This window comes from Streptomyces sp. NPDC058683 (assembly GCF_042716195.1).
GTDB lineage: Bacteria > Actinomycetota > Actinomycetes > Streptomycetales > Streptomycetaceae > Streptomyces.
The window spans coordinates 1-54,794 of sequence record NZ_JBHXSK010000064.1; the positions used below are offsets into that span (position 1 = coordinate 1).

Sequence of the window (54,794 nt, forward strand, 5' to 3'; positions counted from 1 at the left end):
GCGCACGGTGCGGGGCCCCTTCGCCGTCCGCGGCTACTCGGACTTGATCGCCGCCAGCATGTTCAGCCGTGCCGCGCGCCGGGCCGGCCACAGGGCCGCCAGGACGCCGACCAGGCCGGCCAGCACCAGGAAGAGCGCCATCCTGGACCACGGCAGGACCAGTTCGTACGTCGCCATCCTCGCGCCGACCAGCTGACCCGCCGCCCAGCCGAAGAACACGCCCAGACCGAGCCCCAGCACCCCGCCGAAGAGCGAGATGACCAGGGACTCCAGCCGGACCATCCGCTTGACCGCCTTGCGGTCCAGGCCGATCGCGCGCAGCATGCCGATCTCCTGCTGCCGTTCGAAGACCGACATGGCCAGGGTGTTGATGACACCGAGGACCGCGACGATCACCGCCATCGCGAGCAGGCCGTAGACCATGTTCAGGATCAGCGTGAACGCCTGGGCGATGGAGTCGGACAGGTCCTGCTTGTCCTGGACCTTGATCGCCGGGTTGGAGCCGAGGACCTTCTCCAGCTTGTCCTTGGCCGCGCCGGACGCGCCGTCCGCCGTCTTGACCATGACCTGCATGTCGGCGGGGTCGGTCTGGTGCGGGGTGAGGACGGCGTTGTCGAGCATGATCCCGCGGATCAGCTCGTTGCCCTCGTAGACCCCCGCGACCGTCAGCTTCTGCGCCTTGCCGTCCTCGTAGTGCACGGTGAAGGCCGAACCGGCCTTCCAGCCGTGCGACTTGGCCGTGTCGTCGTCCACGACCACGTCCGAGCCGCCGACCTTGAAGGAGCCGTTGTCGACCGTGAGGTCGGTCAGCTTGCCGATCGCCGAGCCGTTGACGCCGGTCAGGTACTCGGTGTCGCCGTCGATCCGGGAGGCCGCGTTGCGCAGCGGGCTGCTGGCGGTCACCCCGTCGGCCGTCGCGAGCTTCTTCGCCACGTCGGGGGAGAGCGCGTTGCCGTTGGCCATCGAGACGACGTAGTCCGCGCGGACCGCCGAGCTCGCCATCTTGTCGATGGACTTCTGCAGGCTGCCCGCCATCACCGTCATGCCGGTGATCAGGGTCAGGCCGATCATCAGCGCCGAGGCGGTCGCGGCGGTACGGCGCGGGTTGCGCACCGAGTTCTGCCGGGCGAGCTTGCCGGAGACGCCGAACCCGCGCAGCAGCGGGGCGGCGGCCGCGATCAGCGGACGGGACAGCAGCGGGGTCAGGACGAACACGCCGATGATGAGCAGGACCGCGCCGAGCCCCATCGGGGCCTGGCCGTCGCTGCCGCTCATCGTCGTCGCCGCCAGGATCACCGTCACGCCCGCCGCCGAGAACAGCGCGCCGATCGTGTTGCGCAGCACCAGCGACTTGGTGGTCGGCGCCGAGTGCAGCGCGCTCATCGCGGCGACCGGCGGGATCTTCGCGGCCCGGCGGCCGGGCAGCCAGGCGGCCAGCATGGTGATGACGACGCCGACCGCGAGGGCGGCCGCCACCGTGCCGCCGCTGACGACCAGCGGGCCGTCCGGGACGGTCGCGCCGAACGAGCCCATCAGCGCGCGCAGTCCGGCGCCGATGCCGATGCCGGCGACCAGACCGGCCACCCCGGCCACCGCGCCGACCACGAACGCCTCGATCAGCACCGAGCGGGTGACCTGGCGGCGGGAGGCGCCCACCGCGCGCAGCAGCGCCAGCTCCTTGGTGCGCTGGGCGACCAGCATGGTGAAGGTGTTGGCGATGATGAACGTGCCGACGAACAGGGCGATACCGGCGAAGACCAGCAGGCCCTGGCGCAGGCCGCTCATGCCGGCGGCGATGGCCTTCGCCTGGTCGTCGGCGAGCTTCTTGCCGGTGGTGGTCTCCACGAGCTTCTTCGGCAGTGCCTGGTCCAGCTGGGCCTTGAGGGCGGCCTGGGCGGTGCCGGACTTCGCCGTCACGTCGATCTCGTCGTACGTGCCCTTCTTGCCGAACAGCTGCTGCGCGGTCGCCGTGTCGAACAGGGCGAGGCTGCCGCCGGCCGTGACATTGCCGTCGTCGGTGGTGAAGATGCCGGCGAGGGTGGGGGTCAGGACCGGGCCGTTCACCGAGATGCGCACGGTGTCGCCGACCTTGTAGCCGGCCCGCTCGGCGGTCTTGGAGTCGATCAGCACCTCGTTCGCACCGCTCGGCGCGTGGCCGCCGGCCAGCGGGTAGCGGGCGTCCTCGGTGCCCCAGTAGTTGCCGCCCGCGGACTGCCAGCCGCCGCCGATCAGCTTGCCGTCCTTGTCGGCGATGGCGGTGAAGCCGGAGACGACCCCGGTGGCGGAGGCGGCCCCGGGGACCTTCGCGGCCTTGTCGAGCAGCGCCTGGGTGAGGTCGGGGGTCTTGCCGACCTGATCGCCCTTGGAGTCCTGGTACTTGGCCTGTACGGCCACGTCGACGCCGTCGAAGCCCTTGGCGGAGCTGTTCTGGTAGGCGTCCGAGATGGTGTTGGTGAAGACCAGGGTGCCGGAGACGAAGGCCACGCCGAGCATCACGGCGAGCACGGTCATCAGCAGCCGGGCCTTGTGCGCGAGGACGTTGCGCAGGGCGGTGCGGAACATCAGCTGGTCCGGCCCTTCGCGTCGAACTCGGGGGTCTGGGGCCGCGCGGCGGAGCCGCTGGTGTCAGCGCCCCCAGGAAGTTGCCGCATGAAGTCCAGGACCGTGTCGGCCGTCGGGCGGTACATCTCGTCGACGACCCGGCCGTCGGCGAGGAAGACCACCCGGTCGGCGTAGGAGGCCGCGACCGGGTCGTGGGTGACCATGACGACCGTCTGGCCCAGCTCCCGCACCGAGTTGCGCAGGAAGCCGAGCACCTCGGCGCCGGAGCGGGAGTCCAGGTTTCCGGTCGGCTCGTCACCGAAGATGATCTCCGGCCGGGAGGCGAGGGCGCGGGCGACGGCGACGCGCTGCTGCTGGCCGCCGGAGAGCTGCGAGGGACGGTGGCTCAGCCGGTCCTTCAGACCGACCATCTGGATGACGCTGTCGAGCCACTGCTTGTCCGGCTTGCGGCCCGCGATGTCCATCGGGAGGGTGATGTTCTCCAGCGCGGTCAGCGTCGGGAGCAGGTTGAACGCCTGGAAGATGAACCCGATCTTGTCCCGGCGCAACTTGGTGAGCTGCTTGTCCTTCAGGGTGCCGAGTTCGGTGTCGCCGATCCGCACGGAACCGGAGGAGAAGGTGTCGAGGCCGGCCACGCAGTGCATCAGCGTGGACTTGCCGGAGCCGGACGGCCCCATGATCGCGGTGAACTCGGCCTGCCGGAACTCGACGGTGACCCGGTCCAGGGCGACGACCTGCGTCTCACCCTGCCCGTAGATCTTCGAGAGCTCCGTGGCGCGAGCGGCCACCGAGGTGGTCCGCCGGTCGGCTGGGGGCACCCCCGGCCGAAGGCTGGGGGAGGGTGTGGTGGACACGGAAGGGCGCTCCTGTCGGGACGACGTCGTTCATGGGGACCGCTCCATCGTCTCGGCCGTACGGGCCCGTGTAGTCAGCCGCAGTTCCGGTTCCGGGGGGCGACCAAGGGGGGACCGGGAGCCCGTCGCGTCATACCTGGGGATGACGGCGGACCCTCAGTCCGGGCGGACCGGATCCGGAACGGGCGCTCCAGCCGTCGAGAACAGGTGGAGCCCCCTTGTTCGGACGGTGAAATTCCGTCATTCCGCGTACGCACGCACCCACCGCGCGTAACGCTATTGGCAAGTGCGGATGGCTCGTTCCGGGGGCTGATGCACCCTCAGACGTCAATAAAATAAGACAACATCGGGTCGCCCGTCCGCTGTTCGGGGGACGCCTCCCGATAGGCTCGGAATCTCGTAGCGGAGCCCATGGCCTGCCCGGATGGTGGAATGCAGACACGGCGAGCTTAAACCTCGCTGCCCCTCGCGGGCGTACCGGTTCAAGTCCGGTTCCGGGCACTTCCCGCGCCCTCTCGGGGGCGGCGGCGGCTCGTCCCTCGGAGCGTCGGCTCACCCCTCGTAGACGGTCAGGACCGCGCCGTCCACCTCGATACGGCGGCCCGCGCGCATGCCGTTGCCGCGCAGCGCGCGCAGGCACTCCTCGAAGAGGGTGAGTTCGCCGGCGTCCAGGATGGCGGCGGCCAGGTCCAGGAGTTCGGTGACCGAGGTGTCGGTGAGCACCTCGGGCAGTTCCCCGGACAGCAGGACGACGGATTCGCCGTCGGGTCCCCGGACCACGGCCGTCGCCGGTCCGCCGTGCACGAACAACACATGTCCCCCTGAGAGCCCGTGGTCGTGCGGCTCTCGCGTCCCGGGCAGGACGAGAGACTAGCCCTGGATCTTGACGGTTTCGTGCGGAGTTGGATTCTTTTTCCGACTTGACGGAAGAACGTCCTAGAGCGTTCGGAGAGCGGTCCGCCGACGGTCTCCCGACGGCCCCCCGATGGATCGGAGGCGGTCCGAAGGCGGTCCGTCGGCGGTCCGGGGCCGTCACTGCTCCTTGGCGGGTCTGGAGGAACGGTCCAGCAGGGACTCGACCAGAGCGGTGACGTGGCGGCGGTCGTCCGCCGACAGTTTCTGGACGCTCGCGATGAGCAGCGCGACCTCGGGGTCGGCGGCGCCGCCGTTCGCGCCGGCGTCCGGCGAGGTGTCGTACACGTGGATCCCGCACGCCTCGGCGGCGGCCCGGCGCACGCTCTCCAGGGGGAGTTCCAGCCCCTTGGCCAGACCCTCCAGGGTCGTCGCCTGGGGCATGCGGACCACCCGCTCGGCGGTGGCCAGGTGGTGGACGGTGGAGCGGGGGATACCACCGCGCCGCGCCACGTCACCGTAGGACCAGCCCTTGCGGTCGAGGTGCTCACGGATCAACTGCTGCAGTGCGTTGGCCACTGACCGTCACTTCCTGCTCGCCGCCTGCGGAGTCCGCCATGTCGCGCCGATTCTACGGTCGCCGCCGCGATCGGCCGAGAGGGTGATTTCTCGAACGGGTTGCGCAGGGGGTCTCCGAGGGCCTAGTGTCCAATCTCGTTGGACAGCTTGTCCGACCAGATTGGACAGAGTCCGGGGGGAACCTGACTCGGTCCGATCGGAAATGTCTATCCCTGAGGGGGAAGCGATCATGATGGACGCCCATGAGCTCGAGGCCGAGTCCGCGGAGCTGCTGCCGGGTCGTGAGGCCCTGGGCCGGCTGAAGTTCGGCTTCGGCAAGACGGTCAACGTCACCAAGCACGTCGCGAACATCAGCGCCCACAACGAGTCCGCCGCGCTGAACGACCACTCGTCGTGGTCGGTGGCCGACTCCGGCGCCGCCCAGACCATCAGCGTCACCCAGTAACGCCGCCCCGGCGCACGGCGCCGGTGCCGATCTCGACCTCATCGCGCACGAAACGAAAGGACATCCGTCATGAGCATGGACATGAACGAGCTGGAGAACGAGTCCGCCGAGCTGCTGCCGGGCCGTGAGGCCCTCGGCCGGCTGAAGTTCAGCTTCGGCAAGACCGTCAACGTCACCAAGCACATCGCGAACATCGACGCGTCCAACCAGTCCGCCGCCCTGAACGACCACTCGGCGTGGTCGTCCGCCACCTCGCAGGCCGCGCAGACGATCAGCGTCACCCAGTAGTACCCGGGAGCGCCGCCGCCGTCGCCCCGGCGGTGGCGCTCGCGGTCATGGGGGGGAACTGCATGCGGGATCCGGGGGGAGACCACACATGACGGTGCTCGGAGACGGGACCGCCGCACTGTACGACACGGGCCCGGTGCCCGGACCCGGCGGCTGGCCGGTCACCTACGAGCAGGTCGCGACGGGCAACCTGCCGGTGGTCGACCCGCCGTCGCCGGTCCCGAGGCTGAGCGCGGGACTGCGGCTGCACGGTGAGTACCAGGGGTCGGGATTCACCGAGCCCAAGTACATCGCCCGTCGGGGGGACGGGCAGGTCGTGCAGCTGTCCAGGCTGCTGTACCTGGTGGCGTCGTCGGTCGACGGCGTCCGCGATGCCGAGGCCATCGCCCACCGGGTCAGCGCCCGCTTCGGCCGCGAGGTCAGCGGGGAGAACATCCGCTACCTCGTCGAGAAGAAGCTCGAACCGCTCGGCGTGACGGTCCCGGAGGGCCAGGAGGACGACGAGGTCGACGCCCCGCGCTCCGACCTGCTGCTCGCCCTCAAGGGCCACCGGGTGATCTTCAACGAGCGGCGTACGGCGAAGATCGCCCGTTCGCTGGCCTGGCTGCACCGACCGGTGGTGGTGGCACTGGTGCTGGCCCTGGCCGTCGGCATGGACGTCTGGCTGTTCGGGTTCTTCGGGGCGATAGAACCCGTCCTGGAGGTGCTCGACCAGCCGGTCCTGATCCTGGTCGTCTTCGTGCTCACCGTGGCCTCCCTCGTCTTCCACGAGTTCGGCCACGCCTCCGCGTGCAGATACGGCGGAGCCCGCCCCGGCTGCATCGGGTGCGGGCTCTTCCTCATCTGGCCCTCGATGTACACCGACGTCACCGACGTCTACCGGATCGGCCGGGCCGGACGGCTCCGCACCGACCTCGGCGGCGTCTACTTCAACGTCGTCTTCATGCTGGCCATGGCCGGTGCCTACTTCGCCACCGGGTCACCGTTCTTCCTGGCCACGGTCTACCTCGGGCACTTCGAGATCCTGGAACAGCTGATGCCGGCCGTACGGCTGGACGGCTATTACATCCTCGGCGACCTGGCCGGGGTCCCGGACCTGTACGGCAAGATCAAGCCGATCCTGCTGGCCCTGGTGCCGGGGCGGCGGGGGGACAAGGCCCGCGAGGAGGTCGCCGGGCTGAAGAAGTCGGCGCGCGCCATCGTCGCCACCTGGGTGCTGACGATGGTTCCGCTGATCATCGGCGAACTCGGGTACGCGCTGTGGAACCTGCCGCGGATCCTCACCACCATGACCCGCTCCCTGACCGAGCAACTCGTCGGCACCGGCTCGGCGTTCGTGGACGGGAAGATCGTCGAGGGGCTGGTCGGGACCATCGGCAGCGTGATGCTGCTGTGCCCGATGGCCGGTGTCATTTATCTGTCCGTGAAGATCGGCGGGCGGCTCTTCCGGGCCGCGAAACGCACCACGGCGGGCCGGCCGAGGCTGCGGCTCGCGTTCTGCGCCCTGGCCCTCGCCGGGCTCACCGGTCTCAGCTACGCCTGGGTCTCCGGGGTGACGCCGAAGCCGCTGCCCAAGCAGCCGCCGATCGCGCCGATCCTGCAGCCGGGGGTGCCGACCGAGGCACCGCCGGCCCGGCAGGCCACCACCCCGGACCGCCCGACGGACTCCGGCAGCCCGTCGGACCCGGCGGCCGGTGCGCCGTCCGCCTCGGCCGGGGCGAGCGCCGGTCCCTCGCCGGCCCAGTCCTCGCGCCGGGCGTCCGCCTCGGCGTCGCCGTCCGCCTCGGTGCCCGGCGGTCCCGGCGGCGGTGCCTCCAGGTCGCCGGTGCCGTCCAGCGGGGGAACGGTCGCCGATCCGGTGCCCTCGCCGTCCGGCGGGACCGGCACGACGGAGCCCGAGCCGTCGCCCTCGCCGTCGGAGAGCGCCCCGGAGTCCCCGACGCCCAGCCCGTCCCCGCCGCCGGCCAGCGACACGCCGACCCCGGCCCCGGCCACGTCCTGACGAGCGGCACCGCGCGGCCGCAGGCCGCACCACCCACCGCAGAAGCACAGGAGCACTGGAGCATCCATGAGCAGTCACCGAAAACCACGCACCGCCTCAGGTCCGCTCTCCCGGCGCGCCGTCCGGATCGGCCTGTTCGCCGCCGGGGTCGCCGGGGCGGCCACCGCCCTGCCCGCACAGGCGGCCACCGCCGTGCCGCATGCCGCGGTCGCCTCCGACCACGTCTTCAGCCACGCCGACCGCGGGCACCACACCCAGGTCCGGGACTCGTTCACGGTCCGTCAGTTCGGCAAGGTCAACGCCGCCGCGGTACGCAACCAGGCCAACGCCGTCTCGGCCGGCTGCTCGGCCGACGACCACTGCCGTTCGGTCGCGCTGTCCTTCCAGATCGTCACCGTCGCCGGGGAGCACACGCGGCTGAACGCGGTGAACCTCAGCGACGCCGCCAACAAGGAGTGCACGGGCTGTCAGACCCTGGCCGGTGCCTACCAGTTCGTGGTCGCCACGCCCAACCCGCTGCTTCTCGACGCCACCGCGCGGGGCAAGCTCGACGACATCCACCGCCGGCTCGACGAGCTGACCCGCTCCACCCTGCCCGCCGCCGACCTGCGCACGCGGGCCGACGGGCTCGCCGCCGAGGTCACCACCGTCCTGCACGACGCGGTCGCGAGCGCCCCGAAGGGCGACCCGCGCACCGACGTCACCCTGCACCGCCACCTGGACGGCTGGCCGGGCCGCTGACCTCCGTCCCGCCGCTCCGCGCACCGGCCGCCCGGCCCACCACCACCGCCTCCGGCGGGCCGGGCGGCCGGTCGCGTGCACCGGCGGACCTCGGGCGTGTCCATTGACAGGGGGTACCTCCGGACGGAGACTCAGGAGAAGTGAGTGAAGGAAATTTCACCAGGCGAACACGGGCGAACGCGGGCGAACACCCGGATGAGGTGAACGCCGTGGTCTCCGCAGCGGGCGACGACGCCCCGTCCACGGAAGGAACGACCGATGCGCACCACCGTCGGCATCATCGGAGCCGGACCCGCCGGGCTCCTGCTCGCCCGGCTGCTGCACAACGCCGGCATCGACTCGGTCGTCCTGGAGAGCCGCGACCGCTCCTACGTGGAACACCGCCAGCGCGCCGGGATCCTGGAGCAGGGCACGGTGGACGTGCTGCGCGCGGCCGGCGCCGGGGAGCGCATGGACCGCGAGGGCCTGCGCCACGACGGCATCGAGCTGCGGTTCGCGACCCAGCGCCACCGCGTGGACTTCCCCGGGCTCACCGGCGGGCGGTCCGTGACGGTCTACGCCCAGACCGAGGTCTGCAAGGACCTCATCGCCCTCCAGCTCAAGGAAGGCGGGCCGCTGCTCTTCGAGGCGGAGGCGCTGGCGGTGGAGGGCGCCGAGGGCGAACGGCCGCGGGTGCGGTTCCGGCACGAGGGGCGCGAGGACGTACTGGAGTGCGCGTACGTCGTCGGCTGCGACGGCTTCTGGGGGGTGGCGCGCAGCGTGTTCCCCGAGTCCCTCTCCCGGGTCTTCGAGCGCACCTACCCCTACGCCTGGCTGGGCATCCTCGCCGATGTCGCCCCCTCCCACGACGAGCTGGTCTACGCCCGCCACGAGCGCGGCTTCGCCCTCCTGTCGATGCGCTCCCCGTCCGTCTCCCGCCTCTACCTCCAGGTCCCGGCCGACACCGACGCCGAGGACTGGACCGACGAGGCGATCTGGGACGAGCTGGAACGGCGCTTCGAGACCGACGACGACTGGCGCCTCGCCCGCGGCCCGATCACCCAGAAGTCGGTCACGCCCATGCGGTCGTACGTCCATGAGCCCATGCGGCACGGCCGGGTCTTCCTCGCCGGGGACGCCGCCCACATCGTGCCGCCGACCGGCGCCAAGGGGCTGAACCTCGCCGTCGGCGACGTCGTCACCCTCGCCCGCGCCCTCGTCCACGAGCAGGAGACGGGCTCCCCCGAGCTCCTGGAGACCTACTCGGCGACCTGCCTGCGCCGGATCTGGCAGGCCGAGCGGTTCTCGTACGACATGACCACCCTGCTCCACCGAGGCCCCGAGGACACCGCCTTCGACGCCCGGCTCCAGCTGGCCCGGCTCACCCGGATCGCCTCCTGCCGGGCGGCCGAGACCGACCTGGCGGAGGCGTACACGGGCTTCCCGCTGGACGCCTGAGGCATCTCCGGCCGGTTCCGGTCGTGTAGCGACTCGGTCATGGAACGAAGCCCTCCATGGCCGGGAATCAGGGGTCCGCGTAGCGTGTTGGGCAGCACGGCGAGGGAAAGATCCTCCCCAGGTACGAGGGTCGAACTTTTGCCAATCCATTACTCTTGAGGCCAAGGCCCCGCACAGTGGCCATGGAGGAGTGAAATGAGGAGCAGTAACCCGGTCTTCTCGCGACGGGGGTTCAGCCGCGACAACGGCTACGCGGGCTTCAACACCGCGCCGCAGGCCGGGTACGCACAGGGCAACCCCTACGCGCAGAATCCCTACGCGAACAACCCCTACGCCCAGCAGGACGTCCAGCAGGGCGCCCCGCCACAGGCCCCGGCCACCACCGGCCGTATGACCATGGACGACGTGGTCCTGCGCTCGGCGATGACGCTGGGCACGGTCGCGGTCGGCGCGGCCCTCGCCTGGGCCCTGCTGCCGGTCTCCAGCACCAGCTACGGCCTGGCCTTCGGCTCCGCGATCGTGGCGCTGGTCCTGGCGCTGATCCAGAGCTTCAAGCGCACCCCGGTGCCCGCGCTGATCCTGGGATACGCCGCCTTCGAGGGCGTCTTCCTCGGCGTGATCAGCGAGATGTACAACAGCCAGTGGAGCGGCGCCCCGTTCCAGGCGGTGCTCGGCACCATGGCGGTCACGGGCGCGACCCTGCTGGTCTACAAGGCAGGCTGGATCCGCGTCACCGCCCGCTACGCCCGCATCGGCATGGCCATCGCCATCGCCTTCGTGCTGGTCATGGCGGTCAACCTGCTGCTGGTCGCGTTCGGCGTCGCCGACAACGGCGGGCTGCGCAGCTTCGGTCCGCTCGGTGCGATCGTCGGCATCATCGCGATCCTGCTCGGCGCGTTCTTCCTGACCCTCGACTTCAAGCAGATCGAGGACGGCATCGCGTACGGCGCCCCGAAGAACGAGGCCTGGCTGGCCGCGTTCGGCCTCACCCTGACGCTGGTGTGGATCTACGTCGAGATGCTGCGCCTGGTGGCGATCTTCAGCAGTAACGACTAGCGGTAGCGACCTTCGGCCTTTGGGCCGCAGAAGAGCCGAGAAGGGCCCCGGGGCACACCCGGGGCCCTTCGTCGTCTGTGCGCGCCTAGAGAAGTTTGCGCGCGGCCCTCCTCAGGTCGTACTCGTGGATCAACGCCTTCGCGTGGCCGTACGCGAGGTTGTGCTCGTGGCGGAGCCAGCTGACCTTCTCCTCGAAGCGGAAGAGGGACGGGCCTTCGGCGACGGTACGCAACCAGTCGGACACTTCACGACCGGTGCAGTGGGGGATGCGGGCGAGCATGTTGCGATGGGTCTCCTCGGAGAAGACTTGGGACATCGGCGCCTCCGGTGCGCAAAGGGGGGTTGTAGCCGGTCCTTCACGTCACCGTGCCTGAGTGTTGGCGTGTTGGCAACAGTCGGGACAGGACAGCCGACATCAGGCGTTACGCTCACGGCGTGGTTGATACGACGCCTCTTACCCGTGCCGTGGAGCACTTCGCCGACAAGTTGAGGGCGGCGCCGCAGAGTCGGTTGCAGAGGGGGGCGGCCGCGGAGGCGCTGTCGCTGGCCAGGCAGTTGGCCAATTGGGCGCAGGATGTCGAGGAGCCGGGCGGCGAGGCCCGGGAGATGCCGGACGCGGGGATGTTCGCGGTCGCCGACCAAATCACGGTGGCCGGGAACGACTTGGCGGTGGTCCTGGAGAGCGACGCGGAGGTGGGGGACGCGGTGCGCCTGGTGGAGGAGGCCCAGAAGAGGGCGGGAGTGTGAGGGCCGGGGGGTGCGTGAGAAGGGGCGCACTGCAGCGCCCCCTCTTTGTTGCTTTCAGGGGCGCGGGGAACTGCGCGAACAACCCCCACGCACCCGCACCCGACCACGCACCCTCAATGGCTCAGAGCGACGCTATGACCCGGTCCGCCAGGATGTACACGTTCTCCTCGCCGCACGCGAACGTCAGCGTGTAGGCGCCGGAGATCCCCGACCCGCCCAGCAGGTACGGCGTCTCGCCCGCGCTCAGCGCCGCGGCCAGCCGTTCCGCCGTCTCCCGGTGCCCCGGCGTCATGCACAGCGTCGTGCCGTCGGCGAAGACGTAGACGTCCAGCGTGCCCAGCGGCCCGGGGCGCACGTCGGCGAGCTCGACCCGGGACTCGGCCAGCTGCTCCAGCGTCGCGACCGTGCGCTCATGGTCGTTCACCACCGGCGACTGCACCGGTACGAAGTCCGGATGGGACGGGTGACGACGGCGGGCCGCGGCCAGCTCCGGGGACTCGGCGGGGGCGCCCCCGGCGAAGTCGTCGGCCTCCGTCGCCTGCTCGGCGACCGGCTCCAGGCCCACGAAGTCGCCCTGCCGGGGCAGGAACGGCTCACCGTCCGCCAGACCCAGCAGCGACGGCGTGTCGGAGGCGTCACGCGCCTCCTGCGCGGCCCAGAAGGCCCGCGCCTCGGCCAGTTCCCGCTCCCGCTCCTCGGCCAGCGCCTCGGCCACGGCGGCCCGTATCTGCTCGGCGTCCGCATGGTTGCGGGCGGCCGGCAGCAGGGCGCGCATCGCGGCGGCCTGGTTCTGGGCGAGCTGGGTGTGCAGCTCGGCGACCTGACGGCGCAGCTTCAGAACGGTGCGCAGGACAGCGACGCCCACGGCGCCCGTGGCGGCCGTGGTGAGCAGCAAGGCGATCGGCATGGCGCTCACTGACGTACTCCCGGTTCAAAGTCGACCCCCGACTTCCTACATCAGCTTGAAGGGTGGACTATCAAGCTGTCAGTGCGTAACGTCACGAAACGGACAGGACTTTGACCCTCGGGTTTGGCTGGACAACCCCGCTGACCTGCGGTGATATCCCCGCAGAGGGAGATAGGTCACATCCTGGGGGAGATTGGATCACAAATCGGCCCGGTGTTCGGAGTTTTCTCGAACACCGGGCCGTGGCGTCACGGTGGGTTCCGTGACGGTCACTCAGGGATCACTCGGGGGCCGTGCGGTGACTCAGCTCAGGCGCTCGATGACCATCGCCATGCCCTGGCCGCCGCCGACGCACATCGTCTCCAGACCGAACTGCTTGTCGTGGAACTGGAGGGAGTTGATGAGCGTGCCGGTGATGCGAGCGCCGGTCATGCCGAAGGGGTGGCCGACGGCGATCGCGCCGCCGTTCACGTTCAGCTTCTCCAGCGGGATGTTCAGGTCGCGATAGGACGGGATCACCTGGGCGGCGAACGCCTCGTTGATCTCGAACAGGTCGATGTCGTCGACGGTCAGGCCGGCGCGGCGCAGGGCCTGCTGCGAGGCCTCTACCGGGCCGAGGCCCATGATCTCGGGGGAGAGGCCGGTGACGCCGGTCGACACGATCCGGGCGAGCGGGGTGAGGCCGAGCTCGCGGGCCTTGGTGTCGGACATGATGATCACGGCGGCGGCGCCGTCGTTCAGCGGGCAGCAGTTGCCGGCCGTGACCAGGCCGTCGGGGCGGAAGACCGGCTTCAGGCCGGAGACGCCCTCCAGGGTGACGCCGGCGCGCGGGCCGTCGTCCTTGCTGACGACCGTGCCGTCGGGGAGGGTCACCGGGGTGATCTCGCGCTCCCAGAAGCCGTTCTTGATGGCCTCCTCGGCGAGGTTCTGGGAGCGGACGCCGAACTCGTCCATGTCCTGGCGGGTGACGCCCTTGACGCGGGCCAGGTTCTCGGCGGTCTGGCCCATCGCGATGTACGGGTCGGGGACCAGGCCGTCCTCGCGCGGGTCGTGCCAGGTGGAGCCCTCGGACACGGCCGTGGCGGCGGTACGGGCCTGGGCCTCGGCGAAGACCGGGTTGGTGGTGTCCGGGAGACCGTCCGAGCTGCCCTTGGCGAACCGGGAGACCATCTCGACACCGGCCGAGATGAACACGTCGCCCTCGCCGGCCTTGATGGCGTGCAGCGCCATGCGGCTGGTCTGGAGGGACGAGGAACAGTAACGGGTGATCGTGCAGCCGGGGAGGTGGTCCATGCCCATCTGCACGGCGACGATCCGGCCGAGGTTGTAGCCCTGCTCGCCGCCGGGGAGACCGCAGCCGAGCATCAGGTCGTCGATGTCCCGGGGGTCCAGCTCGGGGACCTTGGCGAGGGCGGCCTGGATGATCGTCGCGGTGAGGTCGTCGGGGCGCAGGTCCTTCAGGGAGCCCTTGACGGCACGGCCGATCGGGGAACGGGCGGTCGAGACGATGACTGCTTCGGGCATCTCACGGCTCCAGTGACGCGGGGGATTGACAGGGCTGCTTGGGAAGTTACCCGCACGTATGTCATCGGTCACCGGTACCGCGGTGTGACACTGACCGCACTTTCTAAGCGCTTGCTTTTTCGCTGTCGAGGGGTGCGTGGGTCCGTGCGGGTGCGTGGGGGCTGGTCGCGCAGTTCCCCGCGCCCCCATACGGGGCCCGTCTTGGCTGCGGGCAGTCGTGCCGCATGGGCGGCACGGGTGGGCGCAGCGGCACCCTGCAAGCGCCGGTAAGCGACCCCCCCCGCCCCAGCGCACCGCTTCCTCTCTGTCCTAGTCGGTCGTGCCGGCCCTTGACCTCGCTTCTTCGGATGCCGAGTCGGGTGGGAGGGGCGGCGGTTCGTCGACCTGGTGGCGCCGGCGGCGTTTCAGCAGGGCCCACGGTCCCCGCGGGCCCGTCGGCATCGCCGCCGTGACCTCCGTGCCGGCCTCGGCCGCCGCCTCCGCCGCCGCACGGGCGACCGGGAGGAAGCCCTCGCGGCGGGTGACGTCGGGGCGCTCCTCCTCCGCCGGCCACAGGCCGAGGGCGGCGCAGACCGTGGGGAGCACCGCCATCGCCGCGGTGGCGTAGCCCTCGGCCGAGGGGTGGTAGTTGTCGGGGCCGAAGAGCTCACGGGGGTTCGCCGCGAACTCGGGGCCCAGCAGGTCGCCCAGCGACACCGTGCGGCCGCCCTGCTCCACCGTGCCGATCGTCTGGGCCGCCGCCAGCTGGCGCGAGGCCCGCCGGGCCAGCCAGCGCAACGGCTGTCGTACCGGCTCGATCGTGCCCAGGTCGGGACAGGTGCCGACCACGACCTCCGCGCCCGCCGTGCGCAGCCGGCGGACCGCTGCCGAGAGGTGGCGCACCGAGCGGGTCGGCGGCATGCGGCGGGTGACGTCGTTCGCGCCGATCATGATCACGCAGACGTCGGGGGGCGGCGAGGCCGAGCCCAGGACCAGCGCCACCTGGCGGTCCAGGTCGTCGGACTGGGCGCCGGGCTGGGCCACGTTGGTGAACTCGACGGGGCGTTCGGCGACCGCCGCGAGGCCCGACGCCAGCAGCGCGCCCGGCGTCTGCGCGGCCCGGTGCACGCCCTGCCCCGCCGCCGTGGAGTCGCCGAGCATCGTCAGGCGCAGCGGAGGCTCACCGGTGCCGTACGCGTCGCCGTAGCGGCCGTCCGCCATCGGCACCCGGCCGCCGCTGTTGCCGTTGTTCACCCGGGTCCTGGCCATCCGGACCTCGGCCAGCACCACGCCCACCGCGGCCGCGCCGACCAGCCCGATCCCGCCTCCGCCGTACGCCGCCCCGGCCGCGATCCGCCGGGCCACCCGCGCCCTCGACATGTTCGTCATGCGTCGCCGCCACCTCCTCGTTGCCGCTCATCCACTCCTTGCCCCGTACCGGCCGTGCGTCAATCTCAACGGGGAGTGAACCTCCGGAGCGGGCCTTAGGCTGGCCGCACCACCAGGACCACTTCTTTTGAAAGCAACCGGAGACAACGGTGCGATTCCACGACTCGATGATCAGCCTCGTCGGCAACACCCCGCTGCTGAGGCTCAACAGCGTCACCCAGGGCATCCAGGCCACCGTGCTCGCCAAGGTCGAGTACTTCAACCCGGGCGGTTCCGTGAAGGACCGCATCGCCCTGCGGATGATCGAGGCCGCCGAGAAGAGCGGGGAGCTGCAGCCCGGCGGCACCATCGTGGAGCCGACCAGCGGAAACACCGGGGTGGGGCTGGCGATCGTGGCCCAGCAGAAGGGGTACAAGTGCATCTTCGTGTGCCCCGACAAGGTCAGCACCGACAAGATCAACGTGCTGCGGGCGTACGGCGCCGAGGTGGTCGTCTGCCCCACCGCCGTCGATCCCGAGCACCCGGACTCGTACTACAACGTCTCCGACCGGCTCGTCCGGGAGACCCCCGGCGCCTGGAAGCCGGACCAGTACTCCAACCCGAACAACCCCCTGTCGCACTATCACTCGACCGGCCCCGAGCTGTGGGAGCAGACGGAGGGGAAGATCACCCATTTCGTGGCGGGCGTGGGCACCGGCGGCACCATCTCCGGTACCGGCCGCTACCTGAAGGACGCCAGCGACGGCCGGGTCCAGGTCGTCGGCGCGGACCCGGAGGGCTCCGTGTACTCCGGCGGGTCCGGGCGGCCGTACCTCGTCGAGGGCGTCGGTGAGGACTTCTGGCCCACCGCCTACGACCGGACCGTCGCCGACGAGATCGTCGCCGTGTCCGACAAGGACTCCTTCCAGATGACGCGGCGGCTGGCCAAGGAGGAGGGCCTCCTGGTCGGCGGCTCCTGCGGGATGGCGGTCGTGGCCGCGCTGCGGGTGGCCGAGCGGCTCGGCCCGGACGACGTCGTCGTCGTCCTGCTGCCGGACAGCGGCCGCGGCTACCTCAGCAAGATCTTCAACGACGAGTGGATGGCCGACTACGGCTTCCTGGAGGACGAGGGTCCCAGCGCCCGCGTCGCCGACGTGCTCAGCGACAAGGCCGGCGGCTCCATCCCCTCCCTCGTCCACATGCACCCGGAGGAGACCGTCGGGGAGGCCATCGAGGTGCTGCGCGAGTACGGCGTCTCGCAGATGCCGGTCGTCAAGCCGGGCGCCGGGCACCCGGACGTGATGGCCGCCGAGGTCGTCGGCTCGGTCGTCGAACGGGAGCTGCTCGACGCGCTGTTCAGCAAGCGGGCCTCCCTGGTGGACCCGCTGGAGAAGCACATGAGCGCGCCGCTGCCGCAGGTCGGCTCCGGCGAGCCGGTCGGCGACCTGATGTCGGTGCTGGGCGCGGCGGACGCGGCGATCGTCCTCGTCGAGGGCAAGCCCAAGGGCGTCGTCAGCCGCCAGGACCTGCTGGCGTTTCTCGCCAAGGGCGGCAAGCACTAGCGAACGTCCGGTGAACTGGCCGTGACGCCGGGGAACTTGCGGTTTCCCGTCCAAGCGGTGGACTTCGCGGAAGTGGTACGAGCGTGTCACGTCCACGCAGCACACACTTAACACGCGTCCGGCACATTGGTGGGTGTCGGCAGGGCGGGAGCGGCTCCCCGCCCCGGCCGGCACCGAACGTCCAAGGACCTCCGGAGCGGCTCCCGGACCTCCATGGACGCTTGGACGTGAGACCCGGCCCTGACCCGGTCCATGTCCCTCGCGGGGACCGCCGTCGTCCCGCCCCCCGGTAACGGGGGTGCGGCGGTCCCCGCGCATTACTTTTCCCGGGTCCCTGCCGGATCTCTGCCGGCTCAGCCGGTCGTCGCCCAACTCCCCAGCAGCGCCAGCCGTTCCGCCGTCTCCGAGCCCGGTTCCGGGGTGTACGCGACGAGGGTCTGGTCCGGGTCCGACGAGACCGCCATGGTCTCGTAGGGGAGGGTGAGCAGCCCGGCCACCGGATGCCGGATGTGCTTCACGCCGTACGCGCACGCCTTGACCTCGTGGTCCGCCCACAGCCGGCGGAAGTCCGCGCTCTTCAGGGAGAGTTCGCCGATCAGCGCGACCATGCGGGGGTCGTCGGGGTGGCGGCCCGCGGCGATCCGCAGGTTCGCCACGGTCTGGGCCGCGACGGCCGTCCAGTCGGGGTAGAAGCCCTCGGCCGCCGGGTCGAGGAAGACCTGGCGCGGCATGTTGCGCTCGGCCGGGGCCAGCGTGCTGAAGCCGTTCACCGCGTCGCCGAGCGCGTTCCAGGCGAGCACGTCCATCCGGCGGCCCAGCACGAACGCGGCCGTCCGGTCCATGCCGTCCAGCAGCAGCTGCACACCGGGGCGCACGCGCGGGCCGGCCGGGCGCCCGGCGCCCTTGCGGCGGGGGCGGGCCACCGCCCGCAGATAGGCGTGCTCGGTCTCGTCCAGGCGCAGTACACGCGCGATCGCGTCCAGGACCGCGTCCGAGACTCCCCCGGACTTCGTCCGGGCGGGGCCCCCGGGCCCCCTGCCCTGTTCCAGCCGGATGTAGTAGTCGACGCTCACGCCCGCCAGCTGCGCCACTTCCTCCCGGCGCAGGCCCGGCACCCGGCGCCGCCCGTGCGAGGGCAGCCCCACCTCCTCGGGCCGGATCCGGGCGCGGCGCGAGCGCAGAAAGTCTCCGAGATCCCCGTCCATGGGTTCGATCGTAGGCGAGCGGCCGCTTCCCAGCCTGGTTCTGCCAGACCCAGGAAAAACGCATCCCTGGGTAGGGCGCCCCGGACCGGCGAGGGTGGAGACACGCCACCGGGGCCTGCCCGGCGGCACTGACCAGGGAGTACCTCATGTCGTACGACAACCTGTCCGGCCGTACCGCGGTCGTCACCGGAGCCGCCAGCGGGATCGGGGCGGCCGTCGCCCTGCGGCTCGCCGGGTCGGGGGCCCGGGTGGCGCTGCTCGCCCGGCGCGCGGACCGGCTGGAGACCGTCGTGGCGAAGATCCGGGCGAACGGCGGTCGGGCCCTCGCCGTCACCGCCGACGTCACCGACGACGCGTCCGTACAGGCCGCGGCGGACGCGGTGCACACGGCTTACGGCACCGTCGACCTCGTCGTCAACAACGCCGGTGTGATGCTGCCCCACCCGATCGACGACGGCCGGCTCGACGAGTGGCAGCGCATGATCGACACCAATGTGACGGGTGTGCTGCGGGTGCTGCGGGCCTTCACCGCGGACCTGGTGGAAGCCGCGGCGCAGGGCCGTACCGCCGATCTCGTCAACGTGTCGTCCGTCGGCGCGCACGGGGTCTTCCCCACCTACGCGGTGTACGGCGCCACCAAGGCCGCCGTCACCCACCTCTCGCAGTTGCTGCGCACCGAGTTCGGGCCGCGTGACGTGCGGGTCACCAATGTCGAGCCGGGGCTGACGGAGACCGAACTGGCCGACCACATCGGGTCGGCCGAACTGCGGGAGCAACTGGGCGGCATGTTCGAGGGGATGGGCTCGCTGGCCGCCGAGGACATCGCCGACCTGGTGGGCTATGTGACGAGCCGGCCCCGGCACGTCAACCTGCGGCAGGTCGTCGTCCTGCCGACCCGGCAGGTGTGACCCGCGGGGGCGCGGGGTCAGTTCTCGCGGTCGGGGCGGCGGAACGCGCCCGGGTTGAGGCGGACCGCCTGGGCCATGTTCACGCCGACGATGCCGAGCCAGGTGGCGATCAGGCCGGTCGTGCCGCCGAACGTGCCGCCGAGCGCGGACAGCGGGACCGCCAGCACCAGCGAGACGATCGCGAAACCGAACCGCTCTCCCCAGGAGTCGGTGCCCTTGCCGCGCCGCGCGCCCCGCGCCACCTGGAGCTGCTGCTCGGCCAGGGTCCTGCGCAGCCGGCGCTCCACCGCGCCGTCGATGCGCTGGTCGATCTTCTCCAGGAAGGAGTCGGCCAGCTCCGACTCGTACTCGGGCCCCAGTTCCCTGCGGGCGTGCAGGGTGGCGGCGAGTTCCTTCTTCAGGTCGGTGTCATGCGCGTCCGTCATGGAGCCCACGGTAGGGAGCCGGGGCGCTCGGCGCACTGGGGAAAGCCCCCGCAATTCTCCGGGGGCCCGCCCTCAGGGCAGCAGCGACACCAGCCCGCTGTCCAGATCGAACCGTGCCGCGACCACCGACGCCCCCGCGAACGCGGGATCCGCGCGGATCGCGTCCCGCACCCACGCCGTGTGCGCCCGCATGGTGTGCTCGGCCCAGTCGCCGGGCAGCGCCCTGGTGCGGCGGGCGGCCGGGGTGATCTCCTCGACGAGGAGTTCCAGGTGGCCGGGGACGGATGTGCCGTTACGCAGCCGGCCGAGGGTGGCGGCGACGGCCCCGCAGCGCTCGTGGCCGAGCACCACGACCAGCGGGACGCGCAGTTCCTCCACGCCGTACTGGATCGAGCCGAGCACGGCCTCGTCCAGCACCTGTCCGGCCGTCCTTATGCACAGCAGGTCGCCGAGGCCCTGGTCGAAGACCAGCTCCGGGACGACCCGGGAGTCGATACAGCCGAGGACGACGGCGAACGGGTGCTGTCCGCCGGCCAGCACCCGGCGGTGGCCGACGATGTCGTGCGGGCGGCGCGGGCGGCCGGCCGCGTACCGCCGGTTGCCGGCGAGGAGTTCGTCCAGTGCGGCGCTGGCGGTGGCGGGAACGGGGGAGTGCGGTCGGCCGGTGCCGGCCGTCGCCGGAGTGGGGGCGACGGCCAGCGCGCCGACGGCGGTCGCGGTGGCGGTGGCGGTCAGAAAGGCCCTGCGGTTCGAGGCCATGACGCTTCCTCAGAGTTCACAGAGTTCAGGTGCGGTGCTGTTGGCACCTCCTCACCGTAAGCACACGCCTGGTCACTCCTCGTGCCTGTTTGCGGACATTTGGTACTTCCGTCATCAGGTCATCGATCTTGCAATACGCCTTCGTGATCAGGCCAGCCCGTGCTCCTCGGCGTACGCCGCCGCCACGTCCTCCGGGTCCTTCTTGTCGTTGTCGACCTGGCTGTTGAGCTGGGTGAGCTGCTCGGTGGTGAGGACGTTGCCGAGCCGGGCGAGGGCCTTGCGGACGGTGTCGTCGGCCTTGCGGTCGGCGATCAGCGGGACGATGTGCTGGCTGGGGATCAGGTTCTTGGGGTCGGTCAGCACCACCCAGTCGTTGGCCGCGATGTCGGTGTCGGTGGTGAACAGGTTCGCCACGTCCACGTCGCCCTTCTTCAACGCGCCCTTGACCAGCGGCCCGTCGGAGTCCAGCGACTTGAACTCCTTGAACTCGACGCCGTACACCTCCTGCAGCCCGACCGTGCCGATCCGCCGCTTCTTCACCTCGGGCGCGGCACCGATGACCAGTTTGCCGTTCTCCTTGGCCAGGTCGGCGAGGGAGGTCAGGCCGTACTTCTGCGCGGTCGCCCGGGTGACGACGAAGCAGTCGGAGTCGGCCGCCTGCCCGTACGCCAGCACCTGGAGGCCGCTGGGCAGCGCCAGGGTGAGCGCGTTCTGAATGGTGCCCGGCTCGTCGGAGGCGTCCTTCGGGGCGAGGTAGTTGAGGAGGGCGCCCTGGTACTCGGGCAGCAGGTCGATGTCGCCCGCCTTGAGCGCGGGGATCACGATCTCCCGGGTGCCGAGGTTCGGGCGGACCTTCACCTTCACGCCGGCCTTCTGGAGTACGGCCGCGTAGAGATAGCCGAGCACCTGGTTCTCGGTGTAGTTGGCGGTGCCGATGGTGATCCCGCCCTTGCTGGAGCCGCCGCCGGCGGTCGAACCGCTCTGCTCGTTCAGCGAGGTGATGCCGCTGGAGCAGGCGGAGAGGGCGGGGACGGAGGCCGCTGCGAACAGGCCGCCGAGGAGAGTGCGTCGGTTCATCGAGGGTCCCTAGGCAGTGCGGTGGCGGAAGAGGAAGCGCTGGAGGCTGCTCAGCAGCAGGTCCAGGACGATGGCGACGACCGCCACCAGGACCGCGCCGCCGAGTACCTGGACGAGGTCGCGCTGGGCGAGTCCGTCGAAGACGTAGCGGCCGAGGCCGCCGAACGAGACGTACGCGGCGACGGTGGCCGTGGCCACGACCTGGATGAGCGCGAGGCGCAGGCCCGTCATGATCAGGGGCAGCGCCAGCGGCAGTTCGACCTGGAAGAGGACCTGGTGGCCGCGCATGCCCTGGCCGCGGGCGGCGTCGCGGACGTCCGGGTCGACGGCCGTCATCCCGGCATAGGTGTTGGTGACGATCGCCGGCACGGCGAGGGCGACCAGTGCCACGTACACCGGCAGCATCGACAGACCGCCGGCCAGGAAGACCAGGACGACCAGGCCGACGGTGGGCAGCGCGCGGCCGAAGGAGGCCAGGTTGATGGCGACGAACGCGCCCTTGCCGGTGTGGCCGATCAGCAGGCCGATCGGGAGGCCGATCGCGGCGGCGATCAGGGTCGCGAGCAGCGAGTACTGGAGGTGCTCGGCGAGCCGGTGGGCGATGCCGTCCGGGCCGGCCCACTGGGAACCGGTGGTCAGCCAGGTGCCGAGGTTCTTGAACAGCTCGTACATCTCAGGCTCGCCTCCTGCGCCACGGGGTGAGGACGTACTGGAGGGCCACCAGCAGGGCGTCGGCGACCACCGCGAGCAGGATCGTGAGCACCACGCCCGCGATCACCGGGGTCGGGAAGTCGCGCTGGAAGCCGTCGGTGAAGAGCTGGCCGAGGCCGCCGTCGCCGATGTAGGTGGCGACGCTCACCAGCGAGATGGACATGACCGTGGCGATCCGGACGCCCGCCATGATCACGGGGAGGGCCAGCGGGAACTCGACCGTGAGGAGGGTGCGCAGCGGGCGGGTGCCCATCGCCTTGGCCGCCTCCTTGGTCTTCGCCGGGACCGAGTCCAGCCCCTCGACCGTGTTCCGCAGCAGCACGACCAGCGTGTAGACGGTGAGGCCGATGACCGTGGTGGTGCGGGTCAGGCCGCTGATCGGCAGCAGCAGGACGAAGATCGCGATCGACGGGATCGTGAAGAGCACGTTCGAGAGGCCGAGCAGGAAGCCGCGCAGGGGGCGGACCCGGTGGGCGAGGACCGCGAGCGGGAGCGAGATCAGCAGGCCGAGGAGGACCGCGGTCATCGCCGCCTGGAGGTGGGAGAACGTGAGGCTGGTGAGGTCGTCGGTGTGGTCGCCTATCCACGACCAGTCGATGGTCATGCCGCCACCACCCGGGCCTCGGTGTGCGCCTGGCCGGCGCGTGCGTGGATGTCGTCGCGGGACGAGACACCGGTGAGGACGCCGTCCGCGTCGACCCGGGCGATGAGCCCGGTGGGGGAGGCGATGGACTCGTCGAGCGCCGCCAGCAGGGAGTCGCCGTCCCTGAGCGGCCGCAGGGGGAGTTCGGCGTCCTGGGACCGCCAGTGCAGGGGCTTGCCCGCCGGGTCGAGCGCCAGGGTCCAGTCGCCCTGGGGCGCCGGGCCCTGCGGGACGTCGGCGAGGGTCTTGAGGGACAGCAGCTTCAGTCCCCTCTCCGCGCCCAGGAAGTCGGCCACGAAGTCGTCGGCCGGCCGGGCCAGCAGCTCGGCGGGCGGGGCGCACTGGACGAGATGGCCGCCGGTGCGGAAGATCGCGATACGGTCGCCGAGCCGTACGGCCTCATCCACGTCGTGCGTGACGAAGACGATGGTCTTGTTCAACTCCTTCTGCAGGCGCAGGAGTTCGTCTTGGAGCTGGGTTCGCACCACCGGGTCGACCGCGCCGAACGGCTCGTCCATCAGCAGGACCGGCGGGTCGGCGGCGAGCGCGCGGGCCACGCCGACGCGCTGCTGCTGGCCGCCGGAGAGCTGGTGCGGGTACCGCTTGCCGGAGTCGGCGGCGAGGCCCACGGTCTCCAGGAGCTCGGCGGCCCGGGCGCGGGCCTTCTTCCGGTTCCAGCCGAGCAGCAGCGGGACGGTGGCGATGTTGTCGAGCACCGTGCGGTGCGGGAAGAGCCCGGCCTGCTGGATGACGTACCCGATGGAGCGGCGCAGTTCGGCCGCGTCCTGTTCGAGGACGTCCTTGCCGCCGACCCGGATGGTGCCGGAGGTCGGGTCGACCATCCGGTTGATCATCCGCAGGGTGGTGGTCTTGCCGCAGCCGGAGGAGCCGACCAGGACGGTCACCCCGCCCTCCGGCATCTCCAGGGAGAGATCGTGGACTGCTGTCGTGCCGTTGGGGAAGCGCTTGTGGACCGCGTCGAACTGGATCATGAGATGTCCCTTGCCCGGCTGTATAACGTCATGCAGAGTTCTTCGTAGGTGAATAGCTTGTCAACGGTCTGGCGTTAATCCGAGGTAACGGATGACCGCAACGCAAGATCGGGTGTCCGGATTGAGGGGAGTTTGGGCGTGTTGTCGTCTCGTATCGTGGACGCACCCGGAACAGAACATTCCGGCCTGGTGATCCTCGACGGCATCGGAATGGGCGTCGAGGATGTCGTACGACTCGCCGACGGCGCCGCCCGGCCGGTCCCCGGCACCGACGGGATGCGGCGCGCGGACGCGTCCTGGAACGCCGCCCGGCAGATCGCGGCCACCGGCCGCGTCTACGGCCGCTCGACCGGCGTCGGCGCCAACCGCAACGAGGACGTGCCCACCGAGGCCGCCGCCGGACACGGACTGCGGCTGCTGCGCAGCCACGCCGGGGCGATCGGCGAGGAACTGCCCGCCCGGCAGGTGCGCGCGATGCTCGCGGTGCGGGCCAACCAGCTGCTGGCGGGCGGCGCGGGACTGCGGCCGAGCGTCGTCACCGCCCTGTGCGAGGCGCTGGAGGCGGGAGCGTATCCGGTCGTCAACGAGTTCGGCTCGGTCGGCACCGGGGACATCGCCGCACTGGCCCAGGTCGGGCTGGCGCTGGCCGGGGAACACCCCTGGCGGGGCGCGAAGGCCCCGGATCCCCAGCCGCTGGACAACAACGACGCCCTCGCCCTGATCAGCAGCAACGCCCTCACCCTCGGCCAGTCGGCGCTCGCCCTGCACGAGCTGCGCGGGCTGATCGAGGCCACCCAGGTGGTGGCGGCCCTGTCGCTGCTCGCCGTCGACGGCTCCCACGAGGCCTACGCGGCCCCCGTGCACGCGGCCCGCCCGCACCGGGGCAGTGTCGAGGTCGCCCGCCGGATGCGGGAGCTGATCGGCGCCGCCGACCGGCCCACCCCGCCGCTCGGCCGTATCCAGGACCCCTACGGCTTCCGCTGCCTGCCCCAGATCCACGGCCCGGCCCAGGATGCCGCCGACGCCCTGGAACAGGTACTGGCGATCGAGATCAACGCGGCCGCCGAGAACCCCCTCATCTCGTCCGAGGACCTCGCCGCCTACCACCACGGCGGCTTCTACCAGGCCCAGCTCGCCCTCGCCCTGGACCACTTCCGGCTCGCCGTCACCCAGGTCGCGCGCCTGTCCACCTCCCGGCTCTCCTCCCTCAACGAGCCCGCCTTCACCCGCCTGCGCCCCTTCCTCGCCGACCAGGAGGCCGCCTCCTCCGGCGTGATGATCCTGGAGTACGCCGCCGGCGCCGCCCTCGGTGATCTGCGCGCCTTCTCCGCGCCCGCCTCCCTCGGGCACGCTGTACTCTCCCGAGGCGTCGAGGAGCAGGCCAGTTTCGCCTCGCTCGCCGCCCGTCAAACGCTGCGCGCCTGCCGTGCGTACCGTCTGGTGGTCGGCTGCGAACTCGTCGCCGCCGTACGGGCGCTGCGCCAGCGCGACCTGAGGCCCGAACCCGGGCTGGGGGTGGGGCTGGCGCTGGAGCTCGCCGAGGCGGTCCTCGAGGCGGACCCGGCCGACCGGCCGCTCACGGACGACGTCACGGCGGCGGCCGGGCTGCTCGACCGGTTCACGGACATCTGGAGGGGGAGCACGTCATGAACGTGACCGACAGCCCTGCGACACGGTTGCAGGCGCTTTTCGAGGGGCACCGGCTCACGCCGACCCAGCGGCGCATCGCGCACAGCATGGTGCGGCGCGCCGCCGACGTGCCCTTCCTGTCCAGCGTGGAGCTGGCCGAACTGGCCGGGGTCAGCCAGCCGTCCGTGACCCGGTTCGCGGTCGCCCTCGGCTTCGACGGCTACCCGGCGCTGCGCAAGCACCTGCGCGAGGTGGTGCCCGCCGAACAGGCGGCCGGCAACGGGTCGTACAACGAGTACCAGCAGGCCGTCGAGGCCGAGATCGAGAACCTGCGGCACCTCGCCGAGGTGCTCGCCGACCCGCGCCCGGTGCAGCAGGCCGGCCGGATGCTGGCCGCGTCCCGGCCACTGCCGGTGCTCGGGCTGCGGGCCGCCGCCTCGCAGGCGTACGGCTTCGCCTACTTCGCCGCCAAGGTGCACCCGGACGTCCGGCTGCTCGACGAGGGCGGCACGATGATCCACGACCGTATCGACGCGGCCGTACGGGCGGGTGCGACGGCACTGCTGTGCTTCGCGCTGCCCCGGCATCCGCGCGAGGTCGTGGACACCCTGGCCTATGCGAGGACGGCCGGGCTGACCGTCGTGACCGTCGCCGACTCCGCCTTCGCGCCCGTGGCCAAGGTCTCCGACCTGCTGCTGCCGGCCGCCGTCGGCACCGGGCTCGCCTTCGACACGGCGTGCGCGCCGATGCTGCTGGGCCGGGTGCTCCTGGAGGCGATGGCCGACGACCTGCCGGACGCGCAGGCCCGCCTGGAGGAGTTCGACGCGCGGGCGGCGGCCCGGGGGCTGTTCGTCGAATAGCCCGCTTTAAGACTCGTCTCACGTTCTGTGGTTAGCGTCCCGCCCTACGGACTGACTGGGCCGACAAGGGCGAGGAGGCTGCGGACATGGCGCGTGCGGTACGAGGGGGACAGGGCTTGGCCCGGGTGGCCGTGGTCGTACGGGCCGGGGCCGCCCCGCTGTGGTGGTTCGGGGTGTTCGCGGCCGGGGTCGGCGTGCTGCCCGAGGGGATCACCGGGCGCCGGATCGGCGTCATGGCCGGGGCCGTGCTGTTCATCGTCGGCGCCGCCGTCGTGGCGCTCACCCGCCGCAAGCGGTACACCGCGCTGCTGCGCGGGGCCGCCCGGGCCGGCAAGCACGACGTGCTCCAGGACCGGGCGGTGACCGTGCGCAACTGGCGCCGGGGGCACCGCTGGTGGCTGCTGCTGGCCTGGGCCGTCGCGCTCGGCAGCGCCTTCGCGGTGCCGGCCGCCGGCGGCATGCTGCTCGCCGGGACCGGCACCGGGCTGCGGCTGAAGGCGGCCTGGCTGGGCCGCCGGGAGCGGGCCGAGGAGCAGCTGGTGTGGCTGCGCGTCGACTGGCTCGACGGGCGCGGCGGCCGCCCGGTGGGCAAGGCCGCCAAGGCGTACCGCGGTACCGGCATCGCGGCGGGCGACGCGGCCCCGGGCGGGGCCCGCCGCCGCACCGCGGCACTGGTGTGAACCAGGTACCCGGAGGTCAGACCTCCAGGTCCTCCTCGATCTTCCGCAGCTGGTGCCGGGCCATCGCCAGGTTGGACCGGGAGATGTCCAGGACCAGGTAGAGGAAGAGGCCGTTGCCGCCCCGGCCCTTGAGCAGCCGGATCAGGTGGTACTGGTTGGAGAGCGTGATCAGGATGTCCTCGATCTCGCCCTTGAGCCCCAGGTGCTCCATGGTGCGCATCTTGGCGCGGATCACGTCCGTGTTGCCGGCGGCGGCCACGTTGAGGTCGAAGGTCTTGCTGCCGCCCATCGTGCCCAGCGCCATGCCGGTGGTGTAGTCGACGAGCGCGACGCCGGTGGCGCCCTCGATGGAGGTGAGGGCCTCTTTCAGTGCGGTTTCGGTGTTGGCCATGACTTTCTGTTTCCTTTCAACTGTCGGTTGCGGTGCGCGCGTCGGTGGTGGTGCTGGTACGCGTGCGTGTCGTTCTGGTCCGTGTGGCTGGTGTGGTGCGGGCCGGGCGCAGGGCCTTGGCGGCGGCCTCGGCGGCGTCGACCAGTTCTCCGATGCGGGCGGCGGCCCGGCGGCCCTCCAGGTGGAGCCGGCCGACGTTCACCCGGTCCTCGGCGAGCAGGGTGAGTACGGCGCTGCGGCCGGCCGCGTAGGTGGCGACATAGCCGTCCTCGCCGCGTACCAGCAGTTCCCTGAGCTCGCCCTTGCCGGTGGCGTCGGAGACCCGCACGGCGACGCCGAGCTCGGCCGCGGTCAGGGCGGCGAGGCCCTCCGGGTCGACCCCCGGGCAGTCGTGGGCGACGACCAGGCCGTCCACGCCGGCCGCGAGGGCACCGGTGAGCTGGGGCATCCGGGTGCGTAACCGGCGCAGTTCGTCGAGGACGGTCTCTCTGTCGGAGCTGCCGGGTTCTGCCGCCATCAGCTGTCTCCTCTCGGCGGGGCGGTGCCGTTCAAAGGGCCTCCAGCGCATCCCTGAGCCTCTTCAGCAGCGCGATGTCGGGGTCGGTGACCGGGGGGAGCCGGGGCGGTGCGGCCGTGGTGCTCCTCGGGGCGAGGAGTCCGGCCGCCGCCAGCCGCCGTATGTCCACCAGGGTGTGGAAGGCCGGCCGGCCCAGTTCCCGGGCGATCTCCGGGGCCGTGCGGACGCCGTCCACCCGGTTCAGGACCGCCCGCTGGCGCTGGGTGACCGGCGGTGCCGCGACCGGGTCGGCGCGGATCAGCGGGGCGCCGTCCGTCGACGGGTCGGGCCAGATCCGGTACAGCAGCTCGCGGCGGCGCAGGGTCTCGCGCTCCAGCGCGGTGACGGGGACCGCCGGGAACGGGCCGTCGGCGGCCGGGGTGCCGTAGCGGAACCGGCCCGGGGTGCTGCTGGGCGCCAGCGCGAAGTACCCGGCGTCGTACAGGGAGCCGAGGCGGCACAGTTCCAGGGCGCCTCTCGGCAGCAGAGCGGCGGCGAGCAGCCGGTGCGCGGCGGCCGGTATGTCGTCGGTCCAGGGCCAGACCGCCGGGTCGAGCGTGCCGTGGGCCGTGAGGAGCACGTCGAGGCCCGGGGCGAGGGGGCTCTCGGCGTGCACCACGCGGCCCTCGGCCAGGTGCAGGGTGCCGTGCTCGCGGACCAGGACACCGGTGGCCCGCTCCTCGGCGAGGCGTATCAGCATCGGCGAGAGCGCGCCGGCCGCCGCGTCGTGCGGGGCCGCCCGGTCCCGGACCGGCAGCGGCGGAGGTATGTCGACCACGGTCATCCCAGCACCAGCCGCTCGGCCATCTCGCCGAGCCGGATCCGGGCGAGGGCGAGATTGCCGTCCTCGCGGGCCAGCCACAGATGCAGGAACACCGTGGCGTCGAAGGACGTGACCACGAACCGCAGCAGGTGGTAGCTGTCCCGGTTGCTGACGATCAGGTCCTCCACCGGAGGGCTCAGATCGGCGTCGTCCTCCGTGCTGAACGCCCCGTGCTCGGCGGCCAGCCGGGCCAGTTCGGCGGCCTCGGCCGCGGTGGTCTCGTGGTCACCGCCGGGCGCCTCCCCGACCGTGCCCAGGGCCAGCCCGCTCGTCCAGTCGACCAACGCGGCCCCCCGGGCACCGGGCAGGCGCATCGCTTCCAGCAAACACTCGTCGATTCCGGGCACCGTGGCTCCTCCCCTTCCACCGCCTGGCTCTCCGGTTGAGTGACGCAGACACTACGCAACGTGTGCGGCGGGAGGGATGCGTTTGGCATTTTCCAGTGGAACATGCTTGCGGCAGACTAGTGTTGGTCAACTGGGCTGCTTTTCACACCAGTTGATCCCTCTGTTCCGGGCGTCTCAACGGCTTCCGGTGGTGCGCGGGGTAGTGAGCGCGTCGGCGTGCGCCCCTCCGGAATCGGCCACGATCTCCGCGACCGTCTGCGGATCCCGTACGACGGTGAACGCCACGCCTGCGGCGCCGTCCGGTACGAAGCCGTAAACCCCGGGCCGGGCAAGGGAGTTGTAGGAGTAGTGGGTGCCGAAGTAGTACGCCCCGGTGTCCAGCGCGGCCGCGTGGTCGCCCTGCTCCAGCGGCGGCAGCGCGCGCCCCTCGGCGAGCAGGTCGCCCGTGAAACAGGCCGGCCCCGCCACGTCCTGCACCACCGCCGGGCCCTCCTTGGGCCGTCCCTTGGCGTCGTACGCGGCGATCCTGAGCGGCCAGGTCCCAGGCACGTACACCGTCCGCGCCGCCACCTGTACGCCCGCGTGCGTCACCGCGATCCGCCGCCCGCCGGAGGTCTTGGCGTACTCCACCCGGGCCACCACCGTCCCGTACCGGGCCAGCAGCGACCGCCCGAACTCCGTCACCAGCCCGTACCGTCCGTCGAACAGCCCCGGCACCGCCTCCGCGAGCAGCCGCGCGTACTGCGCGTACGTCGGCTCCGTCGCCTCCGACGCGAAGTTGACCGACAGCCCGCCGCCGATGTCGAGGGTGTCGATCTGCCGCCGCCCGATCCGCGCGTTGATCTCCTCGGCCAGCGCGTACGTCTCCGCCACGCCCCGCGCCAGCAGCGACAGCGAGATCCCCTGCGAACCGATGTGCGCATGCAACCGCGTCAGCCACGGCCGCTGTGCGAACGCCCGTACGACCCACTCCCGCGCCCCCTCGTCCCGCAGCCCCACCCCGAACTTCGAGGTCGCCGTCGCGGTGGAGGTGGCGCCGATGCTCCCGGCCCCGATCTGCGGGTTCACCCGGATCCCGAGCGGCGAACGGGTGCGGGCGGAGCCCATGAGGGCGTCGATGCGCCGAAGCTCCTGCGGATTGTCCGCGTTCACGGCGATGCCCAGCGCCAGCGCCTCGCGCAGCTCCGCCTCGGTCTTCGCGGGCGCGTCGAACACCGTCCGCTCCGCCGGTACCCCGGCCGCCCGCGCCAGCGCCAGCTCGCCCGCGCTGGCCACCTCGGCGCCGATGCCATCCCCGGCCAGCAGCCGCACCACCGGCACCAGCGGGTTCGCCTTCACCGCGAAGGCGTGCAGGATCGGGGTGCCGGGCGCCGCGACCGCCTCGAACGCCCGGCGCAGCGCCGCCGCCGAGGCGCGGATGCCGGTCACGTCCAGCAGGCCTACGATCGGCGCGTCCGGCCCCAGCAGTCCCTGCTCCACCGCCGCCCGCACGGCGTCGTCCCGCCGCACCACCCGCTCGCCGTCGTCCTCGCAGCCGTCCCTGCCCACTTCGCCGCCCGCTCCTTCGCTCGTCTCGTCGTCCGCTTCGGTGTCCACCGTGACGTCCCCCGACATGTCGTCGTCCGCACCCTTAAGGCCCATAAGTCCAGCGAAACACCCGGAACGCGGCGGCGCTGGCGGACCGATGTATTGACTAGTTCTATTCAGCGGGCCAGGATGTGAATAACCGAATAACCGCAGGAACACTTCACTGGCCGTCATTCGCTAGGAGGCAGACCATGTCAGGACCCCGCCCCGTACGAGCACCGCGCGGTACGGAACTGAGCGCCCTGGGATGGCAGCAGGAAGCCGCCCTGCGGATGCTGCAGAACAACCTCGACCCCGAGGTCGCCGAGCACCCCGACAAGCTCGTCGTCTACGGCGGCACCGGCAAGGCCGCCCGCGACTGGCGCTCCTTCGACGCCATGGTCCGCACGCTGCGCACCCTCAAGCAGGACGAGACCATGCTGGTCCAGTCCGGCCGCCCGGTCGGCGTGATGCAGACCCACGAGTGGGCGCCGCGCGTCCTCATCGCCAACTCCAACCTGGTCGGCGACTGGGCCAACTGGGAGGAGTTCCGCCGTCTGGAGGCCCTCGGCCTGACCATGTACGGCCAGATGACCGCCGGCTCCTGGATCTACATCGGCACCCAGGGCATCCTCCAGGGCACCTACGAGACCTTCGCCGCCGTCGCCGCGAAGAAGTTTGGCGGCACCCTCGCCGGGACCATCACCCTCACCGCCGGCCTCGGCGGGATGGGCGGCGCCCAGCCCCTTGCGGTCACCATGAACGACGGCGTCGCCATCTGCATCGACGTCGACCCGCGCGCCATCGAGCGCCGCATCGAGCACCGGTACCTCGACGTGAAGGCCGACTCGCTCGACCACGCGCTCCAGCTGGCCACCGAGGCCCGCGACGCCCGCCGCCCGCTCTCCATCGGCGTCCTCGGCAACGCGGCCGAGCTGGTCCCGCAGCTGCTCGCGATGAACGCGCCCATCGACATCGTCACCGACCAGACCTCGGCGCACGACCCGCTGGCCTACCTGCCGGTGGGCGTCGCCTTCGAGGACATGGCGGACGCGGCGGCCAAGGACCCGGCGGGCTTCACGACCCGTGCCCGGGAGTCGATGGCCAAGCACGTCGAGGCCATGGTCGGCTTCATGGACGCCGGCGCCGAGGTCTTCGACTACGGCAACTCCATCCGCGGCGAGGCGCAGCTGGCCGGCTACGAGCGGGCCTTCGCCTTCCCCGGCTTCGTCCCCGCCTACATCCGCCCGCTCTTCTCCGAGGGCAAGGGCCCCTTCCGCTGGGCGGCCCTGTCCGGCGAGGCCTCCGACATCGCCAAGACCGACAAGGCGATCCTCGACCTCTTCCCGGAGAACGAGTCCCTGCACCGCTGGATCAAGCTGGCCGGGGAACGGGTCCACTTCCAGGGCCTGCCCGCGCGCATCTGCTGGCTCGGCTACGGCGAGCGGGACAAGGCCGGCGAGCGCTTCAACGACATGGTGGCGAGCGGCGAGCTCGCGGCGCCGCTGGCGATCGGCCGCGACCACCTGGACTGCGGCTCCGTGGCCTCGCCCTACCGCGAGACGGAGGCCATGCTGGACGGGTCCGACGCGATCGCCGACTGGCCGCTGCTGAACGCCATGGTGAACGTGGCGTCGGGTGCGTCCTGGGTCTCCATCCACCACGGCGGTGGGGTGGGGATGGGGCGGTCCATCCACGCGGGGCAGGTGACGGTGGCCGACGGTACGAAGCTCTCCGGCGAGAAGATCCGCCGGGTACTGACGAACGACCCCGGGATGGGCGTGATCCGGCACGTGGACGCCGGGTACGACATCGCGGAGTCGGTCGCCGAGGAGCGCGGGGTTCGGGTGCCGATGCGTGAAGGCGACGACGCGTGAATCCCCGTGAGGGTGGACGTGGCGGCAGCGCTCCGGTGGGGGCGGATGCCTCGTTGCCGAGCGCGGGTGCGGCTGTGCCCACCCGTTCCGCCCTGCGGAACGACTGCCGACAGCCTGGAGCGGCACGGACTGGAGCGGCCCAGGCGGTACCGGCGCAGCCCGTGCAGCCGGTCGGCGGTGGCTCCTTCCACGAGATGTGGCGCGAGCTGCTTCCCGTCGGCCGGCACCCCGACTCCCGCGGTTACCGGCGCTTCGCCTGGACCGGGGCCGATACCGAGTGCCGCGCCTGGTTCCAGGAGCAGGCCGAGGCGCGTGGGCTGACCTACGAGGTCGACCGGAACGGGAACCAGTGGGCCTGGCTCGGGGATCCCGCCGCCGGGGACGCCGTCGTCACCGGGTCGCATCTGGACTCCGTCCCGGACGGCGGGGCCTTCGACGGCCCCCTCGGTGTCGTGTCCTCCTTCGCCGCGCTCGACGAACTCCGCCGCAGGAAAGCGGAGTTCACAAGACCCCTCGCCATCGTCAACTTCGGTGACGAGGAGGGCGCCCGGTTCGGGCTCGCCTGTGTCGGGTCACGGCTCACCGCCGGGCAGCTCACCGTCGAGCAGGCGCACCGGCTGACCGACGGGGACGGGATCACCCTGCCGCGGGCCATGGAGGCCGCCGGCCACGACCCCGACGCCATCGGCGCCGACCCCGAGCGGCTCGCCCGCATCGGCGCCTTCGTCGAACTGCATGTCGAGCAGGGCCGGGCGCTGGACCTGAGCGGGGACCGGGTCGGCGTCGCCAGTGCCATCTGGCCGCACGGACGCTGGCGGTTCGACTTCCGCGGCGAGGCCAACCACGCCGGCACCACCCGGCTGGCCGACCGGCGCGACCCCATGCTGTCGTACGCCGAGACCGTGCTCGCCGCGCGCCGCGAGGCCCAACTCGCCGGTGCCGTCGCCACCTTCGGGAAGATCGCCGTCGAGCCGAACGGCGTCAACGCCATCCCCTCCCTGGTGCGCGGCTGGCTCGACTCCCGCGCCGCCGACCAGGCCACCCTCGACACCGTCGTCGGCGGCATCGAGAAGGCGGCCCGGGAGTACGCGCAGGCGCACGGCATCGATCTCGACGTGGTCCGGGAGTCCTTCACCCCGGTCGTCGAGTTCGATCACGCCCTGCGGGACGAACTGGGCCGCATCCTCGGCCGGGACACCGGTCTCACCGTGCCCGTCCTGGGCACCGGTGCCGGACACGACGCCGGGATCCTCTCCGGGAGCATCCCGACCGCCATGCTGTTCGTGCGCAACCCCACCGGTGTCTCGCACTCCCCGGCCGAGTTCGCGGCCGAGGACGACTGCGTGGCCGGGGTGAGCGCACTCGCCGACGTACTGGAAGGGCTGGCCTGCGGGTGACGACACGGACGACGTACTGGTTGGAGCACGCCTGGCTGGACACGTATGTCGAGCCAGGGGTCGCCGTGGAGGTGGCGGACGGCCGGATCACCGCCGTCCGCACGGACACCCCCACCCCGCCGCCGGGGGCCGAGATCCTCAGCGGTCTCACCCTCCCCGGCCTGGCGAACGCCCACTCGCACGCCTTCCACCGCGCCCTGCGCGGCACGGTCCAGGTCGGCTCCGGGACCTTCTGGACCTGGCGCGAGCTGATGTACTCCTTCGCCGACCGGCTGACCCCGGAGACCTACCACGCGCTCGCCCGCGCGGTGTACGCCGAGATGGCGCTCGCGGGCATCGCCTGCGTCGGCGAGTTCCACTACGTCCACCACGCCCCCGGCGGCACCCCGTACGCCGACCCCAACGCCATGGGCGAGGCGCTGATCGCGGCCGCCGCCGACGCCGGCATCCGCATCACCCTCCTCGACACCGTCTACCTCTCCTCCGGCATCCTGAGCGAGCACCGGGGCGAGCCGCCCAACGCCCACCAGCTCCGCTTCTCCGACGGCAGCGCGGAGGCCTGGGCCGAACGCTGTTCAGTTCTCAAGGAACGGGATCACGCGCGGATCGGGGCGGCCGTCCACTCCGTACGGGCCGTGCCCGCCGGACAGCTGGCGACCGTGGCCCGCTGGGCCGAGGAGCGGCGGGCCCCGCTCCATGTGCACCTGTCCGAGCAGACCGCGGAGAACGACGCCTGCCTGGCCGCCCACGGCTGCACCCCCACCCGGCTCCTCGCCGACCACGGCGTCCTCGGCCCGCGCACCACCGGCGTGCACAGCACCCACCTCACCGACGAGGACATCGCGCTGCTCGGCGGCTCCGGGACCGGCACCTGCATGTGCCCGACGACCGAGCGGGACCTGGCCGACGGCATCGGACCGGCCGTCGCCCTGCAGCGGGCGGGCTCGCCGCTCTCCCTCGGCTCCGACAGCCACGCCGTCATCGACCTGCTCGAAGAGGCGCGCGCGATGGAGGTGAACGAGCGGCTGCGCACCCGCACCCGGGGCCACTGGACGGCCGCGGCCCTGCTGCGCGCCGCCTCCGCCGACGGCCACGCCGCCCTCGGCTGGGAGGACGCGGGCACCATCGAGACCGGCAGGCTCGCCGACCTGACGACGATCGCGCTCGACTCCGTCAGAACGGCAGGGCCGCTGCCCCGGCTGGGCGCCGAGACGGCCGTATTCGCGGCGACGGCAGCGGACGTACGGCACACGGTCGTGGGCGGGCGGCACGTCGTACGGGACGGTGCGCACACCCTCGTACCCGATGCGCCGCAAGCCCTCGCGCGGGCCGTCGAAGCCCTCCGCGCCTGACGACCACCCACGAGGACACCATGAGCAGCAGCACCGCCATCACCAACATCGCCACGCTGGTCACCAACGACCCCTCCCTCGGTGACAACTCCCCTCTCGGTCTGATCCAGGACGCGGCCGTCGTCATCGACGGCGACCGTGTCGTGTGGACCGGTGAATCCAGCAAAGCACCCGCCACTGACAACCGGGTCGACGCGGGCGGCCGGGCGGTGCTGCCGGGCTTCGTGGACTCCCACTCCCACCTGGTCTTCGCGGGCGACCGCACCCAGGAGTTCAACGCCCGGATGTCCGGCCGGTCGTACACCGCGGGCGGCATCCGCACCACCGTCGCCGCCACCCGCGCCGCGACCGACGCGGAGCTGGAGGCGAACCTCACCCACTACCTCGCCGAGGCCCTCCGCCAGGGCACCACCACCTTCGAGACGAAGTCGGGCTACGGCCTGACGGTCCAGGACGAGGCCCGGGCCCTGCGCATCGCCGCCGCCCACACCGACGAGGTGACCTACCTCGGCGCCCACATCGTCTCCCCGGACTACGCCGACGACCCGGCGGCCTACGTCTCCCTGGTCACCGGCGAGATGCTCGACGCCTGTGCCCCGTACGCCCGTTGGGTCGACGTCTTCTGCGAGAAGGGCGCCTTCGACGGCGACCAGGCCCGCGCGATCCTCACGGCGGGCAAGGCCAAGGGCCTGACCCCGCGCATCCACGCCAACCAGCTCTCCTACGGCCCCGGCGTCCAGCTGGCCGTCGAACTGGACGCGGCGAGCGCCGACCACTGCACCCACCTCACGGACGCGGACGTGGACGCCCTCGCCCACAGCGCGACGGTCGCCACCCTCCTCCCGGGCGCCGAGTTCTCCACCCGCGCCGAATGGCCGGACGCCCGCCGTCTCCTGGACGCGGGCGTGACCGTGGCCCTGTCCACGGACTGCAACCCGGGCTCCTCCTTCACCTCCTCCGTCCCCTTCTGCATCGCGCTGGCCGTCCGGGACATGCGCATGACCCCGGACGAGGCGGTGTGGTCGGCGACGGCGGGCGGCGCGCGGGCCCTGCGGCGGGACGACATCGGCCGGCTCACCCCGGGCGCCTACGCCGACCTGACCCTGCTGGACGCCCCCAGCCACGTCCACCTCGCCTACCGGCCCGGGGTTCCGCTGGTGGCCGGGGTGTGGCGCAGGGGCGTCCGGGCCGTCGGCTGAGTCAGCTCGCTCCGGCCCGCCAGCGCTGGGCCGTGCCGTCGTCCACCGGGTCCAGGGCGAGCCGGTCGTCGCCGTTCGGGGTGAGGGCCGTCTCGAGGGCGATCTCCGGGCGGATCTCGCCGTCGAAGACGACCGTGAAGCGCAGGTTGTCGCCGTGGTCGCCGTCCACCGACGAGCACTGCCAGATGCCGACGCCCTTGTCGACCGAGCCCCGGCTGTCCAGGCAGAAGTCGGGGTCCGCGGCGGACTGCAGCACGCCCCGGTCCGTGTCGACCCGCCAGCGCTGGGTGGCGGAGGCGGAGCAGGCGGCCGTGACGACGTCGGTGCCGTTGTCGAAGTCGCCGTCCCGGACGTCCAGACAGCGGCCGGTGGCGGCGTTCACGACCTGGGCGTAGCCGGCGCCCGGGGGCTTCGGGGCGGGCGACGGGGTCGGCGAGGCGGAGCGCGTCGGGGTCGGGGTGGGGGTGGGGGGCGGAGTCGAAGCCGGGCGGTGCGACGGCTTCGTGGGGGAGGGCGACGGGGAGAGGGTCGCCGTCGCCGTCACGGTCACCTGCGGGGTGGCGGGCGGTGCCGGTGTCGCGGCCGCCGGGTTCCGGGGGTGCGAGGCCGGGCGGGTCAGGAGCACCAGCAGCAGCGGTACGAGGGCCACGCCCAGCGCCGTGGAGGTCAGCAGGACGCGGCGGGACGGGGCCCGGCGTCCGCGCGCCGGGCCGGGCTCGGCGGGTGCCTCCGACGGGGTCTCCTGCCGCACGTACGCCGTCCCGCCCCAGGGCAGCAGGCCCTCCGCGAGCGTCGTGCGCGGGCTGTCCCGGAGCGCGGTCAGGTCCTCCAACGCGGTGGTGCAGTGCGGGCAGTGGGCCATGTGCGCGTGCAGGTCGGCGCTGTGCCGGGGGTTCTCCGGGCGTACCGACTCCTCGATCAGCCGGCGGAAGTCCGCGCAGCGCGGGTCGTCGGAGGCGGCCAGCCGGCCGCGGAGGCAGGCCTGCGCCAGGGACTGCAGCGCGGGCGGGGTGCCGTACCGGACGTCCTCGGGGGTCAGGCCCAGGTGGGCGGCGGTCCGGGCGGGGGGTTCCCGGTCCAGCACGCCGTACCAGATCAGGCCCTGGGTACGGGACGGCAGGGACTGGAAGGCCGCGAGCAGGGGCGGGGCGGGCGGCTCGGGGGTGCCCGTCGAGTTCAGGACCAGGAGCACGGTGGGGTCCAGGGCGGCGGAGCGTTCGTCGTGCGCCCACTCGGCGGCCAGCCGCGCGGTCAGCAGGAGCAGATGGTGGCGCAGGGGGACGACCGGCTCGGCGCCGCGCGCGATGTCCCGGGCGGCGGTGGTGAAGGTCCCCGCGGTGAGCCGGCGGGCCGCCGCGTCACCGGCCGTGCAGAGCCGGGCGTAGCCGAGGACCGCGGACTGGTGGCGGGCGCGTACTTCCTGGAGGGCCGGGTAGGCGGTGGCGGCGGGCGTGCGCAGGAGTTCGGTCAGGCGTGCGTCCGAGGGTGGGTTGTCGTGGACCATCGTGCGCCCCTTCGTGCCGGCCGGCCGTGTGCCCGTCCTTACTGACGTACCGGCCAGTTTGGGGTGTGGGTGGGGCGCGAGGGAGGCCTTTGGCCAAAAGAGACGGGCGGGAGAGCCGGGCGGGGCGGGCGACGCGGTCTGTCCGGCATACGGCTGCGGGCGCGCGGGAGCGACCGGCTCCCACGCACCCGCAGTCGTACGACCCCGGCCGCCGCTTCCGTCACTCGTCCAGCGTCAGCGCCTTGCGCAGCTGCACCAGCGTCCGGGACAGCAGCCGGGACACGTGCATCTGCGAGATGCCGAGTTCCTCGCCGATCTCCGACTGGGTCATGCCGGCGACGAAGCGCAGCGAGAGGATCTTGCGGTCCCTGGAGGGGAGTTCGGCGATCAGCGGCTTCAGGGACTCGATGTACTCGATGCCTTCGAGGCCGTGGTCCTCGTAGCCGATGCGGTCCGCCAGGGCGCCCTCGGACTCGTCCTCGTCCGGCTGTGCGTCCAGGGAGGAGGCCGTGTACGCGTTGGAGGCGGCCATGCCCTCGACGACCTCGTCGTTCGAGAGACCGAGACGCTCCGCGAGTTCCGTGACCGTGGGGGCGCGGTCCAGCTTCTGGGACAGCTCGTCGCCCGCCTTGGCGAGGTCGAGACGGAGCTCCTGGAGGCGGCGCGGGACCCGTACCGACCACGACGTGTCACGGAAGAAGCGCTTGATCTCGCCGATGATGGTCGGCATCGCGAAGGTGGGGAACTCGACGCCGCGGGAGAGTTCGAAGCGGTCGATCGCCTTGATCAGACCGATCGTGCCGACCTGGATGATGTCCTCCATCGGCTCGCTGCGGGAGCGGAACCGGGAGGCGGCGAACTTGACCAGCGCGAGGTTCAGTTCGACGAGCGTGTTGCGTACGTACGAGTAGTCGTGCGTGCCTTCCTCCAGCGACTCCAGCCGCTCGAAGAGGGTCTTGGACAGGGCTCGCGCGTCGACCGCGCCGACCTCGTCGTACGGGGGGATCTCGGGGAGGTCGAGCTCCGTGGTGAGTCCCTCGATGGCATCCAGTTGTTCCGGTGGGGGTGTCGACGTCGCCGTCCGGGTATGCGATGCGTCGAGCCGGGGTGACATGGTGTCCTCCATCGTTCTCGGCATAAGGCTGCCGAAGCCGTGCGTGCACTGCGGTGTGCGGCGCCTCCAAAGCCGGCCGTGTCGGTTTTCGTGTCCCTACTAGCCCTACCCGCTCCGCCGAGCCACTCGCAAGTCCGTTCTATTAGCATTTGTCCGATTGTGAGAGGTTGTTCGGGTGTCGGAGTACGTAGAGAAGGCGTAATGTTCGAGGGCGTCGACGTGGCGTTCGGCGGACATCGGTGGGCATCGTCAGACATCGGTCAGACGGTGGTAAAAGCGGTCACGACCTCGGGAGAGAGACGGCAATGGACCACGGGACGGTCGGCAGCGCACAGTCGGGCCGGCTGCTGGTGGAAGTGCGGGAAGAGGGCCCCAGCGCCGTCGTGATTCCGGCGGGTGAGCTCGATCACCACACCGCCGATCTGCTGCGCGAGCCGCTCGACGATCTCCTCGACAAAGGCTTTTCACGCCTTGTCGTCGACTGTTCACGCCTTGAGTTCTGTGACTCCACCGGGCTGAACGTGCTGCTCGGCACCCGGCTGCGGGCCGAGGCCGCCGGAGGCGGCGTACATCTCGCCGGGATGCTGCCCGTCGTCGCCCGGGTATTCGAGATCACGGGGGCCGAGGCGGTCTTCACCGTCCACGACTCCGTCGAGGCGGCCCTGGCCGACGAACCCGACGAACCTGGCGAAACCGGCAACGAGAGCTGAGTCCTGGCCCGGTGTTCGGAACCAGGGGGTGTCCCGGCGGATCGCCCGGGCAGGAGACATTCTGGATCTGTCGGCGACCGACCCGGCCCCGGTTGAGTAGGCCATGCCGACAGGCCCGTACGAACTGCAGCAACGCGAATTTGTGAATCGTGAACCGGTGAAACGGTGAGGTGAAGCGCTGATGAGCACCACCCGGCCTTACCCGCCGGGCGACCGCGGCCCGGAGACCAGCGGCGACTCCGGGGTGTCCGAGGGGGCGGCGTCCGACGTGCCGCCCGCCTCGTCGGGGGGTCGTCAGGTCCGCAGGCTGCGCCTCGTCGGCGAGAGCGGGGTCGTCCCGCTCGCTCGCGACTTCGCGCGGCAGGCGCTGTACGCGTGGGGCTGGCTGCCCGCCGCGTCCGCCGACCGCAGGGCCGCCGCGGAGGATGTGCTGCTCGTCGTCTCCGAGCTCGTCACCAACGCGTGCCTGCATGCGGAGGGGCCGGACGAGTTGTTCCTGGCCTGCGACAACAAGGTGATCCGGGTGGAGGTGTCCGACCGGGGGGCCGGGCAGCCGGCGCCGCGGACCCCGCACCGGGCGGGGCGGCCGGGAGGGCACGGGATGTTCATCGTGCAGCGGCTGTGCCTGGACTGGGGGGTTGTCCGGGCGTCCGGGGAGGCCGGGAAGACGGTCTGGGCGGAGCTGGGGGCGCCGGCGTAGGAGGGTGCGGCGTGCGCCCAAGGGGGTGCCGCGTTGTGCCGGACGGCGGCTGCGGTTGTCCGTGGTTGCTCGCGCAGTTCCCCGCGCCCCTTACGGGGCGCTTCACTTGCGGCGCGCTTCACTCACGGGGCGCTCACACTTCCGCCATGCCCTTTCTCTTCCCTCCTCATGGGCCCCGGCGTACCTTGACGGCCGAATCTGATACCTCGTCAGTAGCGAATGGGGTGGACCGACCGTGTCGTCGTACCCGAAACGTACCGCCGTGCTCGCGTCCGCCGCCGCCCTGGCCGGATCGGCGGTGCTGCTCGCCGCCCCCGCGGCGCACGCCACCGTCGTCAACGTCAACTACCAGTGCAAGACGCCGATCGGCGACAAGAGCGCCGTCTCCCCGATCGACATCACCGGCGTCAAGAGCGGCAGCGGCTACAAGATCACGATGTCCTGGCAGAAGGGGGTCTCCTCCAGCCCCGTCGAACTCGGCAAGGGCGCGATGAACCCGAGCGCCACCATCAAGCTCGGCGGCGCCGACAGCGGGACCCTGAACGTGACCGGCTCGCCCAACCAGGCCGCGATCCCCGCCAACACCCCCATCAAGATCAACGACTTGAGCGGCACCTACACGCCGAAGAAGACCGGCAAGGTGACCTTCACGGCGGGCATCCTCACCATCAAGGCGCTCGGCACGACGACGACCTGCACCCCCACCAACACCCCCGGGCCGTCCCTGACCCTGGACGTGAGCGCCGCGAGCGGGGGCGGCTCCACCGGCTCCACCGGTTCCGGCTCGTCGTCCGGCGGCACCGGCACCGACTCCGCGGGCACCCTCCCGAAGACCGGCCCCGAGGACTCGTTCGTCGCGCTCGGCACCCTCGGCGGCACCGTGCTGCTCGCGGGCGCGGCCGGTGCCCTCTGGCTGACCCGGCGGAACCAGCCCGTACGCCGCTGACCTCGAGGGTCCGACCGCTGGAGCCGCCCATGCCGTCCGCCCAGTCCGCCACCCGTGTGCTCGGCCTCGCCGTGCTGACCCTGCTCGCCACCGCCCCGCGCGCGGCGGCGGCCGGGGGCTGGTCACTCGCGCCCGCGGGCGGCGGCCGCCCGTCCTTCTACGCCGAGGGCGCCCCCGGGGCCGTCCTCCAGGACACCCTGTCGGTGACCAACCGCGGCGGGCACCCGGTCACGGTACGGCTGTCCGGCACCGGCGTCCCCGTCGCCTTCGCCGAGCCGAGCGTCCGCGTGCCCGCGCGCACCCGCGCCGACGTCCCCTTCACGGTGACCGTCCCGAGCGGTGCCGCCCCCGGCGACCGCCCCGGCGCGCTCGTCGCGAAGGACGCCGACGGCCGCACCGCCACCGTCCGCGTCCGGGTGCGCGTCGGCGGGCCCACCCTGACCGCGCTGACCGTCGAACATGTCGCCGTCCACGGCGACCGCATCACGTACGAGCTGGTCAACCGGGGGACGACCGTCCTCGTACCGAAGCTCGCGGTGCACGTGGACGGGGTGTTCGGCCGGGACCTCCTCGACCGGGCCCCGCGCACCCTCCCGGTCCGCCTCGCCCCCGGCAGCCGCACCGGACTCAGCGAGCCCTGGCCCGGCCACCCCGCCCTGGACGCGGTCCACGTCCGGCTGACGGCGACGGCGGCGGGCGGCGCGCACGACACGGCGGGCACGCGGGCGCACTTCGTGCCCTGGGGCGCGGTCGCGGGGACCGCGGGCGCGCTGGCGGCGGGGGCCGCCGTGACGGCCGTACGACTGCGCAGGCGTCGTGCCGACCGGGCGACGGCCGAACCCCTGTCCATGGAGGCCGAGTTGACGGGAGCGGCGAGGTGAGAGCACGTGCGATGGCGATATCGACGGCGCTGGCGGCGGTGTTCGCGCTGCTCCTGACGCCCCTGGCCGCGGCCGCCGACGGGCCGGCCGTGAAGGTCTCCGAGGCCCAGGCCGGCACCGGCGGGTCGATCACCGTGAGCGGCACCGGCTGGCGGCCGCACACCCTGCTGATGATGCTGATCTGCGGCCAGGCCACCCCCGCCCGGGGCGTGATCGGCGGCACCAACTCCTGCGCCAACGCCGACGGGCGCGCCGTCACCACCGACGCGAAGGGCGGCTTCGGCAAGCAACTCCCGGTCGCCGAGCCGCCGGTGCCGTGCCCCTGCGTGGTGCACGTGGCCACCGTGACCGGCGCGAAGGCCGACGCGGACGCCGTCTTCCAGGTCGCCGGGCACCCCGTGAAGGCGCTGCCCGCCGAGCCCACCGGCGGACGTCTGTCGATGCTCACCGACACCCGCCTCGACGGCTCCTCGGGCCTGCTGACCTGGTTCGGCGCACCCCCCTCCCGCACCCTCGTCTTCACCATCGGCAACGCCGGCTCCACCACCCTCAAGGACCCCGTCTTCCAAGTCGGCACCGCACACGGCGTGTTCGCCCCCCAGTGGGACGAGCAGCAGTGGCGCGGCACCCTCGCGCCCGGCAGGAAGGCGCAGATCAAGCTGCCCGTCGAACTCTCCGCCGGGGCGCACGGCGACTACACCGTCTCCCTCCGGTACGACGGCAAGGTCCTCGCCGAGCAGCCCTGGGGCGTGGGCCGCCCCTGGGGCGTGACCCTGTTCTGGATCCTGCTCTGCGTGGTCGTACCGGCCGCCGTCTTCCGGATCGGCATGGCGGTGGTCGACCGGGTACGACCGCCCCGCGCGGGCGGCATCCGCCACCGGGGCGTGCACCGCCCGACCCTGCGCCTGCCGCGCCTGCGCGCGCCGGAGCCCGCGCCCGACACGACCTCGACCCTGCCGTGGTTCACCCCGGACAACGATCCGGGCACGGCGGCCGGTCGGCTCTCCGCACCGCACGACGACAGTTCCACGAGTCCCACGACTCCCACCAGGAAGGGAACCACGTGACCATGCGAAGGAGAGTGACACCGGTCAGAGCGGGTGCGGCGGCGGCCGCGCTGGTCCTCGGCGGCGCGGGCCTGCTGCTGGGCGCGGCCGCCGGGACCGCACAGGCGGCCGAGGTGTCGTTCGCGACGCACTGCGTACCGCCCGCCGGGGTCGCCGACCCCGTCGACGGGACCACGAAGGTGGAGATCACCGCGCCCGCCACCGCGAAGGTCGGCGACACGGTCGACGTCACCTGGAAGTTCGTGCAGGCCGCGTCCAAGAACCCGGACATCATCGACCTGCCCGCCGACTCGGTCCAGCCGTCCGGCACGCTCAAGGCGGCCGGCGCCCAGACCGCCGACATCGCCCTGCAGGGGCCGCGCGAGAACCCGGCGATCCCCAAGGGCGGCGACATGGTGCTGTCCGACATGACGGGCACGCTGAAACTGACCTCACCCGGCGAGGTGACGCTCACCCCGGACGCGTACAAGGTCAACGCGTTCGGGACGGACACCGTGTGTACGCCGTCAGCGACGGTGCCGAAGGCGGCGACGATCGAGGTGACCGGCAGCGGTCCGAGCGACTCGGCGACACCGACCGACACCGGCTCGGCCTCCTCGTCGGCCTCGGCGAGCCCCTCCGACTCGGCCTCGGAGTCCGCTTCCGCCTCCCCGTCCGACTCGGTCTCGGCCTCCGCCTCCGACGGCACGGGCACCGGCCAGACCGACTTCACGGGCAAGGAGGTCGAGGTCCCCTACGCCTGCAAGACGCCCATCGGCGACAAGAACGCGACCTCGCCGGTGCAGATCAACGCCAAGAAGAACGGCGGGAGTTTCGACCTCACCGTGCAGTTCAACGGGTCGGTGATGGACAGCCCCGCGGACATCCCGGCGGGCTCGGTGAAGCCGTCGATGGAGGTGGTCCTGGGCGGCGCCGACACGGGCACGGTCCATGTGGAGGGCCCCACCAACTCCTCCGCGATCAAGTCCGGCGACCCGATCGACATCCCGGACCTGACGGGCACGTACAAGCCGGGGGCGAGCGGCGAGTCGACACTGTCGCCGGGCGTGCTCACGGTCAACGCGCTCGGTACGACGACCACCTGCACGCCGACCAAGTCGGAGGTGTCGCTGACCCTGGACACGACGGAACAGGCGAGCGGCGCGTCGGGGGGTTCGTCGACGTCCGGTGGCTCCTCCGGCAGCTCCGGCAGCAGCGGAGGCCTGGCAGAGACGGGCGACAGCAGCAATGGCGCACTGAAGGCGCTCGGATTGGTGGCGGGAACGGCCATTTTGCTGGGCGGCGCGGTCTTTACGTTCATGCCTCGAAAGAGGATGCGATGACCCGCCTTCTTTAGGGGCGCGGGGAACTGCGCGACCAGCCACACACGACCGTCAGCCGAAAACGCAAGAGGGCCACCAGGATCGCAAATCCCGGTGGCCCTCTGTCGAAGACGCTAGTGCACGTCTCCCATCAGCTCCCGCACCTTCTTGCGGTACAGCCACACAGCCAGACCGGCGATCACGGCGAGCACCGCCTGGAACGCCACGATCCCCGTCTTGTTGAGGTCGACCCCGGCGATGGACAGCAGACCGGTCGTCGCGTCGCCCGCGGTGACCGCCAGGAACCACACGCCCATCATCTGGGACGCGTACTTCGCCGGAGCCATCTTGGTCGTCACGGACAGACCCACCGGAGACAGCAGCAGCTCACCGACGGTCTGCACGAAGTAGATCCCGACCAGCCACATCGCCGCGGCCTTGTGCCCGCCGTCCGCGATCGACAGCGGCGCCAGGAACAGGAAGAACGACGCACCGATCAGCACCAGACCGCCGGCGAACTTCACGGCCGTGCTCGGCTCCTTGCCGCGCCGCGCCATCGCCAGCCACGCCCAGGCGAAGACCGGCGCGAACGCCATGATCATGACCGGGTTGACGGACTGGTACCAGGAGACCGGGAACTCCCAGCCGAAGACGGTGTTCCGCGCGGAGGCCTCGGCGAACAGGGAGACCGTCGAGCCACCCTGGTCGTAGATCATCCAGAAGACCGCGGCGGCCACGAAGAACCAGATGTACGCGCTCATCTTGGACTGGTCGGCGCGGTCCAGGTCCTTGTCGCGCTTGATGCGGGCGATGACGACGACCGGGATCAGCAGACCGGCGATCGTGATCGGGACCAGCAGCCAGTTCAGCGTGTAGACGCCGGAGACACCCACGACGACGTAGAAGACCACGGCGACGGCGGCCCACAGACCGGCCTTCGTGAGCGTCGCCTTCTTCTCCGCGGCAGACAGCGGCGTCGGGACGATGTCCGAACGCGAGCTCAGGTGCCGCGTGCCGAGCAGGAACTGGGCCAGGCCCAGCGCCATGCCGAGCGCGGCCAGCGCGAAGCCGAGGTGCCAGTTGTAGTTCTCGCCGACCGTGCCGATGGCCAGCGGCGCGGCGAACGCGCCGACGTTGATGCCGATGTAGAAGAGCGTGAAGCCACCGTCACGGCGCGGGTCGTCCGGACCGTCGTACAGGTGACCGACCATCGTGGAGATGTTGGCCTTCAGCAGACCTGAGCCTATGGCGACCAGGCCGAGGCCCGCGAAGAAGGTACCGGAGCTGGGCAGCGCCAGCGTCAGGTGGCCGAGCATGATGATCACGCCCGCGACGGCGACCGTCTTACGGGGGCCGAGGACACGGTCGGCGAACCAGCCGCCCGGCAGGGCGAGCAGGTACACGAGCGACAGGTACACGGAGTAGATCGCCGTCGCCGTGGCCGCGCTCATGTGCAGGCCGCCGGGAGCGACCAGGTACAGCGGGAGCAGGGCCTTCATGCCGTAGTAGGAGAAGCGCTCCCACATCTCGGTCATGAAGAGAGTGGCCAGTCCGCGGGGGTGGCCGAAGAAGGTCTTATCGGAACCGGGGGTGCCCGGTCGGACCGAGTCCTTCGTCAGGCTGGACGCCATGGGTCGTTCCTTGCTGGTCGGGACGCGCGGTGGGGCTGTGCGCGCCCGTGGGGGGAGCGGCCGGCACCGGCGGGTCGGACCGTCCACCCCACGCCCAGGGGGAGTCCGCCCCGGATCACGGAGCGGCGGACGGCGACCACCGGGATCCACGCTCCGTGACGCTGTGTCGCGTCCGGAGCCCGGCCAGAGGTCATTCCTTTCAAGGCCGGCCGGGGCCGACCCGCACACAAAAGAGACCTTCAGTGTCAAGAAGCCCACCAAAGGTCCCCGGGTGTACTAGAGGCGTTCACGTCACTGTACGTCAGGACACTGCCGTATATGGAAGGACTTGAGACACGGATCACAGGTGTCGGGGGAACCGTGTGCCCGCTTTCGAAGGTCCCTCCACGATCTCACCTCTCGCTCACAGGTTCGTACCACTGTGCCCCAAGGTAAGAATCCCTGGTGCCGATCACACCCCGGCACAGCGCGTAATCGGACTACCATCACCTCATGACCCGTGTACTGCTCGCCGAGGACGACGCGTCCATTTCGGAGCCGCTGGCCCGCGCACTGCGCCGGGAAGGTTACGAGGTCGAGGTGCGCGAGGACGGACCCACCGCGCTCGACGCCGGAATGCAGGGCGGCATCGACCTGGTCGTGCTGGACCTCGGGCTGCCCGGCATGGACGGCCTGGAGGTGGCGCGCCGGCTGCGTGCCGAGGGCCACGCGGTACCGATCCTCATCCTTACCGCGCGGGCCGACGAGGTGGACACCGTCGTCGGCCTGGACGCGGGTGCCGACGACTACGTCACCAAGCCGTTCCGGCTCGCCGAACTGCTCGCCCGGGTACGGGCGCTGCTCCGCCGCGGCGCCGCGGAGCCCGCGCAGCCGCCGGCCACGCACGGTGTGCGGATCGACGTCGAGTCGCACCGGGCGTGGATGGGGGACGAGGAACTCCAGCTCACCGCGAAGGAGTTCGACCTGCTGCGGGTGCTGGTGCGGGATGCCGGGCGGGTGGTTACTCGTGACCAGCTGATGCGGGAGGTCTGGGACACGACGTGGTGGTCGTCGACCAAGACGCTCGACATGCACATCTCGTGGCTGCGGAAGAAGCTCGGCGACGATGCGGCGAACCCGCGGTACATCGCTACGGTGCGTGGTGTCGGGTTCCGTTTCGAGAAGAGCTAGGTCGGCTACGCGCGTCGCGCCGTGGGTGGCTGATGCGGTGTGCGCGACTGGCCGTCGTGGTGGGCTGGTCGCGCCCACGCGGCGGAGCCGCAAATGTAACGGCCCCGCGCCCCTTTCGGGGCGCTGAAGCCGTCATGTCCCGGAGAGTGCCGTGCGTCGTCGTCTGATCCAGTCCACCCTCGCCGTCGTGCTCGTCGTCATTGCCGTGTTCGGCGTCTCCTTGGTGATCGTCGAGAGCCGGACCATCAGCAACAGTGCCCAGGAGCGGGTGGACTCCGAGGCGCTCCGGCTCGCCAGCATCGTCGACAGCCGCATCCTCGGGGACGAGGACGTCACCGCGGAGATACTGCACAGCCAGGTCGGCAAGGACCAGTACGCCGTCATCCGGATCCCGGGCAAGGCGCCGATCGAGCTCGGGGTCAAGCCCGAGGGCGATGTCATCCACTACACCGCCGACGGCGAGGAAGGCGAGACGGTCACCGTCCAGGAGCCGCGGTCCACGGTGACCCGGGAGGTCGGCCGGACGCTGCTGATCATCGGGGCGGTCGCGCTGCTCGCCGTGATCGCCGCCGTGCTGCTGGCCATCCGGCAGGCCAACCGGCTCGCCTCCCCGCTCACCGACCTCGCCGAGACCGCCGAGCGGCTGGGCTCCGGCGACCCGCGCCCCCGGCACAAGCGGTACGGCGTCCCGGAGCTGGACCGGGTCGCCGACGTGCTGGACTCCTCCGCCGAGCGGATCGGGCGGATGCTCACCGCCGAGCGGCGGCTGGCCGCCGACGCCTCCCACCAGCTGCGCACCCCGCTGACCGCGCTGTCCATGCGGCTCGAGGAGATCACCCTCACCGACGACCCGGACACCGTGAAGGAGGAGGCGAACGTGGCGTTGACGCAGGTGGAGCGGCTGACCGATGTCGTGGAGCGGCTGCTGACGAACTCCCGCGACCCGCGCACCGGCTCCGCCGTCACCTTCGACCTCGACGAGGTCATCCAGCAGCAGCTCGCCGAGTGGCGGCCCGCCTACCGCAGCTACGGCCGGGCGATCGTCAGCTCCGGCAAGCGGCATCTGCGGGCGGTGGGCACGCCGGGCGCGGTCGCCCAGGTGCTGGCCGCACTGATCGAGAACTCGCTGATGCACGGCGGCGGCACGGTCGCCCTGCGGACCAGGGTCACCGGTAACCAGGCGGTCGTGGAGGTGACGGACGAGGGGGCCGGGGTGCCCGCCGACCTCGGCAACCGCATCTTCGAGCGGACGATCAGTGGCCGCAACTCCACCGGGATCGGGCTGGCCGTCGCCCGCGACCTCGCGGAGGCCGACGGCGGCCGTCTGGAACTGCTCCAGGCCCAGCCGCCGGTGTTCGGCCTGTTCCTGTCCCGCACCCCGCCGACCCACAAGCAGCCGGACGACGACCAGCCGACGGTCCGCTAGGACGAATGATCAGAAGACCCGCTGCTTGGGCTTGGGCTCCGGGGAGTCGGCGGCGTGCTCCAGGATCGCCTCCGCGTCGGCGACCGTCTCACGGGCCGGCAGCGCCTTGAACACCCAGGAGCGGTACGACCAGAAGCGGAACAGGGTCGCCACGCCGATGCCGACGAACTTGAAGACGTTGCTCTGCAGCGGGCTGTCCCAGCCGAAGCCGTAGGTCGCCAGATACAGCAGACCGTTCTCGATCACCAGGCCGACCGCGCTGAACAGCAGGAACAGGGTGAGTTCCTTGGTGCGGCCGCCCTTGTCACGGTCCCGGTACGTCCAGTAGCGGAAGCCGAGGTAGTTGAAGACAATGGCGACGACGGTGGCTATCACGCTCGCCCGCACCACCGGAAGCTCGGTGAGGTGCCGGACCAGGTTGAAGACGCCGAGATTGACGAGAATGCCGGCCCCGCCGACGGCGCCGAATTTGACGACCTCGCGTACGAGCCGTTGCAGCCCCGAGGAACCACGTTCCATGGTTGTGCGGGCTCCCGTCCGTAGGTATTGGCGACCCAGCCATGCTAACGACCCAGTATGTCCCACGCCTGTGGATGACGACACAGGTCGGGAACGGCTTGGAAAGAGCACCGGAAAAGCGGGACAAGAGACGGCGAAGCGTCAGGTAAGAGCCCTGGTCGCGGGCGCGGAAACCGGCCACCGTGGCGCGGCCGATACTCTGGGGGCGTGACGTTCCCGGTAGTCGGCATGGTCGGCGGGGGCCAGCTCGCGCGTATGACGCACGAAGCGGGCATCCCGTTGGGCATCAGGTTCAAGCTCCTCAGTGACACCCCTCAGGATTCCGCGGCCCAGGTGGTGAGCGATGTCGTCATCGGCGACTACCGCGACCTGGAGACACTGCGCGCGTTCGCGCGCGGCTGCGACGTGATCACCTTCGATCACGAGCATGTGCCCACCGAGCACCTGCGGGCCCTGGAGGCGGACGGCATCCCCGTGCGCCCCGGCCCCGACGCTCTGGTGCACGCCCAGGACAAGGGCGTGATGCGGGCGAAGCTCGACGCGATCGGCATCCCCTGCCCGCGCCACCGGATCGTGGCCGACCCGGAGGACGTGGTCCGGTTCGCGGCCGAGGGCGACGGCTTCCCCGTCGTCCTCAAGACGGTCCGCGGCGGCTACGACGGCAAGGGCGTCTGGGTCGTGGAGACCGCCGAGGAGGCCAACGACCCGTTCCGGGCCGGCGTGCCCGTCCTCGCCGAGGAGAAGGTCGACTACGTCCGCGAGCTGGCCGCCAACGTCGTGCGCTCCCCGCACGGCCAGGCCGTCGCCTACCCGGTGGTCGAGTCCCAGCAGGTGAACGGCGTCTGTGACACGGTCATCGCCCCCGCCCCCGGTCTCGACGAGTCCCTGGCCCTGCGGGCCGAGGAGATGGCGCTGCGGATCGCCAAGGAGCTGGGCGTGGTCGGCCATCTGGCCGTCGAGCTGTTCCAGACCCGCGACGGCCGCATCCTCGTCAACGAACTGGCGATGCGCCCGCACAACTCCGGTCACTGGAGCCAGGACGGCGCGATCACCAGCCAGTTCGCCAACCATGTGCGGGCGGTTCTCGACCTGCCCCTGGGCGACCCGCGGCCCCGCGCCAAGTGGACGGTCATGGTCAACGTCCTCGGCGGCGACTACCCCGACATGTACTCCGCGTACCTGCACTGCATGGCCCGCGACCCCAAACTGAAGATCCACATGTACGGCAAGGACGTGAAGCCCGGCCGCAAGGTCGGCCACGTCAACACCTACGGCGACGACCTGGACGACGTTCTCGAACGCGCACGTCACGCTGCCGGCTACCTGAGAGGCACGATCACCGAATGAGCCCTGTTGTTGGCATCGTCATGGGTTCGGACTCCGACTGGCCCGTCATGGAGGCCGCCGCGAAGGCCCTGGACGAGTTCGAGATCGGGTACGAGGTCGACGTCGTCTCCGCGCACCGCATGCCGCGCGAGATGGTGACGTACGGCGAGCAAGCCGCCGGGCGCGGTCTGAAAGTGATCATCGCGGGTGCCGGGGGAGCGGCCCACCTCCCGGGCATGCTCGCCTCCGTCACCCCCCTCCCGGTCATCGGCGTCCCGGTCCCGCTGAAGTACCTCGACGGCATGGACAGCCTGCTGTCGATCGTGCAGATGCCGGCCGGCGTCCCGGTCGCCACGGTCTCGGTCGCCGGCGCCCGCAACGCCGGCCTGCTGGCCGCCCGCATCCTGGCCACGCACGACGAGGACCTGCTGGCCCGGATGCGGGACTTCCAGCAGGACCTCAACGACCAGGCGACCGAGAAGGGCAAGCGCCTGCGGTCGAAGGTCGAGGGCGGCTCCAACGGCTTCGGCTTCGGCAAGTAGGACTCCGGGAAGTAACACGCAATGACCTCTCTCGACGAAGCCCGGTCCCTGCTACGCGAGTTCCCGGTCGTCGACGGCCACAACGACCTGCCCTACGCACTGCGCGAGCAGGTCCGCTACGACCTCGACGCCCGTGACATCGCCGGCCACCAGAACGCGCATCTGCACACCGACATCCCGCGCCTGCGCGAGGGCGGAGTGGGCGCGCAGTTCTGGTCGGTGTACGTCCGCTCGGACCTGCCGGGCGCGGTCCCGGCGACCCTCGAACAGATCGACTGCGTACGGCAGCTGATCGCCCGTTACCCGGCCGATCTGCGGGCCGCGCTGACGGCCGCCGACATGGAGGCGGCGCGCGCCGAGGGCCGGATCGCCTCCCTCATGGGCGCGGAGGGCGGCCACTCCATCGACAACTCGCTGGGCACGTTGCGTGGCCTGTACGCCCTCGGCGTGCGCTACATGACGCTCACCCACAACGACAACAACGACTGGGCGGACTCGGCGACGGACGAGCCGAACGTGGGCGGTCTGTCCGCCTTCGGCCGCGAGGTGGTGCGGGAGATGAACCGCCTGGGCATGCTGGTGGACCTCTCCCACGTGGCCCCGACGACCATGCGGGCCGCGCTGGACACCACCACCGCCCCGGTGGTGTTCTCGCACTCCTCCGCCCGGGCCGTCTGCGACCACCCCCGCAACATCCCGGACGACGTCCTCGAACGCCTCCCCGCCAACGGCGGCGTGGCGATGGTGACGTTCGTACCGAAGTTCGTGCTCCAGGCGGCGGTCGACTGGACGGCGGCGGCCGACGACAACATGCGCGCGCACGGCTTCCACCACCTCGACACCACCGAGGACGCGATGAAGGTCCACCGGGCCTTCGAGGAGAGCCATCCCCGCCCGGTCGCGACGGCGGCCACGGTCGCCGACCACCTCGACCACATGCGCGAGACCGCCGGCATCGACCACATCGGCATCGGCGGCGACTACGACGGCACGGCCTTCACCCCCGACGGCCTGAACGACGTCTCCGGCTACCCCAACCTGATCGCCGAACTCCTCGACCGCGGCTGGTCCCGTCCCGACCTGGCCAAGCTCACCTGGCAGAACGCGGTCCGCGTCCTGGGCGCGGCGGAGGACGTGGCCCGGGACCTCCAGGGGACGCGGGGGCCGTCGAACGCGACCATCTCCCAGCTGGACGGCTGACCGGCGGGACGGGGCGGGGCGAGCGGTGCGACCGTCGGCCCCGCCCGGTCCGCCCCGATGCCGGCGGCCACCGGCTCCGTCACCCGCGCCGTGCGGGCGGCCGTACCCCCGAACGCCCCGTCCACCAGGAACCCTCCCGGGCGGCCGTGCGACGGTGGGCTACAGCCCCATCACGACGTAGCTCACGACGACGTACGGAGCCCGCAATGGCCGACCTCCACGACAGTCCCACCACGACCGAGGTCGGCGAGGACGACAGCATCCCGGACGACCCGTTCCCGGTGGTGTCCCACGCCGAGTTCCTGGAACGGGCCCAGGTCCTGCTGGCCGCGCACCCGGTCGCGGACGGCTACAGCGGGCTGCCGCGGGCGCTCGGGCCGCTGCCCTGGTACGACCTGGAACTGGGCGAGGCGGCCGTGGACACGGACGTGCCCCGGCTGCGCGAAGGGCACGTGGGCGCGCTGTTCTGGTCGCTGGACCTGCCGGAGGAGGAGCGCGGCGGCCGGGCCGTGGGGGCCACCCTGGAACAGCTGGACCTGGCGCGCCGGGTGGTCGGCAGGCACCCGGAGGGGCTCCGGCTGGTACGCACCGCCGGGCAGATCATCGACGCCCGCCACTGCGGCCGGGTCGCCGTGGTGCTCGGCCCCGCCTCCGCCGCCGCCCTCGACGACTCCCTCGGCATCCTGCGCGTCCTGAACTCCCTCGGCCTGCGCGTGCTCTCCCTGGCCGGGGCCGCCTGGGCGGACCGGGAGGGGCTGACCCGGTTCGGTGAGGAGGTGATCCGCGAGATGAACCGGCTCGGCGTGCTCGCCGACCTGTCCGGCGCCCCGGAGCCCGTCCTCGCCCGGGTGCTCGCCCTGTCCAAGACGCCGGTCCTGTGCACCCGCTCCGCCGCCGCGGCCGTACGCCCGCACCCCGCCAACCTCTCCGACGCACTGCTCGTGCAGCTGGGCGAGCAGCAGGGCCTGTGCATGGTGCCGCTGACCGCCGAGCAGTCCGGGCCGACCGTCCCCGACGTCGCCGACCACCTCGACCACGTCCGGATCGTGACCGGCCCCGAGTGCGTCGCCCTGTCCGGCAGCTACGACACCGGAGCCGCGCACCCGCGCGACCTCGCCGACGCCTCCCGCTATCCGCACCTGATCGCCGAACTGCTCCGACGAGGCTGGTCCGAGACCGAGCTGTCCCTGCTGACCTGGGAAAACGTCCAGCGAGTGCTACGCAGCGCCGACTTCACCGCCCGCGCGGCCCAACGCCGCCGCGAACCGACCCCCGCCACTGCGGCCGACCCGGAGGCGTGAGCCCGCCCGGTCCGGACGGCGTGATCAGGGGATCCGGCACAGACAGAAGGGATGGCCGGCCGGATCGGCGTACACCTGGAAGTCCTTCTTCTCCCGGTCCTCCAGATCCAGCGGGCGCGCCCCCGCCGCCAGCACCTTCTCGTGCGCCGCGTCGACCTCCTCCCAGGTGGACCCCGCGTCGAAGTCGAGATGGAACTGCTGGCCGTTGCGGTCGGCCCGCGGCCACTCGGGCGGCGTGTACCCCGCCACCCGCTGGAAGCCCAGCCGCGGTCCGTCCGGTACCTGCAGTACGACCCATTCGTCGTCCTCGGCCACCGGGGTACCCCCGGCCACGGCGGCGTAGAAGCCGGCCAGTGCGAGCGGGTCGGGGCAGTCGATCACTACGTTGCGCAGACGGGCGACGATCGCCATGAGTCCTCCCTGGTCAGCAGGCGCAGAGACAGAACGGGTGCCCCGCAGGGTCGGCGTACACCCGGAAGCCGCGCGACCTGTCCGCCGCGTCCAGTGGCTTCGCGCCCAACTCCAGCACCCCCTTCTCGGCCGCGTCCAGGTCGTCCACCACCAGATCCAGGTGGAACTGCTGGGAATCGCCGGGCGCGGGCCACTTCGGCGGCACGAGACCGGGCGCCTTCTGGAAGGCCAGCGCCTGCCCGCCGGGCACCGTCAGGTCCACCCACTCCTCGTCCCCCTCGACGCTGCCGCCCAGCACCGCCGCGTAGAAACCGGCGAGCGCGGACGGGTCGGGGCAGTCCAGGACGACGACACCGAGCTTGGCGAGAGCCATGACTTCCTCCTCGAAGTCCGAGGTGCCTGTTACCTGTAGGGCCGGGTAACCGGTCACCGTTACCGCATGCTGCCGTAGTGGAGGTAACCTCGCAAGGTAATTCGGGAGGTAGCTGGCAGGGATGAGTGAGAGATCGCCCGCGCCGGGCGGCCTGGCCCTGGTCGAGGCCCTGGTCAACACGCTGGACATCGAGTCGGGCGCCGACGCGCTCGACACGCCGGCCGGCAGGGCGCGCCTCGGCGTCACGGAGGCCGGACTCCCACCCGCGCGCGCCCTGCGCGAGTCGCTGCGCGCCACCCTGCTCGCCCACGCCGGCCACCCCCCGCACCGTGAGGTGACCCCGCTGGGAGAACTGCTCGCGGGCGCCCCCCT

General features: G+C 71.7%; 55 protein-coding genes and 1 tRNA gene (1 of these 56 running past the window's edge). 30 read left to right on the forward strand and 26 right to left on the reverse strand.

The features are described from left to right. Positions 1 to 33: 33 nt before the first annotated feature. On the reverse strand, positions 34 to 2,562 hold the full coding sequence (locus ACFWXC_RS45410) for an ABC transporter permease (protein WP_384488808.1): 2,529 nt from the start codon (positions 2,560 to 2,562) through the stop codon (positions 34 to 36). After that, entirely contained in the window at positions 2,562 to 3,380 is an 819-nt protein-coding gene (locus ACFWXC_RS45415) for an ABC transporter ATP-binding protein (protein WP_384488899.1), read from the reverse strand. Before ACFWXC_RS45415 ends, ACFWXC_RS45410 begins: the two co-directional genes overlap by 1 nt. A gap of 454 nt (positions 3,381 to 3,834) precedes the next feature. On the opposite strand from ACFWXC_RS45415, the gene ACFWXC_RS45420 reads away from it, so the two are divergent. Then, positions 3,835 to 3,917, forward strand: a tRNA-Leu gene (locus tag ACFWXC_RS45420). A 51-nt stretch (positions 3,918 to 3,968) separates the two neighbouring features. Here the strand turns inward: ACFWXC_RS45420 and ACFWXC_RS45425 are convergent. Continuing rightward, the gene (locus ACFWXC_RS45425) at positions 3,969 to 4,229 is read right to left on the reverse strand and encodes a hypothetical protein (RefSeq protein ID WP_384488810.1); all 261 of its coding nucleotides are present in this window, start codon (positions 4,227 to 4,229) and stop codon (positions 3,969 to 3,971) included. Positions 4,230 to 4,448: 219 nt separating this feature from the next. Then, positions 4,449 to 4,847 carry a helix-turn-helix transcriptional regulator gene (locus ACFWXC_RS45430; RefSeq protein WP_384488812.1) on the reverse strand — a complete coding sequence of 133 codons (399 nt, stop codon included), beginning with the start codon at positions 4,845 to 4,847 and terminating at the stop codon, positions 4,449 to 4,451. A gap of 229 nt (positions 4,848 to 5,076) precedes the next feature. Between ACFWXC_RS45430 and ACFWXC_RS45435 the strand changes: the two genes are divergently transcribed. The 6 genes from ACFWXC_RS45435 (at position 5,077) to ACFWXC_RS45460 (ending at position 10,816) form a co-directional block, all read left to right on the forward strand. Then, positions 5,077 to 5,292 carry a hypothetical protein gene (locus ACFWXC_RS45435; protein WP_207921928.1) on the forward strand — a complete coding sequence of 72 codons (216 nt, stop codon included), beginning with the start codon at positions 5,077 to 5,079 and terminating at the stop codon, positions 5,290 to 5,292. Between the two features lie 69 nt (positions 5,293 to 5,361). Continuing rightward, positions 5,362 to 5,580, forward strand: coding sequence for a hypothetical protein (locus ACFWXC_RS45440; protein ID WP_351706552.1), 219 nt, complete (start codon positions 5,362 to 5,364; stop codon positions 5,578 to 5,580). Positions 5,581 to 5,668: 88 nt separating this feature from the next. Then, entirely contained in the window at positions 5,669 to 7,582 is a 1,914-nt protein-coding gene (locus ACFWXC_RS45445; protein WP_384488814.1) for a hypothetical protein, read from the forward strand. A 66-nt stretch (positions 7,583 to 7,648) separates the two neighbouring features. After that, complete coding sequence (locus ACFWXC_RS45450; RefSeq protein WP_384488816.1) at positions 7,649 to 8,323, forward strand: hypothetical protein; 675 nt, start codon at positions 7,649 to 7,651, stop codon at positions 8,321 to 8,323. Positions 8,324 to 8,581: 258 nt separating this feature from the next. After that, positions 8,582 to 9,760 (forward strand): 4-hydroxybenzoate 3-monooxygenase, encoded by a 1,179-nt coding sequence (locus ACFWXC_RS45455; RefSeq protein WP_384488818.1) that lies wholly within the window; start codon positions 8,582 to 8,584, stop codon positions 9,758 to 9,760. Between the two features lie 195 nt (positions 9,761 to 9,955). Then, on the forward strand, positions 9,956 to 10,816 hold the full coding sequence (locus ACFWXC_RS45460; RefSeq protein WP_384488820.1) for a Bax inhibitor-1/YccA family protein: 861 nt from the start codon (positions 9,956 to 9,958) through the stop codon (positions 10,814 to 10,816). An 85-nt stretch (positions 10,817 to 10,901) separates the two neighbouring features. On the opposite strand, the gene ACFWXC_RS45465 is transcribed toward ACFWXC_RS45460, so the two are convergent. Beyond that, entirely contained in the window at positions 10,902 to 11,132 is a 231-nt protein-coding gene (locus tag ACFWXC_RS45465) for a DUF4287 domain-containing protein (protein ID WP_351706537.1), read from the reverse strand. 119 nt (positions 11,133 to 11,251) lie between these two features. On the opposite strand from ACFWXC_RS45465, the gene ACFWXC_RS45470 reads away from it, so the two are divergent. Further along, complete coding sequence (locus ACFWXC_RS45470; RefSeq protein WP_351738805.1) at positions 11,252 to 11,563, forward strand: hypothetical protein; 312 nt, start codon at positions 11,252 to 11,254, stop codon at positions 11,561 to 11,563. 121 nt (positions 11,564 to 11,684) lie between these two features. Here the strand turns inward: ACFWXC_RS45470 and ACFWXC_RS45475 are convergent, their stop codons facing one another. The 3 genes from ACFWXC_RS45475 to ACFWXC_RS45485 all read right to left on the reverse strand — a co-directional run bounded on the left by ACFWXC_RS45475 (position 11,685) and on the right by ACFWXC_RS45485 (position 15,362). Beyond that, complete coding sequence (locus tag ACFWXC_RS45475) at positions 11,685 to 12,479, reverse strand: hypothetical protein (protein WP_384488821.1); 795 nt, start codon at positions 12,477 to 12,479, stop codon at positions 11,685 to 11,687. 294 nt (positions 12,480 to 12,773) lie between these two features. Next, positions 12,774 to 13,994, reverse strand: coding sequence for an acetyl-CoA C-acetyltransferase (locus ACFWXC_RS45480; protein ID WP_384488823.1), 1,221 nt, complete (start codon positions 13,992 to 13,994; stop codon positions 12,774 to 12,776). Between the two features lie 309 nt (positions 13,995 to 14,303). Further along, positions 14,304 to 15,362 (reverse strand): SGNH/GDSL hydrolase family protein, encoded by a 1,059-nt coding sequence (locus ACFWXC_RS45485; protein ID WP_384488825.1) that lies wholly within the window; start codon positions 15,360 to 15,362, stop codon positions 14,304 to 14,306. Positions 15,363 to 15,511: 149 nt separating this feature from the next. Here ACFWXC_RS45485 and ACFWXC_RS45490 point away from each other — a divergent pair, with 149 nt between their 5' ends. Then, positions 15,512 to 16,903, forward strand: coding sequence for a cystathionine beta-synthase (locus ACFWXC_RS45490; protein WP_384488827.1), 1,392 nt, complete (start codon positions 15,512 to 15,514; stop codon positions 16,901 to 16,903). Between the two features lie 353 nt (positions 16,904 to 17,256). Here the strand turns inward: ACFWXC_RS45490 and ACFWXC_RS45495 are convergent, their stop codons facing one another. After that, a complete protein-coding gene (locus ACFWXC_RS45495) occupies positions 17,257 to 18,108 on the reverse strand; it encodes a helix-turn-helix transcriptional regulator (protein WP_384488829.1) in 852 nt (283 codons plus the stop codon). Between the two features lie 146 nt (positions 18,109 to 18,254). Between ACFWXC_RS45495 and ACFWXC_RS45500 the strand changes: the two genes are divergently transcribed. Continuing rightward, positions 18,255 to 19,016 (forward strand): SDR family oxidoreductase, encoded by a 762-nt coding sequence (locus ACFWXC_RS45500; RefSeq protein WP_384488831.1) that lies wholly within the window; start codon positions 18,255 to 18,257, stop codon positions 19,014 to 19,016. 17 nt (positions 19,017 to 19,033) lie between these two features. On the opposite strand, the gene ACFWXC_RS45505 is transcribed toward ACFWXC_RS45500, so the two are convergent. The 6 genes from ACFWXC_RS45505 to ACFWXC_RS45530 form a co-directional block, all read right to left on the reverse strand. Continuing rightward, a complete protein-coding gene (locus ACFWXC_RS45505; RefSeq protein WP_351706512.1) occupies positions 19,034 to 19,441 on the reverse strand; it encodes a hypothetical protein in 408 nt (135 codons plus the stop codon). Positions 19,442 to 19,513: 72 nt separating this feature from the next. After that, positions 19,514 to 20,200: a carbonic anhydrase gene (locus tag ACFWXC_RS45510; RefSeq protein WP_384488833.1), complete on the reverse strand. Its 687-nt coding sequence runs from the start codon at positions 20,198 to 20,200 to the stop codon at positions 19,514 to 19,516. Between the two features lie 147 nt (positions 20,201 to 20,347). Next, a complete protein-coding gene (locus ACFWXC_RS45515) occupies positions 20,348 to 21,277 on the reverse strand; it encodes an ABC transporter substrate-binding protein (protein ID WP_384488835.1) in 930 nt (309 codons plus the stop codon). Positions 21,278 to 21,286: 9 nt separating this feature from the next. Next, complete coding sequence (locus tag ACFWXC_RS45520; RefSeq protein ID WP_384488837.1) at positions 21,287 to 21,949, reverse strand: ABC transporter permease; 663 nt, start codon at positions 21,947 to 21,949, stop codon at positions 21,287 to 21,289. A 1-nt stretch (position 21,950) separates the two neighbouring features. Continuing rightward, positions 21,951 to 22,592: an ABC transporter permease gene (locus tag ACFWXC_RS45525; RefSeq protein ID WP_351706500.1), complete on the reverse strand. Its 642-nt coding sequence runs from the start codon at positions 22,590 to 22,592 to the stop codon at positions 21,951 to 21,953. Next, on the reverse strand, positions 22,589 to 23,623 hold the full coding sequence (locus ACFWXC_RS45530) for an ABC transporter ATP-binding protein (RefSeq protein WP_384488839.1): 1,035 nt from the start codon (positions 23,621 to 23,623) through the stop codon (positions 22,589 to 22,591). Before ACFWXC_RS45530 ends, ACFWXC_RS45525 begins: the two co-directional genes overlap by 4 nt. 141 nt (positions 23,624 to 23,764) lie before the next feature. Between ACFWXC_RS45530 and ACFWXC_RS45535 the strand changes: the two genes are divergently transcribed. The 3 genes from ACFWXC_RS45535 (at position 23,765) to ACFWXC_RS45545 (ending at position 26,792) form a co-directional block, all read left to right on the forward strand. After that, on the forward strand, positions 23,765 to 25,273 hold the full coding sequence (locus ACFWXC_RS45535) for an aromatic amino acid ammonia-lyase (RefSeq protein ID WP_384488901.1): 1,509 nt from the start codon (positions 23,765 to 23,767) through the stop codon (positions 25,271 to 25,273). Further along, positions 25,270 to 26,112: a MurR/RpiR family transcriptional regulator gene (locus ACFWXC_RS45540; RefSeq protein WP_384488841.1), complete on the forward strand. Its 843-nt coding sequence runs from the start codon at positions 25,270 to 25,272 to the stop codon at positions 26,110 to 26,112. The genes ACFWXC_RS45535 and ACFWXC_RS45540 overlap by 4 nt, the downstream gene beginning before the upstream one ends. Positions 26,113 to 26,198: 86 nt before the next feature. Next, positions 26,199 to 26,792, forward strand: coding sequence for a hypothetical protein (locus ACFWXC_RS45545; RefSeq protein WP_384488843.1), 594 nt, complete (start codon positions 26,199 to 26,201; stop codon positions 26,790 to 26,792). Between the two features lie 16 nt (positions 26,793 to 26,808). Here the strand turns inward: ACFWXC_RS45545 and ACFWXC_RS45550 are convergent, their stop codons facing one another. From ACFWXC_RS45550 to ACFWXC_RS45570, 5 genes are all read right to left on the reverse strand, one after another. Then, a complete protein-coding gene (locus ACFWXC_RS45550; protein WP_365802295.1) occupies positions 26,809 to 27,183 on the reverse strand; it encodes a hypothetical protein in 375 nt (124 codons plus the stop codon). A gap of 16 nt (positions 27,184 to 27,199) precedes the next feature. Beyond that, positions 27,200 to 27,700, reverse strand: a complete 501-nt coding sequence (locus ACFWXC_RS45555) for a roadblock/LC7 domain-containing protein (RefSeq protein WP_384488845.1) — start codon at positions 27,698 to 27,700, stop codon at positions 27,200 to 27,202. Positions 27,701 to 27,731: 31 nt separating this feature from the next. Beyond that, the gene (locus tag ACFWXC_RS45560) at positions 27,732 to 28,523 is read right to left on the reverse strand and encodes a transcriptional regulator (protein ID WP_384488847.1); all 792 of its coding nucleotides are present in this window, start codon (positions 28,521 to 28,523) and stop codon (positions 27,732 to 27,734) included. Then, entirely contained in the window at positions 28,520 to 28,909 is a 390-nt protein-coding gene (locus ACFWXC_RS45565; RefSeq protein ID WP_384488849.1) for a hypothetical protein, read from the reverse strand. The genes ACFWXC_RS45560 and ACFWXC_RS45565 overlap by 4 nt, the downstream gene beginning before the upstream one ends. Positions 28,910 to 29,083: 174 nt before the next feature. Beyond that, positions 29,084 to 30,523 (reverse strand): diaminopimelate decarboxylase, encoded by a 1,440-nt coding sequence (locus tag ACFWXC_RS45570; RefSeq protein ID WP_384488851.1) that lies wholly within the window; start codon positions 30,521 to 30,523, stop codon positions 29,084 to 29,086. Between the two features lie 164 nt (positions 30,524 to 30,687). On the opposite strand from ACFWXC_RS45570, the gene hutU reads away from it, so the two are divergent. The 4 genes from hutU to hutI all read left to right on the forward strand — a co-directional run bounded on the left by hutU (position 30,688) and on the right by hutI (position 36,300). Then, on the forward strand, positions 30,688 to 32,352 hold the full coding sequence (gene hutU, locus ACFWXC_RS45575; protein WP_384488853.1) for a urocanate hydratase: 1,665 nt from the start codon (positions 30,688 to 30,690) through the stop codon (positions 32,350 to 32,352). A 194-nt stretch (positions 32,353 to 32,546) separates the two neighbouring features. Next, on the forward strand, positions 32,547 to 33,749 hold the full coding sequence (locus tag ACFWXC_RS45580) for an allantoate amidohydrolase (RefSeq protein WP_384488903.1): 1,203 nt from the start codon (positions 32,547 to 32,549) through the stop codon (positions 33,747 to 33,749). Beyond that, positions 33,740 to 35,101 (forward strand): formimidoylglutamate deiminase, encoded by a 1,362-nt coding sequence (locus ACFWXC_RS45585; protein WP_384488905.1) that lies wholly within the window; start codon positions 33,740 to 33,742, stop codon positions 35,099 to 35,101. The genes ACFWXC_RS45580 and ACFWXC_RS45585 overlap by 10 nt, the downstream gene beginning before the upstream one ends. A gap of 20 nt (positions 35,102 to 35,121) precedes the next feature. Then, on the forward strand, positions 35,122 to 36,300 hold the full coding sequence (gene hutI / locus ACFWXC_RS45590) for an imidazolonepropionase (RefSeq protein WP_384488855.1): 1,179 nt from the start codon (positions 35,122 to 35,124) through the stop codon (positions 36,298 to 36,300). Between the two features lies 1 nt (position 36,301). Here the strand turns inward: hutI and ACFWXC_RS45595 are convergent, their stop codons facing one another. Together ACFWXC_RS45595 and ACFWXC_RS45600 are read right to left on the reverse strand one after the other, a co-directional pair. Beyond that, positions 36,302 to 37,804: a ricin-type beta-trefoil lectin domain protein gene (locus ACFWXC_RS45595; RefSeq protein WP_384488857.1), complete on the reverse strand. Its 1,503-nt coding sequence runs from the start codon at positions 37,802 to 37,804 to the stop codon at positions 36,302 to 36,304. Between the two features lie 220 nt (positions 37,805 to 38,024). Further along, positions 38,025 to 38,918, reverse strand: coding sequence for an RNA polymerase sigma factor SigF (locus ACFWXC_RS45600; RefSeq protein ID WP_384488859.1), 894 nt, complete (start codon positions 38,916 to 38,918; stop codon positions 38,025 to 38,027). Positions 38,919 to 39,223: 305 nt separating this feature from the next. On the opposite strand from ACFWXC_RS45600, the gene ACFWXC_RS45605 reads away from it, so the two are divergent. The 6 genes from ACFWXC_RS45605 (at position 39,224) to ACFWXC_RS45630 (ending at position 44,544) form a co-directional block, all read left to right on the forward strand. Further along, a complete protein-coding gene (locus tag ACFWXC_RS45605; protein ID WP_384488907.1) occupies positions 39,224 to 39,628 on the forward strand; it encodes an STAS domain-containing protein in 405 nt (134 codons plus the stop codon). A gap of 181 nt (positions 39,629 to 39,809) precedes the next feature. Next, positions 39,810 to 40,328: an ATP-binding protein gene (locus ACFWXC_RS45610; protein WP_384488861.1), complete on the forward strand. Its 519-nt coding sequence runs from the start codon at positions 39,810 to 39,812 to the stop codon at positions 40,326 to 40,328. Between the two features lie 262 nt (positions 40,329 to 40,590). Next, positions 40,591 to 41,274, forward strand: a complete 684-nt coding sequence (locus ACFWXC_RS45615) for an LPXTG cell wall anchor domain-containing protein (RefSeq protein ID WP_384488863.1) — start codon at positions 40,591 to 40,593, stop codon at positions 41,272 to 41,274. 29 nt (positions 41,275 to 41,303) lie between these two features. After that, positions 41,304 to 42,155 carry a hypothetical protein gene (locus tag ACFWXC_RS45620; protein ID WP_384488865.1) on the forward strand — a complete coding sequence of 284 codons (852 nt, stop codon included), beginning with the start codon at positions 41,304 to 41,306 and terminating at the stop codon, positions 42,153 to 42,155. 11 nt (positions 42,156 to 42,166) lie between these two features. Then, entirely contained in the window at positions 42,167 to 43,222 is a 1,056-nt protein-coding gene (locus tag ACFWXC_RS45625) for a hypothetical protein (RefSeq protein WP_384488867.1), read from the forward strand. 2 nt (positions 43,223 to 43,224) lie between these two features. Then, a complete protein-coding gene (locus tag ACFWXC_RS45630; protein ID WP_384488869.1) occupies positions 43,225 to 44,544 on the forward strand; it encodes a hypothetical protein in 1,320 nt (439 codons plus the stop codon). A 113-nt stretch (positions 44,545 to 44,657) separates the two neighbouring features. Here ACFWXC_RS45630 and ACFWXC_RS45635 read toward each other — a convergent pair whose 3' ends face one another. After that, positions 44,658 to 46,154: an oligopeptide:H+ symporter gene (locus tag ACFWXC_RS45635; protein ID WP_384488871.1), complete on the reverse strand. Its 1,497-nt coding sequence runs from the start codon at positions 46,152 to 46,154 to the stop codon at positions 44,658 to 44,660. A gap of 492 nt (positions 46,155 to 46,646) precedes the next feature. Here ACFWXC_RS45635 and ACFWXC_RS45640 point away from each other — a divergent pair, with 492 nt between their 5' ends. Both ACFWXC_RS45640 and ACFWXC_RS45645 read left to right on the forward strand, forming a co-directional pair. Beyond that, positions 46,647 to 47,324 (forward strand): response regulator transcription factor, encoded by a 678-nt coding sequence (locus tag ACFWXC_RS45640; protein WP_007382513.1) that lies wholly within the window; start codon positions 46,647 to 46,649, stop codon positions 47,322 to 47,324. Between the two features lie 151 nt (positions 47,325 to 47,475). Continuing rightward, on the forward strand, positions 47,476 to 48,750 hold the full coding sequence (locus ACFWXC_RS45645) for an ATP-binding protein (RefSeq protein WP_384488873.1): 1,275 nt from the start codon (positions 47,476 to 47,478) through the stop codon (positions 48,748 to 48,750). A 9-nt stretch (positions 48,751 to 48,759) separates the two neighbouring features. Here the strand turns inward: ACFWXC_RS45645 and ACFWXC_RS45650 are convergent, their stop codons facing one another. Next, positions 48,760 to 49,269, reverse strand: coding sequence for a GtrA family protein (locus ACFWXC_RS45650; RefSeq protein ID WP_384488875.1), 510 nt, complete (start codon positions 49,267 to 49,269; stop codon positions 48,760 to 48,762). Positions 49,270 to 49,476: 207 nt separating this feature from the next. On the opposite strand from ACFWXC_RS45650, the gene ACFWXC_RS45655 reads away from it, so the two are divergent. The 4 genes from ACFWXC_RS45655 to ACFWXC_RS45670 all read left to right on the forward strand — a co-directional run bounded on the left by ACFWXC_RS45655 (position 49,477) and on the right by ACFWXC_RS45670 (position 53,638). Then, entirely contained in the window at positions 49,477 to 50,616 is a 1,140-nt protein-coding gene (locus ACFWXC_RS45655) for a 5-(carboxyamino)imidazole ribonucleotide synthase (protein ID WP_384488877.1), read from the forward strand. Continuing rightward, entirely contained in the window at positions 50,613 to 51,137 is a 525-nt protein-coding gene (purE, locus tag ACFWXC_RS45660) for a 5-(carboxyamino)imidazole ribonucleotide mutase (protein WP_384488879.1), read from the forward strand. Before ACFWXC_RS45655 ends, purE begins: the two co-directional genes overlap by 4 nt. Positions 51,138 to 51,158: 21 nt before the next feature. Further along, positions 51,159 to 52,337 carry a dipeptidase gene (locus ACFWXC_RS45665; protein ID WP_384488881.1) on the forward strand — a complete coding sequence of 393 codons (1,179 nt, stop codon included), beginning with the start codon at positions 51,159 to 51,161 and terminating at the stop codon, positions 52,335 to 52,337. Between the two features lie 206 nt (positions 52,338 to 52,543). Beyond that, a complete protein-coding gene (locus ACFWXC_RS45670) occupies positions 52,544 to 53,638 on the forward strand; it encodes a dipeptidase (protein ID WP_384488883.1) in 1,095 nt (364 codons plus the stop codon). 24 nt (positions 53,639 to 53,662) lie between these two features. On the opposite strand, the gene ACFWXC_RS45675 is transcribed toward ACFWXC_RS45670, so the two are convergent. Both ACFWXC_RS45675 and ACFWXC_RS45680 read right to left on the reverse strand, forming a co-directional pair. Next, positions 53,663 to 54,049 (reverse strand): VOC family protein, encoded by a 387-nt coding sequence (locus ACFWXC_RS45675; protein WP_384488885.1) that lies wholly within the window; start codon positions 54,047 to 54,049, stop codon positions 53,663 to 53,665. Between the two features lie 13 nt (positions 54,050 to 54,062). After that, positions 54,063 to 54,422 carry a VOC family protein gene (locus tag ACFWXC_RS45680; protein ID WP_384488887.1) on the reverse strand — a complete coding sequence of 120 codons (360 nt, stop codon included), beginning with the start codon at positions 54,420 to 54,422 and terminating at the stop codon, positions 54,063 to 54,065. A gap of 121 nt (positions 54,423 to 54,543) precedes the next feature. Between ACFWXC_RS45680 and ACFWXC_RS45685 the strand changes: the two genes are divergently transcribed. After that, positions 54,544 to 54,794, forward strand: partial view of a CGNR zinc finger domain-containing protein gene (locus ACFWXC_RS45685; RefSeq protein WP_384488889.1) — the 5' end (the start) only. It continues 256 nt past the right edge of the window; the window shows 251 of its 507 coding nt (coding positions 1-251); its start codon is at positions 54,544 to 54,546; its stop codon lies beyond the right edge, outside the window.

What these genes read in the sequence shown, in the direction of transcription:
- ACFWXC_RS45410 (WP_384488808.1), bottom strand. Translation starts at nt 2,562, where the DNA reads ATGTTCCGCACCGCCCTGCGCAACGTCCTCGCGCACAAGGCCCGGCTG.
- ACFWXC_RS45435 (WP_207921928.1), top strand. Translation starts at nt 5,077, where the DNA reads ATGATGGACGCCCATGAGCTCGAGGCCGAGTCCGCGGAGCTGCTGCCG.
- ACFWXC_RS45440 (WP_351706552.1), top strand. Translation starts at nt 5,362, where the DNA reads ATGAGCATGGACATGAACGAGCTGGAGAACGAGTCCGCCGAGCTGCTG.
- ACFWXC_RS45445 (WP_384488814.1), top strand. Translation starts at nt 5,669, where the DNA reads ATGACGGTGCTCGGAGACGGGACCGCCGCACTGTACGACACGGGCCCG.
- ACFWXC_RS45450 (WP_384488816.1), top strand. Translation starts at nt 7,649, where the DNA reads ATGAGCAGTCACCGAAAACCACGCACCGCCTCAGGTCCGCTCTCCCGG.
- ACFWXC_RS45455 (WP_384488818.1), top strand. Translation starts at nt 8,582, where the DNA reads ATGCGCACCACCGTCGGCATCATCGGAGCCGGACCCGCCGGGCTCCTG.
- ACFWXC_RS45460 (WP_384488820.1), top strand. Translation starts at nt 9,956, where the DNA reads ATGAGGAGCAGTAACCCGGTCTTCTCGCGACGGGGGTTCAGCCGCGAC.
- ACFWXC_RS45465 (WP_351706537.1), bottom strand. Translation starts at nt 11,132, where the DNA reads ATGTCCCAAGTCTTCTCCGAGGAGACCCATCGCAACATGCTCGCCCGC.
- ACFWXC_RS45480 (WP_384488823.1), bottom strand. Translation starts at nt 13,994, where the DNA reads ATGCCCGAAGCAGTCATCGTCTCGACCGCCCGTTCCCCGATCGGCCGT.
- ACFWXC_RS45485 (WP_384488825.1), bottom strand. Translation starts at nt 15,362, where the DNA reads ATGACGAACATGTCGAGGGCGCGGGTGGCCCGGCGGATCGCGGCCGGG.
- ACFWXC_RS45495 (WP_384488829.1), bottom strand. Translation starts at nt 18,108, where the DNA reads ATGGACGGGGATCTCGGAGACTTTCTGCGCTCGCGCCGCGCCCGGATC.
- ACFWXC_RS45500 (WP_384488831.1), top strand. Translation starts at nt 18,255, where the DNA reads ATGTCGTACGACAACCTGTCCGGCCGTACCGCGGTCGTCACCGGAGCC.
- ACFWXC_RS45505 (WP_351706512.1), bottom strand. Translation starts at nt 19,441, where the DNA reads ATGACGGACGCGCATGACACCGACCTGAAGAAGGAACTCGCCGCCACC.
- ACFWXC_RS45510 (WP_384488833.1), bottom strand. Translation starts at nt 20,200, where the DNA reads ATGGCCTCGAACCGCAGGGCCTTTCTGACCGCCACCGCCACCGCGACC.
- ACFWXC_RS45515 (WP_384488835.1), bottom strand. Translation starts at nt 21,277, where the DNA reads ATGAACCGACGCACTCTCCTCGGCGGCCTGTTCGCAGCGGCCTCCGTC.
- ACFWXC_RS45520 (WP_384488837.1), bottom strand. Translation starts at nt 21,949, where the DNA reads ATGTACGAGCTGTTCAAGAACCTCGGCACCTGGCTGACCACCGGTTCC.
- ACFWXC_RS45525 (WP_351706500.1), bottom strand. Translation starts at nt 22,592, where the DNA reads ATGACCATCGACTGGTCGTGGATAGGCGACCACACCGACGACCTCACC.
- ACFWXC_RS45530 (WP_384488839.1), bottom strand. Translation starts at nt 23,623, where the DNA reads ATGATCCAGTTCGACGCGGTCCACAAGCGCTTCCCCAACGGCACGACA.
- ACFWXC_RS45540 (WP_384488841.1), top strand. Translation starts at nt 25,270, where the DNA reads ATGAACGTGACCGACAGCCCTGCGACACGGTTGCAGGCGCTTTTCGAG.
- ACFWXC_RS45545 (WP_384488843.1), top strand. Translation starts at nt 26,199, where the DNA reads ATGGCGCGTGCGGTACGAGGGGGACAGGGCTTGGCCCGGGTGGCCGTG.
- ACFWXC_RS45550 (WP_365802295.1), bottom strand. Translation starts at nt 27,183, where the DNA reads ATGGCCAACACCGAAACCGCACTGAAAGAGGCCCTCACCTCCATCGAG.
- ACFWXC_RS45555 (WP_384488845.1), bottom strand. Translation starts at nt 27,700, where the DNA reads ATGGCGGCAGAACCCGGCAGCTCCGACAGAGAGACCGTCCTCGACGAA.
- ACFWXC_RS45560 (WP_384488847.1), bottom strand. Translation starts at nt 28,523, where the DNA reads ATGACCGTGGTCGACATACCTCCGCCGCTGCCGGTCCGGGACCGGGCG.
- ACFWXC_RS45570 (WP_384488851.1), bottom strand. Translation starts at nt 30,523, where the DNA reads ATGTCGGGGGACGTCACGGTGGACACCGAAGCGGACGACGAGACGAGC.
- hutU (WP_384488853.1), top strand. Translation starts at nt 30,688, where the DNA reads ATGTCAGGACCCCGCCCCGTACGAGCACCGCGCGGTACGGAACTGAGC.
- ACFWXC_RS45580 (WP_384488903.1), top strand. Translation starts at nt 32,547, where the DNA reads ATGTGGCGCGAGCTGCTTCCCGTCGGCCGGCACCCCGACTCCCGCGGT.
- hutI (WP_384488855.1), top strand. Translation starts at nt 35,122, where the DNA reads ATGAGCAGCAGCACCGCCATCACCAACATCGCCACGCTGGTCACCAAC.
- ACFWXC_RS45595 (WP_384488857.1), bottom strand. Translation starts at nt 37,804, where the DNA reads ATGGTCCACGACAACCCACCCTCGGACGCACGCCTGACCGAACTCCTG.
- ACFWXC_RS45600 (WP_384488859.1), bottom strand. Translation starts at nt 38,918, where the DNA reads ATGTCACCCCGGCTCGACGCATCGCATACCCGGACGGCGACGTCGACA.
- ACFWXC_RS45605 (WP_384488907.1), top strand. Translation starts at nt 39,224, where the DNA reads ATGGACCACGGGACGGTCGGCAGCGCACAGTCGGGCCGGCTGCTGGTG.
- ACFWXC_RS45610 (WP_384488861.1), top strand. Translation starts at nt 39,810, where the DNA reads ATGAGCACCACCCGGCCTTACCCGCCGGGCGACCGCGGCCCGGAGACC.
- ACFWXC_RS45620 (WP_384488865.1), top strand. Translation starts at nt 41,304, where the DNA reads ATGCCGTCCGCCCAGTCCGCCACCCGTGTGCTCGGCCTCGCCGTGCTG.
- ACFWXC_RS45625 (WP_384488867.1), top strand. Translation starts at nt 42,167, where the DNA reads ATGGCGATATCGACGGCGCTGGCGGCGGTGTTCGCGCTGCTCCTGACG.
- ACFWXC_RS45630 (WP_384488869.1), top strand. Translation starts at nt 43,225, where the DNA reads ATGCGAAGGAGAGTGACACCGGTCAGAGCGGGTGCGGCGGCGGCCGCG.
- ACFWXC_RS45635 (WP_384488871.1), bottom strand. Translation starts at nt 46,154, where the DNA reads ATGGCGTCCAGCCTGACGAAGGACTCGGTCCGACCGGGCACCCCCGGT.
- ACFWXC_RS45640 (WP_007382513.1), top strand. Translation starts at nt 46,647, where the DNA reads ATGACCCGTGTACTGCTCGCCGAGGACGACGCGTCCATTTCGGAGCCG.
- ACFWXC_RS45650 (WP_384488875.1), bottom strand. Translation starts at nt 49,269, where the DNA reads ATGGAACGTGGTTCCTCGGGGCTGCAACGGCTCGTACGCGAGGTCGTC.
- purE (WP_384488879.1), top strand. Translation starts at nt 50,613, where the DNA reads ATGAGCCCTGTTGTTGGCATCGTCATGGGTTCGGACTCCGACTGGCCC.
- ACFWXC_RS45665 (WP_384488881.1), top strand. Translation starts at nt 51,159, where the DNA reads ATGACCTCTCTCGACGAAGCCCGGTCCCTGCTACGCGAGTTCCCGGTC.
- ACFWXC_RS45670 (WP_384488883.1), top strand. Translation starts at nt 52,544, where the DNA reads ATGGCCGACCTCCACGACAGTCCCACCACGACCGAGGTCGGCGAGGAC.
- ACFWXC_RS45675 (WP_384488885.1), bottom strand. Translation starts at nt 54,049, where the DNA reads ATGGCGATCGTCGCCCGTCTGCGCAACGTAGTGATCGACTGCCCCGAC.
- ACFWXC_RS45680 (WP_384488887.1), bottom strand. Translation starts at nt 54,422, where the DNA reads ATGGCTCTCGCCAAGCTCGGTGTCGTCGTCCTGGACTGCCCCGACCCG.